Source organism: Bradyrhizobium sp. OK095, from assembly GCF_900109945.1.
Taxonomy (GTDB): Bacteria; Pseudomonadota; Alphaproteobacteria; order Rhizobiales; family Xanthobacteraceae; genus Bradyrhizobium.
In genome coordinates this window covers 1-57,671 of record NZ_FOBX01000017.1, presented here as the reverse complement: position 1 = coordinate 57,671, position 57,671 = coordinate 1, and the positions used below count along the sequence as shown (strand labels likewise).

At 65.2% G+C, this 57,671-nt stretch carries 46 protein-coding genes (1 of these 46 running past the window's edge); 27 read left to right on the top strand and 19 right to left on the bottom strand.

The window, feature by feature from the left end; genetic code table 11:
- Positions 1-880, bottom strand: the 5' portion of a protein-coding gene (locus BMW89_RS32590; RefSeq protein ID WP_092034384.1) for a DUF5666 domain-containing protein. The gene continues 329 nt to the left of window position 1, outside the view; only the first 880 of its 1,209 coding nucleotides appear in the window; the start codon lies at positions 878-880; its stop codon lies off the left edge, out of view.
- A complete protein-coding gene (locus BMW89_RS32585; protein WP_092034382.1) occupies positions 877-1,767 on the bottom strand; it encodes a DUF6502 family protein in 891 nt (296 codons plus the stop codon). The genes BMW89_RS32590 and BMW89_RS32585 overlap by 4 nt, the downstream gene beginning before the upstream one ends.
- A gap of 126 nt (positions 1,768-1,893) precedes the next feature.
- On the opposite strand from BMW89_RS32585, the gene BMW89_RS38220 reads away from it, so the two are divergent.
- The 5 genes from BMW89_RS38220 to BMW89_RS32565 are packed head-to-tail and all read left to right on the top strand — an operon-like array spanning position 1,894 to position 7,415.
- Positions 1,894-2,055: a hypothetical protein gene (locus tag BMW89_RS38220; protein WP_177196493.1), complete on the top strand. Its 162-nt coding sequence runs from the start codon at positions 1,894-1,896 to the stop codon at positions 2,053-2,055.
- A 5-nt stretch (positions 2,056-2,060) separates the two neighbouring features.
- Positions 2,061-4,013, top strand: coding sequence for a glycosyltransferase (locus BMW89_RS32580; RefSeq protein WP_092034380.1), 1,953 nt, complete (start codon positions 2,061-2,063; stop codon positions 4,011-4,013).
- Between the two features lie 3 nt (positions 4,014-4,016).
- Positions 4,017-4,757, top strand: coding sequence for an ABC transporter ATP-binding protein (locus BMW89_RS32575; RefSeq protein WP_092034377.1), 741 nt, complete (start codon positions 4,017-4,019; stop codon positions 4,755-4,757).
- Positions 4,754-6,133 carry a glycosyltransferase family 4 protein gene (locus tag BMW89_RS32570; RefSeq protein ID WP_177196492.1) on the top strand — a complete coding sequence of 460 codons (1,380 nt, stop codon included), beginning with the start codon at positions 4,754-4,756 and terminating at the stop codon, positions 6,131-6,133. The genes BMW89_RS32575 and BMW89_RS32570 overlap by 4 nt, the downstream gene beginning before the upstream one ends.
- A 10-nt stretch (positions 6,134-6,143) precedes the next feature.
- Entirely contained in the window at positions 6,144-7,415 is a 1,272-nt protein-coding gene (locus BMW89_RS32565; RefSeq protein ID WP_092034374.1) for an O-antigen ligase family protein, read from the top strand.
- Position 7,416: 1 nt separating this feature from the next.
- On the opposite strand, the gene BMW89_RS32560 is transcribed toward BMW89_RS32565, so the two are convergent.
- The 7 genes from BMW89_RS32560 to BMW89_RS32530 all read right to left on the bottom strand — a co-directional run bounded on the left by BMW89_RS32560 (position 7,417) and on the right by BMW89_RS32530 (position 16,820).
- Positions 7,417-8,652, bottom strand: a complete 1,236-nt coding sequence (locus BMW89_RS32560; RefSeq protein WP_092034371.1) for an ABC transporter substrate-binding protein — start codon at positions 8,650-8,652, stop codon at positions 7,417-7,419.
- A gap of 107 nt (positions 8,653-8,759) precedes the next feature.
- Positions 8,760-9,671, bottom strand: coding sequence for a DMT family transporter (locus BMW89_RS32555; protein ID WP_092034369.1), 912 nt, complete (start codon positions 9,669-9,671; stop codon positions 8,760-8,762).
- Positions 9,672-9,750: 79 nt separating this feature from the next.
- Complete coding sequence (locus BMW89_RS32550) at positions 9,751-10,626, bottom strand: DMT family transporter (protein ID WP_092034367.1); 876 nt, start codon at positions 10,624-10,626, stop codon at positions 9,751-9,753.
- A gap of 15 nt (positions 10,627-10,641) precedes the next feature.
- Positions 10,642-11,523 carry an NAD(P)-dependent oxidoreductase gene (locus BMW89_RS32545; RefSeq protein ID WP_092034364.1) on the bottom strand — a complete coding sequence of 294 codons (882 nt, stop codon included), beginning with the start codon at positions 11,521-11,523 and terminating at the stop codon, positions 10,642-10,644.
- Between the two features lie 2 nt (positions 11,524-11,525).
- Positions 11,526-12,657 (bottom strand): peptide chain release factor 2 gene (gene prfB / locus BMW89_RS32540; RefSeq protein WP_143062871.1). Its coding sequence is split into 2 segments (ribosomal slippage): positions 11,526-12,587 and positions 12,589-12,657, totalling 1,131 coding nucleotides; the frame shifts between segments, so codons are not numbered across the junction.
- A 115-nt stretch (positions 12,658-12,772) separates the two neighbouring features.
- Positions 12,773-15,277 carry a penicillin-binding protein 1A gene (locus BMW89_RS32535; protein WP_092034360.1) on the bottom strand — a complete coding sequence of 835 codons (2,505 nt, stop codon included), beginning with the start codon at positions 15,275-15,277 and terminating at the stop codon, positions 12,773-12,775.
- Positions 15,278-15,524: 247 nt separating this feature from the next.
- On the bottom strand, positions 15,525-16,820 hold the full coding sequence (locus BMW89_RS32530) for an N-acetylmuramoyl-L-alanine amidase (protein ID WP_092034358.1): 1,296 nt from the start codon (positions 16,818-16,820) through the stop codon (positions 15,525-15,527).
- 704 nt (positions 16,821-17,524) lie between these two features.
- Between BMW89_RS32530 and BMW89_RS32525 the strand changes: the two genes are divergently transcribed.
- Positions 17,525-20,575: an Rne/Rng family ribonuclease gene (locus BMW89_RS32525; RefSeq protein ID WP_092034355.1), complete on the top strand. Its 3,051-nt coding sequence runs from the start codon at positions 17,525-17,527 to the stop codon at positions 20,573-20,575.
- Between the two features lie 67 nt (positions 20,576-20,642).
- On the opposite strand, the gene BMW89_RS32520 is transcribed toward BMW89_RS32525, so the two are convergent.
- On the bottom strand, positions 20,643-21,326 hold the full coding sequence (locus BMW89_RS32520) for a helix-turn-helix domain-containing protein (protein WP_092034353.1): 684 nt from the start codon (positions 21,324-21,326) through the stop codon (positions 20,643-20,645).
- 208 nt (positions 21,327-21,534) lie between these two features.
- On the opposite strand from BMW89_RS32520, the gene BMW89_RS32515 reads away from it, so the two are divergent.
- Positions 21,535-23,031: an amidase gene (locus BMW89_RS32515; RefSeq protein ID WP_092034350.1), complete on the top strand. Its 1,497-nt coding sequence runs from the start codon at positions 21,535-21,537 to the stop codon at positions 23,029-23,031.
- A gap of 42 nt (positions 23,032-23,073) precedes the next feature.
- Positions 23,074-24,306, top strand: coding sequence for an NAD(P)/FAD-dependent oxidoreductase (locus tag BMW89_RS32510; protein ID WP_092034347.1), 1,233 nt, complete (start codon positions 23,074-23,076; stop codon positions 24,304-24,306).
- A gap of 10 nt (positions 24,307-24,316) precedes the next feature.
- Here BMW89_RS32510 and BMW89_RS32505 read toward each other — a convergent pair whose 3' ends face one another.
- Both BMW89_RS32505 and BMW89_RS32500 read right to left on the bottom strand, forming a co-directional pair.
- Positions 24,317-26,386: a tetratricopeptide repeat protein gene (locus tag BMW89_RS32505; protein ID WP_244547747.1), complete on the bottom strand. Its 2,070-nt coding sequence runs from the start codon at positions 26,384-26,386 to the stop codon at positions 24,317-24,319.
- 76 nt (positions 26,387-26,462) lie between these two features.
- The gene (locus BMW89_RS32500) at positions 26,463-27,299 is read right to left on the bottom strand and encodes a helix-turn-helix transcriptional regulator (RefSeq protein WP_092034341.1); all 837 of its coding nucleotides are present in this window, start codon (positions 27,297-27,299) and stop codon (positions 26,463-26,465) included.
- A gap of 93 nt (positions 27,300-27,392) precedes the next feature.
- On the opposite strand from BMW89_RS32500, the gene BMW89_RS32495 reads away from it, so the two are divergent.
- The gene (locus tag BMW89_RS32495; RefSeq protein ID WP_092034338.1) at positions 27,393-28,271 is read left to right on the top strand and encodes an SDR family oxidoreductase; all 879 of its coding nucleotides are present in this window, start codon (positions 27,393-27,395) and stop codon (positions 28,269-28,271) included.
- 22 nt (positions 28,272-28,293) lie between these two features.
- Here the strand turns inward: BMW89_RS32495 and BMW89_RS32490 are convergent, their stop codons facing one another.
- The 3 genes from BMW89_RS32490 to BMW89_RS32480 form a co-directional block, all read right to left on the bottom strand.
- Entirely contained in the window at positions 28,294-29,628 is a 1,335-nt protein-coding gene (locus BMW89_RS32490; protein WP_092034335.1) for a dicarboxylate/amino acid:cation symporter, read from the bottom strand.
- A gap of 83 nt (positions 29,629-29,711) precedes the next feature.
- Positions 29,712-30,269 (bottom strand): biotin transporter BioY, encoded by a 558-nt coding sequence (locus tag BMW89_RS32485; protein ID WP_092034332.1) that lies wholly within the window; start codon positions 30,267-30,269, stop codon positions 29,712-29,714.
- Between the two features lie 87 nt (positions 30,270-30,356).
- The gene (locus BMW89_RS32480) at positions 30,357-31,544 is read right to left on the bottom strand and encodes a pyridoxal phosphate-dependent aminotransferase (protein ID WP_092034331.1); all 1,188 of its coding nucleotides are present in this window, start codon (positions 31,542-31,544) and stop codon (positions 30,357-30,359) included.
- A 191-nt stretch (positions 31,545-31,735) separates the two neighbouring features.
- On the opposite strand from BMW89_RS32480, the gene BMW89_RS32475 reads away from it, so the two are divergent.
- The 10 genes from BMW89_RS32475 (at position 31,736) to aat (ending at position 41,652) form a co-directional block, all read left to right on the top strand.
- Complete coding sequence (locus tag BMW89_RS32475) at positions 31,736-33,139, top strand: M48 family metalloprotease (RefSeq protein ID WP_092034328.1); 1,404 nt, start codon at positions 31,736-31,738, stop codon at positions 33,137-33,139.
- A 128-nt stretch (positions 33,140-33,267) separates the two neighbouring features.
- A complete protein-coding gene (locus BMW89_RS32470; protein ID WP_092034326.1) occupies positions 33,268-34,035 on the top strand; it encodes a DsbA family protein in 768 nt (255 codons plus the stop codon).
- A gap of 226 nt (positions 34,036-34,261) precedes the next feature.
- Positions 34,262-35,074, top strand: coding sequence for a DUF1236 domain-containing protein (locus BMW89_RS32465; protein WP_092034323.1), 813 nt, complete (start codon positions 34,262-34,264; stop codon positions 35,072-35,074).
- A gap of 262 nt (positions 35,075-35,336) precedes the next feature.
- A complete protein-coding gene (aroQ, locus tag BMW89_RS32460; protein ID WP_092034320.1) occupies positions 35,337-35,804 on the top strand; it encodes a type II 3-dehydroquinate dehydratase in 468 nt (155 codons plus the stop codon).
- Between the two features lie 37 nt (positions 35,805-35,841).
- Positions 35,842-36,327: an acetyl-CoA carboxylase biotin carboxyl carrier protein gene (gene accB / locus BMW89_RS32455; RefSeq protein WP_092034318.1), complete on the top strand. Its 486-nt coding sequence runs from the start codon at positions 35,842-35,844 to the stop codon at positions 36,325-36,327.
- Positions 36,328-36,387: 60 nt separating this feature from the next.
- A complete protein-coding gene (gene accC / locus BMW89_RS32450) occupies positions 36,388-37,746 on the top strand; it encodes an acetyl-CoA carboxylase biotin carboxylase subunit (protein WP_092034315.1) in 1,359 nt (452 codons plus the stop codon).
- 107 nt (positions 37,747-37,853) lie between these two features.
- Positions 37,854-39,371, top strand: a complete 1,518-nt coding sequence (locus BMW89_RS32445) for a sensor histidine kinase (RefSeq protein ID WP_092034313.1) — start codon at positions 37,854-37,856, stop codon at positions 39,369-39,371.
- Positions 39,368-39,808 (top strand): response regulator, encoded by a 441-nt coding sequence (locus BMW89_RS32440; protein ID WP_092034310.1) that lies wholly within the window; start codon positions 39,368-39,370, stop codon positions 39,806-39,808. Before BMW89_RS32445 ends, BMW89_RS32440 begins: the two co-directional genes overlap by 4 nt.
- A complete protein-coding gene (locus BMW89_RS32435; RefSeq protein WP_092034308.1) occupies positions 39,805-40,908 on the top strand; it encodes a sensor histidine kinase in 1,104 nt (367 codons plus the stop codon). The genes BMW89_RS32440 and BMW89_RS32435 overlap by 4 nt, the downstream gene beginning before the upstream one ends.
- 63 nt (positions 40,909-40,971) lie before the next feature.
- Complete coding sequence (aat, locus tag BMW89_RS32430; protein WP_092034306.1) at positions 40,972-41,652, top strand: leucyl/phenylalanyl-tRNA--protein transferase; 681 nt, start codon at positions 40,972-40,974, stop codon at positions 41,650-41,652.
- A gap of 13 nt (positions 41,653-41,665) precedes the next feature.
- Here the strand turns inward: aat and BMW89_RS32425 are convergent, their stop codons facing one another.
- Positions 41,666-42,691 (bottom strand): DUF2155 domain-containing protein, encoded by a 1,026-nt coding sequence (locus BMW89_RS32425; RefSeq protein ID WP_177196491.1) that lies wholly within the window; start codon positions 42,689-42,691, stop codon positions 41,666-41,668.
- Positions 42,692-42,897: 206 nt separating this feature from the next.
- On the opposite strand from BMW89_RS32425, the gene lipP1 reads away from it, so the two are divergent.
- Both lipP1 and BMW89_RS32415 read left to right on the top strand, forming a co-directional pair.
- A complete protein-coding gene (gene lipP1 / locus BMW89_RS32420; protein WP_092034302.1) occupies positions 42,898-43,845 on the top strand; it encodes a LipP1 family hormone-sensitive lipase in 948 nt (315 codons plus the stop codon).
- A 14-nt stretch (positions 43,846-43,859) separates the two neighbouring features.
- A complete protein-coding gene (locus BMW89_RS32415) occupies positions 43,860-44,879 on the top strand; it encodes a Na+-dependent transporter (RefSeq protein ID WP_177196490.1) in 1,020 nt (339 codons plus the stop codon).
- Between the two features lie 201 nt (positions 44,880-45,080).
- Here BMW89_RS32415 and BMW89_RS32410 read toward each other — a convergent pair whose 3' ends face one another.
- On the bottom strand, positions 45,081-46,019 hold the full coding sequence (locus tag BMW89_RS32410) for a GlxA family transcriptional regulator (protein WP_092034297.1): 939 nt from the start codon (positions 46,017-46,019) through the stop codon (positions 45,081-45,083).
- Between the two features lie 105 nt (positions 46,020-46,124).
- Between BMW89_RS32410 and BMW89_RS32405 the strand changes: the two genes are divergently transcribed.
- On the top strand, positions 46,125-46,811 hold the full coding sequence (locus BMW89_RS32405; protein ID WP_092034295.1) for a DJ-1/PfpI family protein: 687 nt from the start codon (positions 46,125-46,127) through the stop codon (positions 46,809-46,811).
- 485 nt (positions 46,812-47,296) lie between these two features.
- Here BMW89_RS32405 and BMW89_RS32400 read toward each other — a convergent pair whose 3' ends face one another.
- Complete coding sequence (locus BMW89_RS32400) at positions 47,297-47,704, bottom strand: NADH:ubiquinone oxidoreductase subunit NDUFA12 (protein ID WP_092034292.1); 408 nt, start codon at positions 47,702-47,704, stop codon at positions 47,297-47,299.
- Between the two features lie 233 nt (positions 47,705-47,937).
- Here BMW89_RS32400 and BMW89_RS32395 point away from each other — a divergent pair, with 233 nt between their 5' ends.
- The 3 genes from BMW89_RS32395 (at position 47,938) to BMW89_RS32385 (ending at position 51,449) form a co-directional block, all read left to right on the top strand.
- Positions 47,938-48,540 carry a BA14K family protein gene (locus BMW89_RS32395; RefSeq protein WP_092034290.1) on the top strand — a complete coding sequence of 201 codons (603 nt, stop codon included), beginning with the start codon at positions 47,938-47,940 and terminating at the stop codon, positions 48,538-48,540.
- A 243-nt stretch (positions 48,541-48,783) separates the two neighbouring features.
- The gene (locus BMW89_RS32390; protein WP_092034288.1) at positions 48,784-49,197 is read left to right on the top strand and encodes a response regulator; all 414 of its coding nucleotides are present in this window, start codon (positions 48,784-48,786) and stop codon (positions 49,195-49,197) included.
- Positions 49,194-51,449: a CHASE3 domain-containing protein gene (locus tag BMW89_RS32385; protein WP_092034286.1), complete on the top strand. Its 2,256-nt coding sequence runs from the start codon at positions 49,194-49,196 to the stop codon at positions 51,447-51,449. Before BMW89_RS32390 ends, BMW89_RS32385 begins: the two co-directional genes overlap by 4 nt.
- Here the strand turns inward: BMW89_RS32385 and BMW89_RS32380 are convergent, their stop codons facing one another.
- Positions 51,450-52,346 carry a DMT family transporter gene (locus BMW89_RS32380; protein WP_092034284.1) on the bottom strand — a complete coding sequence of 299 codons (897 nt, stop codon included), beginning with the start codon at positions 52,344-52,346 and terminating at the stop codon, positions 51,450-51,452.
- A gap of 758 nt (positions 52,347-53,104) precedes the next feature.
- Between BMW89_RS32380 and BMW89_RS32375 the strand changes: the two genes are divergently transcribed.
- On the top strand, positions 53,105-56,875 hold the full coding sequence (locus BMW89_RS32375; protein ID WP_092034282.1) for a vitamin B12-dependent ribonucleotide reductase: 3,771 nt from the start codon (positions 53,105-53,107) through the stop codon (positions 56,873-56,875).
- Positions 56,875-57,201 (top strand): hypothetical protein, encoded by a 327-nt coding sequence (locus tag BMW89_RS32370; RefSeq protein WP_143062870.1) that lies wholly within the window; start codon positions 56,875-56,877, stop codon positions 57,199-57,201. Before BMW89_RS32375 ends, BMW89_RS32370 begins: the two co-directional genes overlap by 1 nt.
- Positions 57,202-57,671: the final 470 nt, after the last annotated feature.

Here is a 57,671-nt window from a genome sequence, read left to right as displayed (position 1 = left end):
CCGAATCCACCTGAAGGCCACGTGCGCGATCGAACACGCCGTTGACCACCATGCGGGCTTCGCCGGCCGCCGGGCCAAATCGCGAGCTGTCGTGGGCCACGAGGCCGGATCCAAGCTGGAGATTCGCGCCGACGCGCTGCACGTAAGCCTCGATCGACAGGCGGCTCGCCCCGACGAGATCCGAGAAATCGTCGATCCGCGTCCGCGCGGCCTGCATCGCCCCCTGGCTCGTACTGCCCTCGATCTGGACACGCTGGCCAACCAGCAGCGGATCGACGCCGCTCAACTTCAGCCCGCCGATGCGCAGGCCATCCGGCCCGCGCTCGACCAGACCGGTGACACGCTCGGTCGCCTCGCGCCGCGGTTCGACCAGGCTTGCGACGATCACGCCGTCGGCCCGGCGCAAGCCATAGACGGCCACCTGCGTGCCCGCACGAAGCTTGGTCTCCTTGCCGCTCGCAACGATCTTCTGGCCGAGCACCGTCAGCTCGTTGCCCTTGACCTGCTCGATCGGACCGGAGACCTCGCTCGCGATCGCGATGTTGCGCGTGACGAGGATGCCGTCGGCCTGTCGCGTCGCGACCACGCGGGCCAGCTGGCCGATGCGCAGTGCCTTGAGGCTCGCCGCCTCGCCGTCGATCCGAACCGGAACGTCGCTCGCATAAGTGACGCGCTCGCCGTTGACGTAGATGCTGCCGAAACGCTGGATCACGCCGACGATGCCGGTGCCGCCGATGCCGTGATCATCGCCGCGCGTGATTCCGGTGCCGCCGATGCCCTGATCGGTGCCGCGCTTGACCTGCGCACGGGCGATCGCCGTGCCGGCGAGCCAGAATCCCGTCAACAGCAGACGGCGGGAGATGAGCGGTGGCCGGCTCATGAGGAACCGCCCTCTTTGCTGCCTTCCTTGCCACCCTCCCTGGCCTCACCCTCTTCGTCGGCGTCCTCGCTATAGATGTAGATGCCGAAATTCCAGCGGGCGTCACCACCCTTGTCCTTGGCGAGCGCGCGGTTGGCTTCGCGGTTGGCGGTCTTCAGCGCGTCCATGGCGAGCTCGCGCGAGCGGGCCTCGAGGCGTCGCGCCAGCTTCGGCGAGATGTTGTTGTAGTGCACCGCGCGTTCGAGGAAGCGCGGCGCGGCGCCTGAGACGTTTTGTTCGGCCGCGGCGATGTGGTCGTGCAGATTGCGGCCGAGATAGTGCCATTTGCTGTCGTCCCCGCCGCTCGGGACGAAGGCAGCCTCGACCAGCGTGATCTCGTCATTCTCGTTGATGGTGACGAGCTTGCGATCGAGCCATTCGTCGAGCACTGCGCGCGGACGGACGTCCTTGGTAACGGAAGCGACCAGTTGCTCGAATGACGCCGCATCGCCCTCGGCCGTGCGCGGCAGCGCCAGCGGCTCACCCTTCGCATCGGTGAACTCAGGCGCGGCAAGCCAGCGCGCGATCACGGCGCTGGTCAGCGACACCGCGGCCGGCGTTTCGTTGACGGGCGCACCCGCACCGCGCAGCCGCGCGACTTCCTTGCGATGGATGCCGGTGAGCAGGCTGACGCGGCTGTCGGTCTGCTCCTTTCCCTCCAGCGCGAAATCATGCTCGGCGACATTGACGAAAAGCTCGCGAAGCAATTGCGCCAGGGCCGGAAAGGTCATGCCGCTGCGAATGCAAAGCCGCACGAGCGGGCGCAGCAGCCGCGCCAGCGGCGCGTGCAGCTTCGCGGCGGCATTCGGCTGTGGTGCCGCTGCTTTGGACCCGGGCTTGGCATTCATGTCTGAATTGTACCGGCGCATCGCGTGGGACACAATCCCACTTTTCCCAATTCTGGATTGACGTGGTAAATTTTCCCACATATACGAGGCGCCACTGAGGGGCGCGACGTAAAGGGATTCTCATCCATGGCTGATCGCTTGGTCCGCAATTCCGTTTCACTGCGTGCACTGCCTGGTCCTGACCGGGGGCGTGGCGCAATCGAGCCGATTCTGCCCGCGCTGCTGCGCGGGGTGATCTTCATCTCGGTGCTCGCCGCACCGTTCGTCGCAGCGCTGCTCGCAGGCTGATCACCATGACGCAGACCCAAGAGACTTTGAACGGAACCTTGCACAAAACCCCGCGCCGTCCGTTGGTGCTGCACATCTTCAAGATCTATTATCCCGACCTGTTCGGCGGCACGCTCACGGTGATCCGCGACATCTGCGCGAGCCTGAAGGACGCTTTCTCCTCTGCCGTGCTGGTCTGCTCGCAATCGGCGGAACGACGCGAGATCATCGTCAACGACGTGCCGGTCGAGCGCGTGCGTTCGTTCGGCAATGTGATGTCGCTGCCCGCCGCGCCCGCCTATCCCTGGCGTCTCTGGCGCAAGATCGCCGAGCACGATCTGCTCGCCCTCCACGCCCCCTTTCCGCTCGCCGATCTGGTCTTCGCCTTCGGGTTCGGCGCCAATCGGCCGCTGGTGGTGCACTGGCACGCCGACATCGTCAGCCATGCCGGCCTGCGCTGGTTCATCGAACCGTTGATGCGGCGAACCCTGCGCCGCGCCAAGGCAATCATCGTCTCCGACCACGTGCTGGTCGACAACACGCCGCTGCTGCGCGAATTCGAGGACAAATGTCACGTCGTGCCGTTCGGCATCGACACCTCGGGCTACGATTGGCCGAAGATCGAGCCGCACCATGTCAATGATCGCGGCCGCCTCGTGCTCGCCTGCGGCCGGCTCGTGCCCTACAAGGGTTTTGACGTCCTGATCCGCGCCGCGGCTGCGCACAATTTCGAGACCTGGATCATCGGCGAGGGCGCCGAGCGGCCGCGGCTCGAGCAATTGATCGAGGAGCTCGGCCTCGGAGAGCGCGTCCGCCTGCTCGGCTCGGTGAGCGACAGCGAGCGCGTCAAGCTGATGTGCCTCGCCGACGTCTTCGTGATGCCGTCGGTGACCAATGCCGAGACCTTTGGGCTCGTCCAGCTCGAGGCCATGGCCGCCGGCCGCCCGGTCGTGAACACGGCGCTCGACACCGCGGTGCCGCACGTCGCCCGCCATGGCATGGAGGCGATCACCGTGCCGCCCGGCGACGCCGAGAAGCTGGGTGAAGCCATCGACACCCTGATACGCGATCCCGAGCGCCGCCGCCGCATGGGACTTTCGGCACGGACGCGCGCACTCACCCGCTATTCGGCGTCGGCCTTCAAGCAGGGCATGGAGACGGTCTATCGCGACGCCGTCGCTGCATCCAGCGCGGAGCGATCGCCGACCAGCGAGCCGCCGCAGGCGACCGGCTGGCTGGACACCGTCCGGATCGCGGCGGCGCTGGCCTGGTCCGACATGCGGCACCGCTACGTCCGCTCGCTGCTCGGCCCGTTCTGGATGTCGCTCCAGATGGCGATCGTGGTCGCGGTGCTGGGCTCGGTGATCGGCCAGATGTCGAACGCCAACATGATGGCGCGCCTGCCGATGCTGGCGCTGTCGATGACGGCATGGACCTTCCTCAACAGCGTAGTGCTCGATGCGACCACAGCGCTGCAGAACTCGGCGAGCCTGATCCGCGACCGGGCGCTGCCGCCAGTCATCTTCCTGCTGCAATGCACGTTCCGCCAGGCGCTGTTCGCGCTCCATAATGCCTGCGTGCCGTTGCTGCTCTGGCTCGTGCTCTCGCCACACGACCTCTCTCATGCGCTGGCGGCGTTGCCCGGCCTGCTTCTCTTCATCGCCTGCACCTTCGCCTTGAGCCTCGTCCTTGGCGCCCTGGCGACGCGCTATCGCGACCTCAAGCCGATCATCGAATCCACGCTGATGCTGGCCTTTCTCGCCTCGCCCGTGATCTGGTCGTCGGACATGATCAACCACCGCTCGACGGTGATGCGGATCAATCCCCTGACGCATCTGTTCGCGGTGTGGCGCGAGCCGCTGGCGGGCGCTCCTATCGATCCCACGAGCATCGTCTACGTCCTCATCACGCTGGCGCTGCTGATCTTTGCGAGCGTGCTGACGCTGGTCCATCTGCGCAAAGCCGCATTCTGGATCTGACACATGGTCTCGATCAGCCTGCGCAACATCTGTCTCGATTACCCGCTCTACGGCGCCTACGACTTCTCACTGAAGCGGCGGCTGCTCGGGCATCTTATCCGCGAGCCGGGCGAGATGCGGATCATCCGCGCCGTCGACAATTTCACGATCGAGGCCGAAGCCGGCGCCCGCATCGGACTTGCCGGTCCCAATGGCTCCGGCAAGTCGACGCTGCTGCGGCTGATCGCCGGCGTCTATCCCCCGAGCAGCGGCAGCATCGCGGTGCAGGGCAATGTCATGCCCCTGCTCGGCCTGAACGCCGGCGTCAACCTGGATTTCGTCGCCGAGGACAACATCGCGCTGCTGCTGCGCATCGGCGGCCGCAAGCCGACCCGCAGCGTGATCGACGATATCTGGGCCTTCACCGAGCTCGAGACGCGGATGCAGCGGCTACCACTGCGGATGTTCTCTTCCGGCATGCTGATGCGGGTGCTGTTTGCAACCGCCACCGCCTTTCCGGCCGACATCCTCTTGCTCGACGAATGGCTCAGCGTGGTCGACGAGCACTTCGCGGAGAAGGCCGAGGGGCGGCTGCTGAACCTGGTGTCGCAGGCCGCGATCGTGATGATCGCCTCGCACGACCAGAAGCTGCTGCGACGTACCTGCTCCAGCATCATCAATCTCGATCACGGCCGCATCGCCTCGACCGTCGCGGTCGAGCCGCCGGCAACGCATTCCCTCGAGCTCCGCGAGAAACGTGCATGAAGCAGAACATCCTCGTCGTCTCCGAAGCGCTGGGCGAGCCCAACCACAAGCGCGGTATCTTCCACTTCACGCGCGAATTGATGCGCTCGCTCGCGGCCGAGGGGCACGATCTGACGCTGCTGGTGGAGACCACGCGGCGCTTTCGCAAGCTGCGACGGCGCGAACGGCGCACGAAACTATTTCCGGCGCAGTCGCGCAACATCGAGCTGCTCGCGCTGTACCGCTTCCTCGACGAGGTCAACATGGGCGAGCCGGTCGTCCGTGGCGGCCTGCGCCGCACGCTCGACTGGGTCCGTCACAAGGCCGCCATGTCGGTGTCGTGGGACTATATCGCCTGTTTCCTGCGCGCGATCGGCCTGCGCGGGCTGAATGCCCGGTTGATCGAGAACAGAACTGCCGCACTCGAATACGTCCCGCCGGACCTGCGCCATCTCGAGCTGTTCCGCGACTTCCAGCTTGAGCCCGGCTTCTACAGCTATCAGGATTCCTCGGCCTTCTTCCTGCTGCCGCCGCCACGGGTCGATGCGCGCGACTACGACATCATCGTCGTGGACACGCCGACGCGGGTGGCGATCAGGCGCAGGCCGGACGCCAAGGTGATCTGCGTCGTCCACGATTTGCTGCCGCTCACCGACCTCAAGCTCAGCGACGTTGCCACGCGGCTGTTCCTGTCGCGGCTGCTCACCAGCCTGCGCCAGGCCGACGAACTCGCCTTCGTTTCAAACTACAGCATGATGCGGTTCAGGGAACTGTTGCCGCAATTTGCTCACCTGCCGGCGCGGGTCGTGTATCCCCGCACCCGGTTCGACGCCCCGGATGTCCTGCACCTTCCAGCCCCGTCGGGGCGTCCGGGGCGGCCGAGCTTTGTCGTCATCGTCTCGAACGAGCCGCGCAAGAACGTCGCCACCGTCATCCGCGCCTTCCGTGGCGTACCGCAGGCCGATCTCGTCGTGATCGGCTATGCCGGCGAAACCAGCCGGATGCGCAATCTGCCGCAAAACGTCCGCTTCGCCGGCTATGTCGACGAGCACGAGAAGGCGGCCCTGATCGCGGAGGCGCACGGCCTGATCATGCCGAGCTTTGCCGAAGGCTTTGGCGTGCCGATCATCGAGGCCCTGGCCGCGAACACGCCGGTGCTGTGTTCGGATATCGCGGTGTTCCGCGAGGTCGCGGGCGAGCTCGCCGACTATTTCGATCCCTTCTCGACCGACTCCGTTGCAGCCTCCATCACGCGCGTGCTAACGCGGCAAGAAGAATACCGCGGCAAGATCCGCGCGAGGCGCCACGAGCTCGCCGAGCGGTTCGGCTACGAGACCCAGGCCCGCGACTTCCTCGGGCGTGAGATGCCCAGGGAACGGCTGGTCGCAGCCCAGTAAGTGCATCCAGATGACGGCTGAATCTGCCGTATTGTCCGATCTCAGCGACCTGCGTGGCCGATGGCAGGCTTTGGGCCGTTCGGCCGCGCTGGTCCGGGCGGCAGATGTGCTGGTCATCCTGATCGCGGCGTCGTTGCCCTGGTCAACCACGGCGCCTTCGGTCTTCGTCGGGCTCTGGCTGCTCGCGGTCACGCCGACCATCGACTGGCGCGACTATGCCCGCGAGCTGACACGGCCCGCGTTTGCGCTCCCCTTCGTGTTCCTGATGCTCGCGCTCGTCGGCACGCTGTGGTCGGGCGGCGATTGGGCTGATCGGTTGCATGCGATCAAGCCGGTGGCAAAGCTCGTGCTGATTCCACCGCTGCTCTATCATTTCAGCCGGTCGGAGCGCGGCTTGTGGGTTTGCCTCGCCTTCCTCGCCTCCTGTGCGCTGCTTGCGGTCTACTCCTGGATCGTGCTGGTCGATCCCGCCTGGAAGATCACCGCGACGGCATCGGCCGGCGTTCCCGTCAAGAACTACATCGACCAGAGCCAGGAGTTCACGCTGTGTGCCTTTGCGCTGGCGCTGCCCGCGCTGACTTTCTGGCGCGGTGGAAGCGTGGCCGCAACCGCCGCATGCCTGGCGCTGATCCTGCTGTTCGCCACCAACATGGTATTCGTCGCCTCAAGCCGCACGGCGCTTCTCTGCGTCCCGGTGCTGCTGGCCTTGTTCGCCTGGAAACATCTGAGCCGGCGGGCGACGCTGGTCCTGCTCGCAGGCACGGTCGCCGCAAGCGCGCTCGCCTGGACCAATTCGCCCTATCTGCGCCAGCGCATCACCGACGTCGCGGTCGAATACCGCCATGGCCATGAGGACATCAGCCGCGCCTCGACCGCGCAGCGGCTGACCTATTGGCGCAAGGCGCTCCACGCCATCGCTGAAGCCCCCCTGATCGGCCATGGCACCGGCTCGATCAAACGGCAATTCGAGCGCGCCGCCACTGGCGGGAGCAGCCTCGATGCGGAGGTTGTGAGCAATCCGCACAACCAGACCCTCAATGCCGCCATGCAGTGGGGCCTGCTGGGCGTCGTGCTGCTCTACGCGATGTGGATCGCGCAGCTTCGCCTTTTCCTCGGCGAAGGCCTTGCCACCTGGATCGGCTTCGTGGTCATCGTGCAGAACATCGCGAGCTCGCTGCTGAACTCGCACCTGTTCGATTTCCACGAGGGCTGGATGTATGTGCTCGGCGTCGGCGTCGCCGGCGGCATAGCGCTGAGGGCGCAAGCCGCCAGCCGGTCCTGACCTACTGGCCGCGCTCGTGGCCAACCTCGCCGGTGATGACCTCTCCGAACAGCTCCCAGGCCTGCCCGTTGAAGCGCATCAGCTGCATCTGCTCGATCGGGAAATAGTCATCGGCTGACGTGTTGACCATGATGCCCGGCAGCATCAGGTCGGTGTGGAAATCCTTCAGGTTCGCGGCCTGCTTCATGACGTTCTCGCGCGTGAGAGTGTCGCCGCACTGCTTCAGGACCTGGGCCATCGCCTCGGCCTGGACATAGCCATAGACATTGTTGGCGTTGGCCTTGTCGCCATCAGGATAATACTTGTCCATGAACGCGCGCCATTTGATCACCGCGGGGTCCTTGTCCCAGGTCGGATCGGTCGGGTCCTTCAGATAGACGGTCGAGATGATGTCCTTGGAATAGTCGAGCCCGGCGGGCTTGAGCACAGAGGCGACCGAGGTCGCGGTGTTGGCGAGGAAGAATTTTGGCTTCCAGCCGAGCTCGCCGACCTTGCGGATCGCCTGTGCCGAACCCTTCGGCGCCGCCCACGAGAAGAAGATGTCGGCGCCGGAATCGTGGAGTGCCACGATCTGCGAGTCGATCGAGGGATCGCTGACCTCGTAGGATTTGTCGGCGATGATCATGTTGACCTTGTCGCCGAGCCCATCCTTCAGGCCCTTGAACTGGTCTTTGCCGGCATCGTCGTTCTGCCAGAACACCGCGATCTTGCTGTTCGGGAACTTGTCGCGGATATATTTTGCGTAGATTCGCCCCTCGCTCTGGTAGTTCGGCTGGAAGCCCATGGTCCAGGGGAAGTTCTTGGGGTCGCCGAACTTGGTGCCGCCGGAGGCAACGAAGAGCTGCGGTACCTTCTTCGCATTCATGTATTTCATGATCGCGGAGTTCGAGGGCGTGCCGAGCGGCTGGAAGATCAACAGGACCTCGTCGCTCTCGACCAGCTTGCGCGCCTGCTCGATCGCCTTCGGCGGCGAATAGGCGTCGTCATAGCTGATGAAGTCGATCTTGCGCCCGTTGATGCCGCCCTGATCGTTGATCATCTTGAAAAAGGCGGCCTCGGTCTTCCCGATCACGCCATAGGACGACGCCGGCCCGCTGTAGGGCATGATGTTGCCGAGCTTGATGTCGGTGTCGGTGGCGCCGGGGTCGTATTTCTTCTGCGCCATCGCCGGTACTGCGACGAGCACTCCGGCAGCAAGCATAGCGATGGCAGCAAGGTTTTGGCGACGACCCGGCATCGTTCTCTCCCCTATTTTGTAGTCTTGTTTTGTGGAGAGTGTCGCAAGGCGGCTGACCGCTGGCAAGCGGCTCGTTTTTCCGTGAGATGAAACGCTCGATCGGGAACTTAGGCGCCGCGCCGCAGCAGGCTGATCGCGCGTCCGTCAATCACCAGCAACGCGCTGGCGATGACGATGGCGCCGGCGATCTCGCGCGGGGAGATCGGCTCACCCAGCACCAGCCAGCCCAGAAGAATTGCGGTGACGGGAATGAGCAGCGTCACCAGCATCACATTGGTCGCGCCCGAGCGCCGAATGATCTGAAAGAAGACGATGTAAGCGAGCGCCGTCGACAGGCCGGCAAGGCCGAGCACCGCGAGCCAGGTCGTGATATCAGGCATCGGAAGATGCCACGGCTGCTCCACCGCGCTGGCGACAGCCGCCATCATCACCGTCGACGCCATGAGCTGAAACGTTGCCGTGCCGAGCGGGGCCGAGTCCTTCAACAGCCGCCGCGCCGCCAGCGCGGCGAGACCGTAGCTGAAGGCACCACCCAGGCAGAGCAGGATTCCGATCCCCTGCCCGACCCTCGTCTCGATGCCCCATCCGCGCAAAATGATCACGCCGGCGAGGCCCAGCGCCACGCCGGCGACACGGCGCATCTGCAAGGCCTCTTCGCGCGCCGCCGCCATCACGAGCACGGTGAACAGCGGCGTTGTCGCGTTCAGGATCGACGCCAGTCCGCTCGGAATGAAGGTCTGGCCGGCCACGATCAGCGAGAACGGGATGACGTTGTTGAGCAGCCCGATCGCAACGAACGGCTTCCAGCCCGTCATGCCGTTGGGAAAGCGGATCCCCTGCATCCGGAGCAGCGGCAGGAGAATGGCCGCGCCAAGCGCGACGCGCAAAAACACCAGCGTCAGCGGCGGCAATTCCCGCAACGCCGCGCCGTTGAAGAAGAACGAGCCGCCCCAGAGGACCGAGAGCACGGCAAGCAGCGACCAGTCTCGCGCATCGATACGGTTGTCGTTCGGGGGCATGGGTATCACCTCGGCGGCCGAGCCTGCCGCCTAGGACACGTCAGCGAACAAGGCCACCCGATTTCCGACAAGACACAGCTCAAGAGGATCGGCGTGACCGGGCGTCACCCGCGATATCGGCAACCACCGCCCCGATCACCAGGGCGCCGCCAATGAGGGCGTGCACGGCCGGCAATTCCCGGAAGGCAACCCAGATCCAGAACGGCATTAGCGGCGTTTCCAGCGTCGCGATCAGAGAGGCCTGCCCTGACGGCAGCAGGCGCGAGCCGAGCATGTAGAGGGTCAGGCCGAGCGCGACCTGGAGGCAGCCGAACATCGCGAGAATGGCGAGGCCGTTGCCGCCGACATGGGCGATGTCGTGAGCGAACGGAAGACTGACGAGACTTCCGAGGAAGTTCGACAGCGCGGCCGCCGCCACCATCGACGTCTCGCGGTGGCGCCGAACCACCACCGTCATGGCGGAGATGGCTGATACCATCAGGCAGCTCAGGGCCACGCCGCCGAGATCGGCGCCGGCTTGCACACCGCCGACCGTGATGACGACGCCGGCAAAGGCCATCAGGCTTGCGATCAGCGTGCGCCAATTTGCGGTCTCACCGAGCCATAGCCACGCCAGCGCAGCCGCGACGAAGGGCTGCGTGGCGATCAGCACCGCCACATTCATCACGTTGGTCATCTGAAGCGCGGGGATGAACGAGACCATACCGATGGTGGACAACGAGGCGACGAGCAACCCGCCCCTCCCCGGCACGATCAATTGCCGCAGCGCGCCGCGGCCCTGCATCACCACCAGAAACACGCTGATCAGGCCGCCTGCGAACAGGCCGCGCCAGAACAGAATCGTCCAGGGATCGAACGGCAGCAGTCGGGTGAAGAACGGCGCCGTGCTCCAAGCGACCGCGGCTGATATGACGAGGGCAATGCCGAGACCGCGTTCCGATCGAGGCTGCCCCATGTCGAACTGCCCCGGTTAAGACGGCTTCTTCGGCCGCGACACCAGCTCGATCATCTTGCCTTCGTCGTCATCCGGCATCACAGCCTTCGCCTGCGCGTAGGACTCGACGGCCGCGCGCGAAACCAGCGGCTTGTCGGCCAAGAGGCTCTCGGCGAGCTTCACGGCGTACGCCGCGTCCTTGTGCCGGAGCGCTGCCGTAAAGGTCGCGCCGCTGAAATCGCGGGCGACCATGCGCTTGGCGTGGCGCTGCACCTGCGGGCTTGCGGCAACACCCGCCTGGATCGATTCCAGCACGAGGTTCATGTCGAGGCCGGCCTGCTCGGCGATCGCGAGGCCCTCGGCGAGGCCGGCGATCTGGATCGCGCCCATCAGATTATTGATGAGCTTGTAGACCGTGCCGGAGCCGACCGCGCCGAAATGGCGGATGGTCGAGCCGATCGGCGTGAGATAGGGACGCGCACGTTCGAGGTCGGCCGCATCGGCGCCGGCGAGCAGCGTCAGCTTTCCGCTGGCCGCTGCATCCGGCAATCCCGTCACGGGGCAATCGATATAGATCAGTCCGCGCGCGTTGAGCTCACGGCCCATCTCGCGGGCGTGGTCATAGGAGACGGTGGAGCATTCGATTGCGATGGTGCCTGATTTCGCCGTCTTGGCGGCGCCCATGGGCCCGAGCCAGACCGCACGCGAAGCTTCGTCGTCGGCGACCATGGTCACGACGGCGTCGGCATCGATCGCGGCATCCTCCGGCGACGTCGCCCAATGCGCGCCGCGCGCGATCAGGTCTTCCGCTTTTGATTTGCTGCGATTCCACAGCGTCACCGTAAAACCGGCATCGAGATAGCGGCCGGCCATGCCATGGCCCATCCGTCCAAGCCCGATGAAGGCAATTCGGGTCATGATCAGTCCACGTCCTCGATGTCAGCGCCTGTGGTGCCGAAGGCGCGCTGCGCCAGCGTCGCGGCCATGAAGTCGTCGAGCTCGCCGTTGAGCACGCCCGAGGTGTCGGAGGTCTGCACGCCCGTGCGCAGATCCTTCACCATCTGATAGGGCTGCAGCACGTAGGAGCGGATCTGATGGCCCCAGCCGATATCGGTCTTGGCGGCCTGGTCGGCGGCGGCCTTCTCCTCGCGCTTCTTCAGCTCGATCTGATAGAGACGCGCGCGCAGCATGTCCCAGGCCTGCGCCTTGTTCTTGTGCTGGGAGCGGCCGGCCTGGCAGACCACCGCGACGCCGCTCGGGATATGCGTCAGCCGCACCGCCGATTCAGTCTTGTTGACGTGCTGGCCGCCGGCGCCGCCCGAACGCATCGTGTCGACGCGGACATCGGATTCCTTGATGTCGATCTTGATGCTGTCGTCGATGACCGGGAACACTTGCACGCTCGAGAACGACGTATGCCGCCGCGCGTTGGAATCGAACGGCGAGATGCGCACCAGCCGGTGCACGCCCGCCTCCGTCTTCAACCAGCCATAGGCATTGTGGCCGGAGACCTGGATGGTCGCGGACTTGATGCCGGCCTCTTCGCCCTCGGACTCCTCGAGGAATTCGACCTTGAAGCCGTGGGTTTCGGCCCAGCGCGTGTACATGCGCAAGAGCATCTGCGCCCAGTCCTGGCTCTCGGTGCCGCCGGCGCCGGCATGGACTTCGAGATAGGAATCGAAGCCGTCGGCTTCGCCCGACAGCAGCGCCTCGAGCTCGCGCCGCGCCACTTCCTTCTTCAGAGCCTTCAACGCATTTTCGGCTTCAGCGACGACACCCGCATCGCCCTCGGCCTCGCCGAGCTCGATCATGCCGATGTCGTCTTCAAGCTGCTGTTCGACCTTGCCGATACCCGAGAGCGAATCCTCCAGCGAGGTTCGCTCCTGCATCAGCTTCTGGGCCTTCTGGGAATCGTTCCAGAGATTGGGATCTTCTGCGAGCTTGTTCAGCTCAGCGAGGCGCGCCGTCGATTTATCGACGTCAAAGATGCCTCCTCAGCAGCCCGACTGACTGCTTGATCTCTTCTACCAACCGTTCGATTTCGGCGCGCATGTCGTTCTCTAATCTCGCGGAATTGCTCCGCGTTCGATTTGAAGGCCGGATGTAGCGGCGGCGGAGGCAAAGCGCAACCGCCCGCTCCTCCACCCCCGACGATTCTCCCCATCGTTTACCAGAGGCCGCCGGTCCCCGGACGCATGATGAAGCCGGAATCCGGCTGTTGCTGCTGCGAGGCCGGCATACGGCTGTCGGCGTCGGCAACCCCGATGACGGAGTAGTTGTCCGGCGGCGCCGTGCCCGGCTTGAAGGCCTCCAAAATGGTTCCGCCGGTCTCGCCGGGTCCGGCGCGCATGCCGGTCTTGGCGACGACGCGGACCAGCTTGATGCCGGCCGGTACCTTGAACGGAACAGCCTGCTTGTCGGCAAGCGCGAGCTTCATGAAATCGCGCGCGATCGGAGCCGCCAGATGGCCGCCGGTCGCGGCGTTGCCCTTGCCCAGCGCGCGCGGCTTGTCGTAGCCCATATAGATGGCGACGGCGACATCAGGCGAGAAGCCGACGAACCAGGCATCCTTGGCCTCGTTGGTGGTGCCGGTCTTGCCGGCGATCGGCTTGCCAACCTCCCTCAGCGCGGTCGCGGTACCAGCCTGCACGACACCTTCCATCAGCTCGGTGATCTGATAGGCGGTCATGGAATCCAGCACCTGCTCGCGGCGGTCGATCAGCTGCGGCTCGGTCTGGTTCTTCCAGCCGCCGGGTGCCTCGCAGCCACGGCATTCGCGCTGGTCGTGCTTGAAGATGGTGTGGCCGTAGCGGTCCTGGATGCGGTCGATCAGGGTCGGCTTCACGCGGCGGCCGCCATTGGCGATCATCGAATAGGCCGTGACCATGCGCATCGCCGTCGTCTCGCCGGCGCCGAGCGCGTAGGACAGATAGTTCGGCAACTCGTCATAGACGCCGAAGCGGCGCGCATATTCGCCGATCAGGGGCATGCCGATGTCTTGCGCAAGGCGCACCGTCACGGTGTTGAGCGACTGCCGCAGCGCATTGCGCAGCGTCACCGGGCCTTGGAACTTGCCCGAGGAGAAGTTTTCAGGCCGCCACACGCCGGCGCCCTGGCCCTGGTCGATTTCGATGGGCGCGTCGAGCACGACGGTCGACGGCGTATAGCCGTTGTCGAGCGCGGCCGAATAGACGATCGGCTTGAACGACGAACCCGGCTGCCGGTAGGCTTGGGTCGCACGGTTGAACTGGCTCTGGTCGAACGAGAAGCCGCCGACCATCGCGAGCACGCGGCCGGTCCAGGGATCCATCACCACCATTGCGCCGGACACTTCGGGGATCTGGCGCAACCGGTACTGGCCTTCAACCGGCTGTCCCTCCTTGCTGTAGAGCGGATCGGCATAGATCACGTCGCCGGACTGCAGAACCTGCGACACCGCCGTCGCTGTCCTGCCCTTCGCGGCCCCCGAGGCCGCCCTTGCCCATTTGATGCCGTCAAGCGTGATCAGACCTGTCTCGCGCTGCTTGCTGACGGCGCCGCCGAGTTCGCGGCTCGGCTGGAAGCCGATGCGCGCGGATTGATCGCTGGTCTCCAGCACCACGGCCATGCGCCATGGCGAGATGTCGGACAGCGACTTGATCTCGGCGAGCTTCACGCCCCAGTCGCCGGAGATATCGAGCTTGCTCATGGCGCCGCGATAGCCCTGCTGCTCGTCATAATTCACGAGGCCCGACACCATGGTCTTTCGCGCCATGACCTGGATCTTCGGATCGAGCGTGGTGCGGACAGAGAGACCGCCCTCGTACAGCTTCTTCTCGCCATAGCGCTCAAAGATGTCGCGGCGGACTTCCTCGGCGAAATATTCGCCGGCGAAGGTGTGGGCGCCGCCGGAGCGGTTGGTGACGGCCAGCGTCTCCTTGCGCGCCTTCTCGGCGTCGGCCTGCTTGATCCAGCCGTTCTCCACCAGACGGTCAATCACGTAGTTGCGGCGCTCGATCGCGCGGTCACGGTTACGCACCGGATGCAGTGTCGCGGGCATCTTCGGCAGCGCCGCCAGATAGGAGGCTTCCGCCACCGTCAGCTCGTTCACCGATTTGTCGAAATAGACCAGCGAGGCGGCCGCGATGCCATAGGCGCCAAGGCCGAGATAGATCTCGTTCAGATACAGCTCGAGGATCTTGTCCTTCGAATAGGTCTTCTCGATCCGCATCGCCAGCAAGGCTTCCTTGATCTTGCGGGCGAAGGAGACCTCGTTGGTCAGAAGGAAGTTCTTGGCGACCTGCTGGGTGATCGTGGAGGCACCCTGCGGACGGCGGTTGGAGCCGAAGTTCTGCAGATAGAGCACGCCCGCGCGCGCCATGCCGGTGTAGTCGATGCCGCCATGCTCGTAGAAATTCTTGTCCTCTGCTGCGAGGAAGGCGTTGATCACGAGCTTCGGCACGGCCTGGATCGGCAAGTAAAGCCGCCGCTCCTTGGCGTATTCGCCGAGCAGCGAACCGTCGACCGCGTGGACGCGGGTCATCACCGGCGGCTCGTAATCCTGAAGCTGAGAGTAATCCGGCAAGTCCTTGGAGAAATGCCAGATCAGACCTGCCGCGGCCCCGACACCGACCAGGAACATCACTGTTCCCGCGGCGAACAGGAAGCCCATGAACCGCACAAGCAAGCGCATTATGTGTCTATCCGTTCAAACTCTGGATCAGCCCAGTATCAGCCCCATAGGACCTAAAAACTGGCACCCAAAACTGGCGCCAACCTCACGTCGCGAATTCACCGGCCTACGCAATCACATCAAGGCCGGGCCTAAAGACGCTTGCCGAGCGGGATTCTCTCCGATTCCGGACCCCCCTGCGGCATTTTTATAAAGCGTCCGCTGTGGCCAAACTAGGGCCTTTGCGCCGGCACGGAAAAACCCTTCTTCAATTCGACGCCCCGGCCGTCGCCAGCCGTTTAGCCAGGAACCCGTCGATCGCCTGGGCCATCGAGCCCACGGCCTTGGATCGCCAGCCCTCCGAGACCAGATGCTCCAGATCGCCCTTGTTGGAGACATAGCCGATCTCGACCAGCACCGAGGGCACATCGGGCGCCTTCAGCACCCGGAAACCGGCCGATTTCAGGGGATGCTTGTGCATCCGCACGGTCGACTTCAATTCGCCCATCAGCAAATGAGCAAAACGATTTGAAAACGTACGGGTTTCCCGCTGCGTCAGGTCGATCAGGATGTCGGCGACGTCGGTCGGCTCCTCCGCCAGATTGAAGCCAGCGATCGCGTCCGCACGGTTTTCGGCGTCCGCCAGGCGTTGGGCCTCGGCATCGGACGCCTTGTCGGACAGCGTATAGATGGTGGCGCCCTGCGCGTCCCCCTCGGCGCGCGGCAGCGCATCGGCATGAATAGAGACGAACAGCGCGGCCTTCAGGTTGCGCGCGATCTTGGTCCGGTCATTGAGCGGGATGAACGTGTCGTCGTTGCGCGTCATCACCACCCGGTATTTGCCGGCCTTTTCCAGCCGGTCGCGTAGCGCGAGGCCAAAGGCCAGCACCAGGTTCTTCTCGCTCTCGCCGCTGGATTGCGTACCGTTGTCGATGCCGCCGTGACCGGGATCGATCACGACCACCGGGCGTCCATCGACCTTCTGCTGCAGCCCCTCAGGGGCCGCCGTAGCGGGAACAGTTGCTGGCGGCGCGTCTGCGATCGCGGGCCGCAGCTCGGGGCGGTTTTCCGGGGCGAGCGATTGCACGAAGGCGGTGCGGTCGACCTCCTCCAGCTCAAGCACCAGCCGGGCAGGCTGGCCGTTGGCCGCCTCCAGCACATAGGAATTGGCGATCTTGGCCGGGCCCGTCAGGTCGAACACGATTCGCGAGCCGCCGGGCATGACGAGCCCGTAGCGGAAGGCCTTGACCAGCCCCCGCCCTCCAGAGCCGATGCCAGCGGGCAGCTGAAAATTGATTTGTGGGACGTCCACCACGACCCGATAGGGGTCGGCGAGCGTCACGGCGCGGAAGCTGATGGTCTGGTCGATGTCGAGAATGAAGCGGGTCTGCTTGCCATCGCCGGCCAGGCGGGCGGCCGAGGCGATCGGAAAATTCGCTACTGCAACAGAGGGTTGCGCCTGGCTTTCCGCGGCGCTCAGGCGCGAGGAATCAGCGCACGGCAGTGCTGCGGCGCACAGTAGTACGCATCCCAGCAAAACCCTTTGATTTGCGCGGCTCGCCACCGATTCCGTGCCTCCGAGCAGCTTCTTTAACGCAATAGAACCACAGGGTTAATCGATCCCTAATGACGGACGCGCGAAACTCGCTGACTGTGACCGCCGTGCGACGCTCCTTGCACGGCTGGCCCAATCCACGTATGTACGGAGTGCTGACGGCCGATATTTCCGGTTGTGTCGCATTCAGCCTTCCGGTGCAGCGCCGGAACTCCCAAGGTTTGGGAATTCCAGCGTTTTCCGTTCCCCTCTAAGACCAGCGCGGTGCGCGGCAGCGAGACGGAACGGGTCAAGCCCCGGCGGCGGACGGTTTCCGGGTACCACTCATGTGTCCGGGACGGTTCTGACAGCGGCGTAACCCATTACCCGGTCCCTTGATCCCAAGGGGGCGGTTCGTGATCCCCAAGGCGAGCGCGCTCGCGCCATGCCTGGCCAGCAGCAACTGATTGAGGGGCGGCCCCGCCGCCCAATGTTTCATACGGGCCGACGCTTGATGCGCCAGACTGTGCCGACGAATTCTGAAGGACCATTCGCGACGCTGCGGAGTGAAAATCCCGCGCGCCGCTTCGGTCCTTCGGCATCCGATTCGGCAAGGCGCGAGAGACGGCGTTTCGGCCTTCCCCTCACCCCCGAATCAGGTGGACCGTCGCGTCACCCGGCAGCGCACATTGCGCCCACGGTGAATCGCGCCCGCCGCCGCCAAGAGTTAAGACATGCCCAACAAGATGTTGATCGATGCCACCCACCCGGAAGAGACCCGGGTCGTCGTGGTCCGCGGCAATCGCGTCGAAGAGTTTGATTTCGAGACCGCACAACGCAAGCAACTGCGCGGGAATATCTACCTCGCCAAGGTCACAAGGGTCGAACCGTCGCTCCAGGCCGCCTTCGTCGAATATGGTGGCAACCGCCACGGCTTCCTCGCCTTCAGCGAAATCCATCCCGACTACTACCAGATCCCGGTCGCCGACCGGCAGGCGCTGATCGAGGCCGAGGAACAGGCCCATCGCGAAGCCGAGGAAGAGAGCGAGAACCGCTCCCACGGCCGCCGCCGCTCGCGCCACCGCAATTCCCGCCGCCGCAGTCAGGGCGAACGCGTCCGCAGCGATGTCGTCGAGGGTGCCGGTCCCGCCGCCCAGCCAGTCGAGGGCGAGGCCCTGCATACCGAAGGTGCGTCGCACGAGGGTGAGCATCTGCACGCCGATGCCGAGCATCACGGCGCGTACGAAGCCCATGATCATGACGGACATGATCACGAAGAGCATGGGCACGATGATCACCATCATGCGCACGATCACGATGACCATGGTCACGAAGGCGAGCACGATCATCACCACCATGATCATGCTGACGCGACGTCTGCGCCTGTCGGTGCCGAGCCAATGGCCGCTGCCGAGCCATACGAGGCAGACGCATCCGAAACACATGCCGAGGCCCTCGCCGAAGCAGTGACATCGGCCGCTGAACCGGCCGATGCCGTGTACGCCGCCGGCGAGAGCGCCGAGGCTCCACATCACGAATCCGAAGCGACGGCCGAGGACGACGACGAGGACGAGGACGACGAGGAAGCCGAAGAGGACATCGTCGAATCCGTCGGCGGCGACGATGTGCTCGAGGAAGTGCCGGAGCGCACCTTCCGCCCGCGCCGCCAGTACAAGATCCAGGAAGTCATCAAGCGCCGCCAGGTGATGCTGGTGCAGGTCGTCAAGGAAGAGCGCGGCAACAAGGGCGCGGCGCTGACGACTTATCTGTCGCTCGCCGGCCGTTATGCCGTGTTGATGCCGAACACCGCGCGTGGCGGCGGCATCAGCCGCAAGATCACCAGCGCGCAGGACCGTTCCCGCCTGAAGGAAGTGGTGCAGGACCTCGACGTGCCCGAGGGCATGGGCATCATCCTGCGCACCGCCGGTGCTGCCCGCACCAAGCCCGAGATCAAGCGCGACTTCGAATATCTGATCCGGATGTGGGAGACGGTGCGCGATCTGACGCTGCAGTCGCAGGCCCCGACCCTCGTCTACGAGGAAGGCTCGCTGATCAAGCGCTCGCTGCGCGACCTCTACAACAAGGAGATCGACGAAATCCAGGTTGCCGGTGAAGCCGGCCACCGCGAAGCGCGCGACTTCATGAAGATGCTGATGCCCGCCAATGTCAGCGCGGTGAAGCAGTATCGCGACGGCCAGCCGCTGTTCTCGCGGATGGGCGTCGAGAGCCAGCTCGACGCGATGTTCTCGCCGACCGTGCAGTTGCGCTCCGGCGGCTATATCGTGATCAACCAGACCGAAGCGCTGGTCTCGATCGACGTCAACTCCGGCCGCTCGACCCGCGAGCACCATATCGAGGACACGGCGCTCAAGACCAATCTGGAAGCATCCGAAGAGGTCGCCCGCCAGCTTCGCCTGCGCGACCTCGCCGGCCTGATCGTCATCGACTTCATCGACATGGACGAGAAGCGCAACAACCGTGCGGTCGAGCGCAAGCTCTCCGATTGCCTGCGGCAGGATCGCGCGCGCATCCAGGTTGGCCGCATCTCGCATTTCGGCCTGCTGGAAATGTCGCGCCAGCGCATCCGCGCCAGCGTGCTGGAATCCTCGACCGATCCCTGCCCGCATTGCGGCGGCACCGGCCACCTCCGCTCGGTGGCATCGGTTGCTCTCCAGCTGCTGCGCGGCCTCGAAGAGATCCTGATGAAGGGCGCGACCCACAATCTCGTGGTCCGCACCCGCACCGACGTCGCGCTCTATGTGCTGAACCACAAGCGCGGCCATCTGCGCGATCTCGAGAACGGCTTCAAGGTGACGCTGTCGGTCATCGCCGACCCCAGCGTCAGCGGACCGCAGGCCTATCTCATCGATCGCGGCGAGCAGGTGCATACGCTCGAAGCCGCCAAGGCGCTGCTGGTGACACAGGCCGCCGCGAGCCCGCCGCCGCTGGCTGAAGAAGCCTATGACGACGAGGAATTCGATCCGGAGATCGAATCCGAGGTCGAGACCGAGGAGACCGAAGGTCTCGCCGAGGAGCAGGCCACCGGTGACGCAGCCTCCGAGCAGGACGGCGCGCGCCGCGGCAAGCGTCGCCGTCGCCGCCGCGGCCGCGGTGGCCAGCGCGACGGTGAGCCTCGCGAGGATGGCGCTCCGGCGTCTTCCGAAGCGGCAGTGGCAGCCGGCGAAGCCGAAGAGGATGCCGAGTCCGAGCAGGATGGAGAAGAAGCCAACGACCAGGCAGGTCAGGGTCGCGGCGATCAGGAAGGCGCGGCCGATCGCAGGCGCCGGCGTGGTCGCAGGGGCGGACGTCGTCGGCGGGGTAGCGGCGAGGAAGGTCTTGCCGGTTCCATCAGCGACGAGCTCGCGGCCAATGCACCGTCGGAAGCAACCGAAGCCGTTGCCGATTTCGACGGCGCCGGCGACGAGGCTGCGCCATCGATCGCGCAGGCCGAACCCACCGCCGAGCCGCGGTTCACTCAGCCTGAGCCGCGCGCCGAAGTGCGGACCGAGGCACCGGCCCGGCCGGAGCCGGCTCCCGCTGCCGTTGCTGCGGAAGAAGAGCCCGCCGACGACAAGACTGCGCGACGCCGCTCCACGGTCCGCGAAAAGGTGAGCTTCCTGTCGAGCAGCTCGAGCGAGCCGGCAGCGCCGGTTGCGCAGGCGACCGAACAACCGGTCGCTCCGCCCGCACCGGCACCTGAGCCCGCGCCGGAAGAAGCAAGCGAGACTCCGGGCGCCCCGCGTCGCGCCGGCTGGTGGTCGCGCCGCTTCGGCGGCGGCGAGTAAGCCGGACACTCCATAAAAAAACGCCCGGCCAAGCCGGGCGTTTTTCGTTTCAAGGCTCGCGAAAACGCTACGACGGCAATTCGTCATCGCCGAGCGGCGCCACCTCGCGCGAGGCGATCTGGCGAAGCTGGTCGTAGAGATCGGGCGCCTCGCTGGTGCAGAGGCAAACGCCCGTTGCGGAAGGTCTCTCGCCGGCATTGAGGTAGGCGTGGCCCATGGTGCTGTCGAGATAGATGCCGTCGCCCTCGTCCAGGATCTCCGGCGCGTAGAACTCGGTGTGCACGGCAACGCGTCCGCTCGTCACCCAAAAATACTCCTCGCCGCCATGGCGCAGCAACGGGCCAAATTCCTCCAGCGACCGCGCACGGACCTCGGCCACGATCGGCACCATGCGTTTGCCGATCAGGTCGGTGCATTGATAGGTGTAGGTGTAGAATTTCGTGGTGATGATTTGGCCCTGCCCGGCCCGGCTGATGCTCCGCCGCGCGGTGACCGGCCGGCCCAGTGCAGGCGCCGAGACCGCCGGATTGAACAGCTCGGCGATCTCCATCTTCAGGCCCGAGGTGAGCTGCAGCAGCTTGTCGTAGGTCAGCGACATCAGGCCGTTCTCGACCTTGGATAGGGTGGAGAGCGCCATGCCGGTCCGCTCCGCCACCTGCTTGAGCGTCAGGCCGCGGGCCTGGCGGGCGGCCTTGAGGCATTGGCCGAGTTGCGAATTGGCCCCCTCGGGCGTCGTTGCGATCTCGCTCATGCAGAAATGCTACCACGGCGGCTGAAAAATTGTTGACCTATCCGTCTAATCTTTTCGACTGAAACCGGCTCGATGGAACCGACTTGACCACCCGCTCAGCAGCCACACCAGCATTTGTGCATGAAGCGCCCCGGTTTGACGATTATTGGTGCGCCATCCTCACTTTCCGATATGCTAAATCGTTTTCATAATCTGAAAGGGATTGGCATTGTCCGAATTGTGCGATTCCAGCGCCGTTGAGCTGCGCCGCCTGCTGTCCGCCAAGGCGATCTCGCCTGTCGAGCTGCTCGACGCCTGCCTGTCGCGCATTGCCAGCATCAATCCCGCCGTGAACGCCGTCGTGACGCTGGACGAGCCGGGGGCGCGCACCGCCGCGAAGGCGGCCGAGGCGGCCATCCTGCGTGGCGAGGATCGCGGCGCGCTCGCCGGGCTTCCCGTCCTGATCAAGGACACCCAGGACACCGCGGGGATGCGCTCCACCTATGGCAGCCCGCTGTTGCGCGACAATGTCCCGGTCGCGGACCAGGGCTCGGTTGCGCGCTTACGCGCCGCCGGCGCCATCATCTTCGGCAAGACCAACACGCCGGAATGGGCGGCCGGTGCCAACACCCGCAATCCCGTGTTCGGCGCGACCGGCAATCCCTTCGATCCCATGCGCTCGGCGGCCGGCTCCTCCGGCGGCTCGGCGGTCGCGCTCGCCTGCGGCATGGCCCCGCTCGCCTCGGGCTCCGACACCGGCGGCTCCTTGCGCAATCCGGCCGGCTTCTCCGGCATCGTCGGCATGCGTCCCTCCTACGGCCTCGTGCCCAGCGAAAAGCGCATCTTCGGCTGGTCCAACCTGTCGACCGACGGGCCGATGGCGCGCAATGTCACTGATGCCGCGCTGATGCTGTCGGTGATGGCGAGCGACGATGCCCGCGATCCGCTCGCCTACACCCTGCCCGGCGAGCCCGTGCGTGCGCGCGCCGACCGCTGGTCCGCGCCGCATCCTGCGGACCTCGGCAAGCTGCGTCTCGCTTTCACGGAAGATTTCGGCTTCGCACCGACCGAGCAGGCGATCCGCCGCGTGTTCCGCGCGCGCGTGAGCAAGCTCGCACCGCTGTTTGCCGAAAGCCGCGAGGCGACGCCCGACTGCTCAGGCGCCGACGATGCCTTCGCCGTGCTGCGCGCGGGGATGTTCCTGGCGACGCATGGCAAGAACTACAAAGAACGTCCCGAGATGCTCGGTCCCAACGTTCGCGCCAATGTCGAGGAAGGCCTCGGCTATTCGCTCGAAGACCAAGCCCGCGCCTCTACGACACAGACGCGGATCTATCGCGCCTACCAGACTTTCTTCGCAAATTGCGACGTGCTGATCAGCCCGACGATCACGCTCAGCCCGCGTCCCTGGTCAGAATCCTATCCCGCCGAGATCGACGGCGTGCCGACCAGATCCTATTTCCACTGGCTCGCGCTCGCTTACGCCGTAACGCTTCCCGGCCATCCCGCGATCAGCATTCCGCTCGGCCGCGACGAAGCCGGGCTGCCTTTCGGCCTCCAGATCGTCGGCCCGCGCGGCGGCGACGCCATCGTGCTCGCGGTCGCAGCGAGCATCGAGGCTGCGTTCGCGAACGATGCACAATTGTGCCGGCCGGTGCCCGACCTGGCACGGCTCGCCGCTACGCCGCCGCTGTCGGCAGCGCCCGGCTTTCTCACCTGGGAATAGGCGGCTGGGTGATGACGACGTTCTGACAGGAGAATTCTGCCGATGCAAAGCGCAATCATTCTTGGCGGTGGCATGGTCGGTGTAGGCGCGGCGCTGCATTTGCAGCAGCGCGGCTGGTCGGTCACGCTGGTCGACCGCAGGGAGCCCGGGCGCGAGACCAGCTACGGCAATGCGGGGATGATCCAGGCCGAAGCGGTCCGCCCCTATCCGATGCCGCGCGACCTCGCTTCGCTCGTGAAGATCGCGACCGGCCGCACCAACGACGTGCGCTACAGCCTGTCGTCGCTTCATCGTCATATCGAACCCCTGCTCCGTTACTGGTGGCATTCGGCGCCGAAGCGGCATCGCGAGGCGATCGTCGGCTGGGCGCGCCTGATCGCCTACGCCACGCCGGAGCACGACATCCTCATTCGCGAAGCCCATGCCGACAATCTGATCCGCCGCGCCGGCTACCGAGCGGTGTATCGCGACGCTGCCGCCCTGGAGCATTCGATCAAGGACGCGGAACAGGACCTGCGCGAATTCGGCGTGAAGTTTCGCGTGCTGTCAGGTAGCGAGCTGACCAAGGCCGAGCCGATCCTGCGCGACGATCTTCCCGGCGCGATTCATTGGCTCGACACCTGGACCGTGTCCGATCCCGGTGCGCTGGTGACCGCCTATGCCGAACTGTTCCAGCGCCTCGGCGGCACCATCGTGCTCGGCGATGCGCAGTCGTTGCAGCAGACGGCAACCGGCTGGTCGGTCAACACCGACCAGGGACGGATCGATGCCGCCAACGCCGTCGTGACCCTCGGACCGTGGTCGCCGGATCTCCTGTACAAGTTCGGCTATCGCATCCCGCTGGTGCGCAAGCGCGGCTACCACATGCATTACAGCGGCGGCGCCTCGCTCGACCTGCCTTTGGTCGACAAGGGCAGCGGCTATGCCATGGGCCCGATGGCCAAGGGCATCCGCATCACCACCGGCGCCGAACTGACGGGGCCGGACTCGCTCGCAACGCCGATACAGCTCGCCAGCGCGGAAGCCTCCGCACGCGAGCTGATCGATCTCGGCAAGCGCGCCGAGCCCGACCCGTGGTTCGGCACGAGGCCATGCTCGCCCGACATGCTCCCGGTGCTCGGCCGCGGGCCGCGCCATCCCGGCCTCTGGATGAACTTTGGCCACGGCCACCAGGGCTTTACGCTCGGGCCCGCGACGGGACGCCTGCTCGCGGAGATGATGAACGGCGAGACGCCGTCGATCGATCCGACGCCTTATCGGCCGGAGCGGTTTTAGCCCCAGTCCTTTAGATTTGGGCGTTCGCGGCCAGCACCGCGAGCGCGGCCGATATCCGCATCAGCGGGTCATCCCATTCGCGGGGGCTACGCTGGCGGAACAGCCGCATGGTCGGATACCACGGGCTGTCCTCGCGCTCGCGCAGCCAGCGCCAGTCGAGCGCGTAAGGCGTCAGCATCCACACGGTGCGGCCAAGCGCGCCGGCAAGATGCGCAACTGATGTATCGACGGCAATGACGAGATCGAGCGCTACGACCGCTGCGGCCGTGTCGCCGAAATCACCGAGCGCTGGTGCCAGATCGATGATGTCCTTGCCAAGCGACGCCAGCACCTCGCCATCTTCGGGGCGCGGATCCTTTTGCAAGGAGTAGAGCTGGACGCCCGGCATCACGAGGCGCGGCAGCACTGAAGCGGCCGACAGCGAGCGCTGCCGGTCGCCCTTATGCCTGATATTGCCGGCCCAGACCACGCCGACCTTCAGCGCCTTCACATCCGCGAGCGCCGCGCGCCAGCGCGACAATTTTGCGGGATCGGGATGCAGATACGGGACATCGGCCGGAATGGTGTCGAGCGTGGTGCCGAACACGCGCGGCAGGCTCATCAGCGGCAGTTGCAGATCGAACGGCGGCAGCGGCTCGCCGCGAGAGATCACAGTGACGTCGGGGAGCTGCCGCAGCAGCGCAGCGAGCGCAGGCTGAACCTGCAAGATGATCCTGCCGCCCTTCGCAGCCACCATCGGCAAATAGCGCACGAAATGCAGGGCGTCGCCGAGCCCATATTCGGCGAACAGCAGCAGCGTGCGGCCATCAAGCGGCTCGCCCTGCCATTCCGGCTCGGTGAACTCGGGATCGCCGTCCGACAGCGACTTGCATTTGCGCCGCCAGCGATAGGCCTCGAACCCGTTGACGAGATCGCCGTTCATCAGCAGGAAGTGCGCGTGGTTGTACTGCGCGAGCGGCTGCTCCGGATCGAGCGCGATCGCGCGATGCGAGACCGCGAGCGCCTCGTCGATCTCGCCGGCATTGCGCAGCGCGACCGCGAGATTGGCGTGGCCCTTGGCATAGTCAGGATCGGCCACCACCGCGCAACGGTGCGCCGCGACGGCGTGCTCCACGCGCTCCTGCTTCTCGAAGATGATGCCGAGATTGGTCCAGGCGGGGGCGTGATCGGGCTTCAGCAGCAGCGCGTGCTCGCAGGCGTCAATCGCCTCATCGAGATTGCCAAGCTCGGAAAGACAGGCGCCGAGATTGCTGGCGATGACGTGATCAGAGGCATCCAGCGCAAAGGCCCGCCGGTAGATCGCGGCAGCCTCGGGCAGATGACCGGCCTCATGCAGGACGAGACCGAGCAGGCGCAGCGCCGGACCATTGTCCCGCGCGAGCGCGATGGCGCGGCGGTACTGGACGATGGCGCCTTCCAGCAGCCCCTGCCGATAGAGCGCGGCGCCAAGATTGCAGAGCAGCCCGGGATCATCGGGATCGCTGTCGAGCGCGCGCCGATAGGCTGCCTCCGCCTCGCCGAGCCTTTTTTGATCAGCGAGGAGATTGCCGAGATTGAGCCAGACGCCGCGATAGGTCGGCTCCCGCGCAATCGCCGCGCGATAGGCCTCTTCGGCCTCGGCGAGCCGTCCCTGCTCCGCCAGCGCGACGGCGAGGTTGAAGCAGGCCCGCGTCAGATGCGCATCGAGCGCCAGCGCGCGACGGTAGGCAGCTTCGGCCTCGTCGAAACGCGCGAGCTCACCGAGCGCGACGCCGAGCTTGTTGTGCAGGCCGGCATCGTCAGGCCGCCGGACCAGCGCGCGACGGAACGCGGCCACGGCCCCCTCCTGCTCGCCCTTCACCGCCAGCGCGTCGCCGAGCGTGACCAGCGCCGGCGCGTGCTCGGGATCGATGTTGAAGACGCGGCCGAGCAGCACGGCCCCCTCGCTCGCGCGGTCGGTGACGAAGGCAGCCACGGCGGCCAGATGCAGCGCCGGGACGTGATCCGGATCGGCTTTCAAAACCTCCGCGCAGAGCGCATCCGCCTGTTCCGGCCGCCCCGCCGCAAAATGCTCCGCCGCCTGCACCACAATCGGATTCACAGCCGCATTGCCCACAATACCACCCACCCCTTCGAGGTCCGAGATGCGGGTTAAACGCGCGAGGTGGCAAATTCCGTCAGTCGGCGCGCTCGGCCAGCAACGTCCTGATGCGGTCGGCATCATCAGGCGTCGCCGGGTTGTAGACGATCATGCTCAGATCGGGCCGCCCCTCGACGTTGAAGCTCGAATATTCGAACGACATGGTGCCGTGCACGGGGTGCTTCAGCCGCTTGGTGCCGTCGCCATGATGGCGCACGTCGTTGTCGCGCCAGAGTGCTGCGAATTCCGGGCTGGTCAGGCACAGCTCGTCGACGAAATCGGCGACATGCGACACCGCGCCTGCGCGCGCGGCATCCGCCCGGAACGCTGCGACCACGAAGCGTGCGACGCTGTCCCAGTCATACTGCGCGGCGCGCACGCGCGGATCGCAGAAGATGAAGCGGAGGATGTTGCGCTTGTCCGGCGGGATCGCGCCGTAATCCGTCAGCACCACGCTCGCCGCGCGATTCCAGGCAACGACGTCCCAGGTCGCGGTCCGCACCAGCGCCGGGCTGAACGCGAGCGCGTCGAGCACGCGCTGGAGGCGCGGCGAGACGCCTTCGCTTGCCTGGTAACGTACTTCGGGCGGGCGGCCGAGGCCGATCAGGAACAGATGCTCGCGCTCGACATCGGTCAGCATCAGCGCGCGGGCGATGCGGTCGAGCACATCGGCCGACGGCGCCCCGCCGCGGCCCTGCTCCAGCCACGTGTACCAGGTCGCGCTGATATTGGCGCGCTGGGCCACCTCCTCGCGGCGTAGTCCGGGCGTGCGCCTGCGGCTGCCAGCGAAGCCGAACGCGGCGGCGTCGAGCCTGGTGCGACGGTCCTTCAGATAGGTCCCGAGCAGGTTCTCGCTGGTGACGGTCTCGCTCATCCTGTTAGTTATTATACCCTGATAATGTCACGACTTTACCCGGATAATCCTAGCGCAGATGCTCGTCTCCACCAACCCCTCTGGAGATTGCTCATGCGTGTATTCGTAACTGGCGCCACCGGCTTCGTCGGCTCCGCCGTCGTGCGGGACCTCATCGCCGCCGGCCATCGCGTGCTCGGCCTTGCCCGCTCCGATGCCGGCGCAGCCGCCCTCACCGCGATGGGCGCCGAGGTCCATCGCGGTTCGCTGGAGGACCATGCGTCCCTGCGCAACGGCGCGGCCACCGCGGACGGCGTTCTGCACCTCGGCTTCAACCACGACTTCTCGAAATTCCTGGACAATTGCGAGCTGGACCGCCGCGCGATCCTGGCAATCGGCGAGGAGCTGAAGGGCTCCGAGCGTCCGCTCATCGTCACGTCAGGCGTGGCGCTGCTTGCCCCCGGACGTCTCGCGACCGAGGACGACGAGGCAGCGCAGCATTTCCCACGCGTCTCGGAATCGGTCGCGCTGTCGCTCGCCGGCGTCCGCGCCGCCGCGGTTCGGCTTCCGCCGTCCACGCACGGAGAAGGCGATCACGGCTTCGTTCCGATCCTCATCAATCTTGCACGCGAGAAAGGCGTGGCAGCCTATATCGGCGACGGCATGAACCGCTGGCCGGCCGCGCACCGTGTCGATGCCGCGCGCGTTTATCGTCTCGCGCTGGAGCAAGGCGCAACCATGAAGCACTATCACGCGATCGCGGAAGAAGGCATTCCGTTCAAGGCGATTGCCGAGGTGATCGGCAAAAGGCTCGGTTTGCCCGTGGTCTCGAAATCCACTGATGAGGCCGAGGCGCATTTCGGCTGGTTCGCGCGGTTTGCCGCCGTCGACGTTCCGACCTCGAGCGCAAAGACGCGGGCCCTGCTCAGCTGGGAGGCCAAAGAAAAAGGGCTGATCGAGGATCTCGACCAGCCCTATTACTTCAAGGTCTGAGGCGCAAAGCGCCGCCAGCAGATCAGTCCGTCGTGACAGCGGTTTCCATGTCCGTCGGATCGATCTGCCTGGCAAGGGCGGCATTGAGCTTGTCGCGATCGAGCTCGCCCTCCCACCAGGCGACGATCACGCAGGCCACGCCGTTACCGCACAGATTGGTCAGCGCGCGGCACTCGCTCATGAACTTGTCGATGCCGAGCACGATCGCCATGCCCGGCACCAGGCGCGGGTCGACCACGGCCAGCGTCGCGGCGAGCGTAATGAAGCCCGCCCCGGTGATGCCGGAGGCACCCTTCGAGGTCAGCATCGCCACCACCAGGATCGTGAGCTGCTGGCCGAAGGTCAGATCGAAGCCGAGCGCCTGCGCGATGAACAGCGTCGCCAGCGTCATGTAGATGTTGGTGCCGTCGAGGTTGAACGAGTAACCCGTGGGCACCACGAGGCCGACAACCGATTTGGAGCAGCCGAGACGTTCGAGCTTCTCCATCAGGGACGGCAGCGCGCTTTCCGACGACGAGGTGCCAAGCACGATCAGAAGCTCGTCCTTGATGTAGGCCAGGAACTTGAAGATCGAGAATCCGGCGAAGCGCGCGATGGTGCCGAGCACCACGAAGACGAACAACGCGGCGGTCAGATAGAACGTCGCAATCAGGCCCATCAAATTGAGGATAGCGCCGGTACCAAATTTGCCGATGGTGAAAGCCATCGCACCGAACGCGCCGATCGGCGCCGCACGCATCACGATGGAGATGACGCCGAACACCGCGTGCGCGGCGTCGTCGATGAAGCTGCGGATCACATGGCCGCGCTCGCCGAGCCCCATGATGGCGAAGCCGAACAGCACCGAGAACAGCAGCACCTGGAGGATCTCGCCCTGCGCGAAGGCGCCGACCACGGTGTCGGGAATGATGTGCAGGATGAAGTCGACCGACTTCTGGCCCTCGGCCTGCTTGGCGTAGTTGGCGACGGCGCTCGCGTTGGCGCCCGCATTGCCGAAGCCGGCGCCCGGCTTGAGGATGTTGCCGACGAGAAGTCCGATCACCAGCGCGAAGGTCGAGACGATCTCGAAATAGATCAGCGCCTTGACACCGATGCGTCCGACCTTCTTGGCGTCCTGGATGTGGGCGATGCCGGAGACCACGGTGCAGAAGATGATCGGGGCGATCACCATCTTGATCAGCTTGATGAAGCCGTCGCCCATCGCCTTGATCCATTCGTTGGTGGCAACGGTCGGCCAGAGCCAGCCAACGATGGCGCCGAGCACGATCGCGATCAGCACCTGAATGTAAAGCACCCTGTACCACGGCTTGGCTGCGGCGGGCGCGATCGGCGCCCCCGCCATCGTTGTCGTCGTCATTGTTTCACTCCCCCTCAAACTCAGAGCCAGCCAAGATCAACTTGGCCGGCCCTGTCAATTGGAACTGCTCGTTCTGGAGCGCTTTACCCGCGACGATCGACGATCCGGCGAGCCGCCGGCATCAACGTCGCGCCCAGCGCGTTCTTGACCAGCGACGCCGCAACGAACGGTGCCACGCCGACGGCCCAAGCCTTGGTCGCGCCAAGGCCGATGCCATAGGCCAGCCAACCGAAGCCGGCGATGAAAATGACGACATGGGCGATCGCCATGGCCGCAAACAGCAGCAGGACGTTGCGGTCCCAGCCGCGCTCCGCAAGCCAGCCGGTGATGAAGGCAGCGAGCACGAAGCCGTACAGATAGCCCGCGGTCGGGCCGACCAGCGGTGCAATGCCACCCACCGGGCCGGCGAACACCGGCAGGCCCATCGCGCCTTCGGCGAGGTAGGCAATCATGGTTGCGCTGCCAAGGCGCCAGCCATAGGCGGCACCGATCATCAGCACCACCAGCGTCTGCAAGGTCATGGGCACGTAAGGCAGTGGCAGGTTCACCTTGGCTGACAGCGTCATCAGTGCTGTGCCAAGCGCGATCAGCACAACGGCGCGCAAGGCACCGACGCTTTCGCCCGGCCGGGTCGGCCACATCAAGGCGGCGAGAGGAGAATGCGAGGCGGCAGACGGGACGGAACGGTTGGACAAGTTGCACTCCAGAATTCTGTCGAAAACTCGCGGCTATTTAAGCCAGCCAGCGATCCGGTCAACTGCCTCCCGCATCTCATCGGCCGAGCGTGCATAGGACAATCGTATGAACGAGCGGCCATGGATGGGATCGAAATCGAGGCCAGGCGTGGCTGCAACGTGCGCCTGCTCCAGCATCTGCTTGGCGAACTCGAAACTGTCAGAGGTGAAATCCGAGACGTCGGCATAGAGGTAGAATGCGCCATCGGCCGGCAGGAACTTGCTGAGGCCTGCTTTCGGCAATCCCTCGATCAGAATACGCCGGTTTTCCTGATAGCCGTGCCTGATCTCCTCCATCTCGGCCGCGCCGTCGAAGGCGGCCTCTGCCGCGATCTGTGACAGCGACGGCACCGAGATCGAGAGGTTCTGCTGCAGCCGCTCGATCGGCCGCACCAGGATCTCGGGCACCACCATCCAGCCGACGCGCCAGCCGGTCATGCAAAAATACTTCGAGAACGAGTTGATCACGAGTGCGTGGTCGGAGAGCGAGGCCGCCGTCACCGCCGGAAACGCATAGTCGAGCCCGTGATAGATCTCGTCCGAGATAAAGCGGATGTCGGCATCCTCGGAAGCCGCGATCAGGCCGGTGAGCGCCTCCCGGGACATCATCGTTCCCGTCGGATTGGCGGGACTGCCGACCAGCACGCCCTTCAGCGGCGCCTTGCGATGGGCGGCAAGCAGCGCCTCGCCGGTCAGCGCGTGACGCGTCTCGTTCGTGGTCTCGATCAGCACCGGCTCGCAGCCGAGCGCGGTGAGGATATGGCGGTATGGCGGATAGCCCGGCACCGTCACGGCGACGCGGTCGCCGGGCTCGAACATCGACAGGAAGGCCAGGATGAAGCCGCCGGATGAGCCCGTCGTCACCACGATCCGCTCAGGGCTGACGTCGCAGCCATAGGCATCACGATAGTGGCGCGCAATGCGGGCGCGCAGGGAGGGGATGCCGAGCGCGGAGGTATAATCGATCCGCCCCGCCTCGAGCGCCGCGTGGGCGGCCGCAATCGCGGTCTTCGGGGCGCCTGCCGCGGGCTGGCCGACCTCCATATGGATGACATGGCCGCCGGCCGCCTCGATTCGGGCCGCCGCGGCCATCACGTCCATCACCATGAACGGGGGAACGTCGCTGCGGCGGGAGGGCTCGAGCCACTGCCCCAACCGGTTCCTCAATGTCGCATCGTGCATCGATTTCTGCTATTTCGCTGGCGAACCGGGCCGTCCGGTCCGGGAAACGGGGCGCTTGCGCCCCAGACTGGCCGCATTGTACGGCTCATAAGGGGTACGGCTTATAAGGGCATATCGCGTATCCGGTCCGCCGCCAATCGCCAAAACCAAACACGAAACTGCTTCCAAGTCCGTTTGACCCAGACCGTTTGATGTTGCTCCAGATCGCATTGCGCAAGAAGGCCTCCGCCCTCACCGCCGTCGTCACGGCCGCGGCGATCGCGCTGTTGCCGTTGCCGGCCGTGCATGCCCAGGGCAAAGGGCCGCCGGTCCTGCGCGACACCGAGACCGAGCAGCTGCTGCGCGACTACACGCGCCCGATCCTGCGCGTCGCCGGTCTGGAGAAGCAGAACATCCAGATGGTGATCATCAACGAGGCCTCGTTCAACGCCTTCGTCGCGGACGGCCGCCGTATCTTCGTCAATTACGGCGCGATCCTCCAGTCGGAGACGCCGAACCAGATCATCGGCGTGCTCGCGCACGAGACCGGGCATCTGGCCGGCGGCCATCTGTCCAAGCTGCGCGAACAGCTCGCCAATGCCCAGACCCAGATGATCATCGCGATGCTGCTCGGCGCCGGCGCGATTGCCGTCGGCAGCACCCGCGGCAGCAGCAGCGCCGGCAATAACGGGCTCGCCAATGCCGGAGCTGCCGCGATCGCCGGTCCGCAGGAGATGATCCGCCGGACGCTGCTGTCCTATCAGCGCCAGCAGGAGGAGAACGCCGACCGCGCCGGCGTGAAATTCCTGACTGCGACCCAGCAATCGCCGAAGGGCATGTACGAGACCTTCAAGCGCTTCACCAGCGAGAGCCTGTTTGCGGCACGCGGCGCCGATCCCTATCTCCAGTCGCACCCGATGCCCGCCGAGCGCGTCGCCTCGCTTCAGGAATTCGCCAGCGCCAGCCCCTATTGGGACAAGAAGGACGATCCGGCGCTCCAGCTCCGCCACGACATGGTGCGCGCCAAGATCTCGGCCTTCATGGAGCGGCCGGAGACGGTGTATCGCCGCTATCCGCAGACCAATGACAGCCTGCCGGCGCGCTATGCCCGCGCCATCAGCACCTATCTGCACGGCGATCTGCGCAGCGCGCTCGCCCAGATCGACGCGCTGATTCAGGTCCAGCCCAACAATGCGTATTTTTACGAGGTGCGCGGCCAGGCCCTGCTGGAGGGCGGCAAGCCGGCCGAGGCGATCCCTGCCCTGCGCAAGGCGGTTCAGCTCTCGAACAATTCGCCCCTCATCGAGATGTTACTTGGGCAGGCTCTGGTTGGGTCCGATAATAAGGCCTACACGGACGATGCCGTTCGGATTCTCCGGGCCGCGGTCGCACGGGAACCCGAGGCCGCGCTCGGCTACATGCAGCTCGCGATGGCCTATGGCCGGAAGGGAGACTATGCCGAGGCGGATCTGGCGTCGGCGCAGGCCGCTTATCTGCGCGGCGACAACAAGACCGCCCGCGAGCTTGCCACGCGCGCGAAGACCCGTTTCGCCGTCGGCACGCCCGGATGGGTCAAGGCCGACGATATCGTGGCGTCAAAAGCGCCGCGCGACTAACGCGACCAAGACTAACGCCACCAAGACGAACTCAACCAGGACGACGCCTGACACCACGACGTCACGCCACCGGGCTTAAGTCCGCCGGGACGTTTTCCGAAACCTGCTTTGGATAAGAGGATTTGCCTATGCCTTCGCTGCGCCTGCTTGCTCCCGCGCTGTTTGCGCTCGCCATGTTCGGCGCAATCGCGCCCGCGTCGGCCGACAGCTTCTCCGATGCCCAGCGCACCGACATCGAGGCGATCGTCAAGAACTACCTCATCAGCCATCCCGAGGTGCTCGAGGAAGCTATGGCCGAGCTCAGCAAGCGCCAGGCCACGGCCGAAACGCAGAAGCACGAGGCCAGCATCGCGCAGAATTCCGACGCGATCTTCAACTCGCCGCGCCAAGTCGTGCTCGGCAACAAGGACGGCGACGTCACCTTCGTCGAGTTCTTCGACTACAATTGCGGCTACTGCAAGCGCGCGATGGGCGACATGCTCGACCTCATGAAGGCCGATCCGAAGCTGAAAATCGTGCTGAAGGAGTTTCCGGTGCTGAGCCAGGGCTCGGTAGAAGCAGCGCAGGTTGCGGTCGCCGTGCGCATGCAGGATCCCTCCGGCAAGAAGTACCTCGACTTCCACCAGAAGCTGCTCGGTGGCCGCGGCGCCGCCGACAAGGCGCGCGCGCTCCAGGCGGCCAAGGAAGCCGGCCTCGACACCGCGAAGATCGAGAAGGACATCGCCAGCCCCGAGGTTCGCGCCACCATCGAAGAGAACTTCAAGCTCGCCGAAGCGATGGGCATGAACGGCACGCCGAGCTACGTGATCGGCAAGCAGATCGTGATCGGCGCCGTCGGCCTCGACGGCCTCAAGGAAAAGATCGGCGTCGCCCGCTGCGGCAAGGCGACCTGCTAAAAGAGGCGACTTGCTGATCGCGCATCTAACAACTCACGCATGCGACGAGGCCGGCTGAAAAGCCGGCCTTTTTGCTGCGTCGAACCTTGGCGCGAATCCGGCGCGCCCGTTCATCTCGCGTTTAAGAAACAAATGCCGCGGAACCCCGGATGTTCCGGAACTCCTGATACCTCCTTTCGTTGTTGGCGCGGGCAATGACGCAAATAAACACGTGAGGAGAATCTAGATGTCGAACCGCTTTATGATCTCGGTTGCCGCGCTTGCACTGTTCGCCGGCACCGGTCTGGCGAACGCACAAGGCACGATGAAGAACGACGGCGGCGGCTCTGGCGCTCAGCCGACACAGCACTCGCAGCCCGCCGGCGGTGCCGCCGAGCGCGGTGGCGCAATGGGCAAGGAAGCTGCTCCCGACAAGGGCACCGTGGGCCAGGCTGGCGGCGCGATGAAGCCCGGCGGAGCCGCCGAGGAGAAGTCGTCCGGCGCGATGGAGAAATCCGGTGCCGCGGAGAAGTCCGGCGGGATGGAAAAGCCCGGCGCGATGAACAAGAACGCGGCTGACGACAAGGCCGGCATGGCGAAGGGCGAGCACGCCCAGGGTCAGATGGACAAGTCCGCGCAGGACAAGTCGAAGAGCACGATGGACAAGTCCCAGATGGACAAGTCCAAGAGCACGGAGACCGACACCAAGAGCGGCAACATGAACGCCCAGACCAAGGGCGCGGACAACAACAAGGCTGCCGACACCAAGTCCCAGACCACGACCGGTACCGCCTCTGCGACGGCGTCTGCGCCGCCGGCCGAGAAGCGGACCCAGATCTCCACGGCGATCAGGTCGACCAAGATCGAGGAGACCACGAACGTCAACTTCAACATCTCGGTCGGTACGGCGATCCCGGCGTCCGTCCGCTTCCACCCGCTGCCGCCCCAGATCGTGGAAATCTATCCGGAGTGGCGCGGCTATGACGTGATCTTCGTCCACGGCCAGTACATCATCGTCCGTCCCCAGACGCGCGAGATCGTCTACATCATCGAAGGCTAAGCTGCTTCGCTGACCGAACGTCCCGAATGGCCCCTGCCGAGAGATCGGCGGGGGCTTTCGGCCGATGGGGAGAGCGCTACCCTCGGCCGCTCCGGCAGCCATGCTTTGAACTGGTTAACAAGCAATTTCCGTAGCTTCCGCACAGGTTTTTGCACCCCGGATGAGGTACCTGAAGGCCCCCGGGAGGCCCTTCAAGGCTTCCCCTAGGACGCTTTGTTACCTATAACCCCCGCCACGCCGAAACACCTCTTCCGGGATTGGAATGGCTGAACCTGCAACCGACACGATCCTCGTTCTCAACGGGCCGAACCTCAACATGTTGGGGACACGCGAGCCCGAGAAGTATGGCCATGCGACGCTGGCCGACGTCGAGGCGCTGTGCCGGGAGACGGCCGCGAGCTTCGGTCTCAAGGCCGACTGCCGCCAGTCCAACCGCGAGGGCGAGCTGATCGACTTCATCCACGAGGCGCATGCGCGCAAGATGAAGGGCATCATCATCAATGCCGGCGGCTATTCGCACACCTCGATCGCGCTGCACGACGCGCTGCTTGCGGTGCAGATCCCGACGGTCGAAGTGCACGTGACCAACATCCACGCGCGCGAAAATTTTCGTCACCACTCCTATACCGCACGCGCGGCCTTCGCCTCGCTCTGCGGTTTCGGCATCGAGGGCTACCGCCTCGCCATCCAGGGCCTTGCCGCCAAGCTCGGCATCAAGCCCAAAGCCTGACGCCCCCTCCTCACACAGAACATTCGGATCAAACAACATGGCGCGCCAGCCAGACGACAAAGCAGCCGCAAAGTTTTCCAGCGAGGATTCCGCGCTCGTCCGCGAGCTCGCGCTTCTGCTCGATGAGACCAGCCTCACCGAGATCGAGATCGAGCGCGCCGGCCTGCGCCTGCGCGTGGCCCGCAACATCAGCGTTGCCGCGACCATGCCGATGGCGCATGCGGCCCACGCGCCGGTCGGTATTGCCGCCGCCGCACCGGCGGCCGCCGCTCCGGACCTGTCGAAGCATCCGGGCGCCGTGACCTCGCCGATGGTCGGCACCGCCTATTGGTCGCCGGAGCCCGGCGCCAAGCCGTTCATCGAGGTCGGCAGCAAGGTCTCGGTCGGCCAGACGCTGCTGATCATCGAAGCCATGAAGACCATGAACCAGATCCCGTCGACGCGTGCCGGCACCGTGACGCAGATCCTGGTCGAGGACGGCCAGCCGGTCGAGTTCGGCGAGCCGCTCGTCATCATTGAATAACGGTTGACGGCGGCCAGCCCGCCCTCGCCGATTTTCGCGCGTCAGTCCCTTAAGGACACCATGTTCGACAAGATCCTCATAGCCAATCGCGGCGAGATCGCCCTTCGCATCCTGCGCGCCTGCAAGGAGCTCGGGATCGCGACCGTCGCCGTGCACTCCACCGCCGACGCCGACGCCATGCATGTGCGTCTGTCCGACGAGAGCGTCTGCATCGGGCCGCCGCCGTCCAAGGACAGCTATCTCAACGTGCCCGCGCTGCTCGCGGCCTGCGAGATCACCGGCGCGGACGCGGTGCATCCCGGCTACGGCTTCCTCTCCGAGAACGCGCGCTTCGCGGAAATCCTCGGCGAGCACAATCTGCATTTCATCGGCCCCAAGGCCGAGCATATCCGCCTGATGGGCGACAAGATCGAGGCCAAGAAGACCGCCAAGCGGCTCGGCATCCCCGTGGTGCCCGGCTCCGACGGCGGGGTCGGTCCCGAGGACGATGCGTTGGCGATCGCCAGGGAAATCGGCTTTCCCGTGTTGGTGAAAGCTGCTGCCGGCGGTGGCGGCCGCGGAATGAAAGTGGCGCAGAGCGAGGCAGACCTTCAGATGGCGCTATCGACGGCGGCCAACGAAGCCAAGTCCGCCTTCGGCGATGCGTCCGTCTACCTTGAAAAATATCTCCAGAAGCCGCGCCACATCGAGATCCAGATCCTCGGCGACGGCCGCGGCGGCGCGATCCATCTCGGCGAACGCGACTGCTCGCTGCAGCGCCGTCACCAGAAGGTCTGGGAAGAAGGCCCCTCGCCCGTGCTCTCGGCCGCTGCACGTGCCAAGATCGGCGAGACCTGCGCGAAGGCGATGCGCGAGATGAAATATCTCGGCGTCGGCACCATCGAATTCCTGTTCGAGGACGGCGAGTTCTACTTCATCGAGATGAACACCCGCATCCAGGTCGAGCATCCCGTCACCGAGAGCATCACCGACATCGATCTCGTGCTGGAGCAGATCCGCATCGCCGCCGGCGGCGATCTGCCGGCGAAGCAGAACGAGGTGCAGATCATCGGCCATGCGATCGAGTGCCGCATCAACGCGGAGAATCCGGAGACTTTCCGTCCCTCGCCCGGCCGCATCACGCAATACCACTCGCCCGGTGGGCTCGGCGTCCGCATCGATTCCGCGGTCTATCAGGGTTACACCATCCCGCCCTATTACGACTCCCTGGTCGGCAAGCTGATCGTGCACGGCAAGACCCGCGCCGAATGCCTGATGCGGCTGCGCCGGGCACTGGACGAGATGGTGGTCGAGGGCATCGAGACCACGCTGCCGCTGTTCCGCGACCTGGTGCGCCACGACGACATCATCAACGGCGACTACCATATCCACTGGCTGGAACAGTACCTCGCCGGTAAGACGGAACCGGCCGCGAAATAGTCGCCTCACTCATGGAACCCTTTGGCCCCAATCGCGTTCTGGACGGTTGGGGACAAGTTCCAAGGGGCCGTTTTGAACTCCGTGCAATGTAACAAGGCAAGACCATCGTGACGGCTGACGCACAGCGCCGGCGCGCGATGTTGCAAACCCTGCTGCTCTCAGCGGGCTTTCTGGTGCTGGTCGCGATCAGCGCGGCCTCGGTGCTGCTCGTCAACAAGGCGCGCGAGGACAACGCCTGGGTCGTCCATACCGTCGAGGCCGAGAGCCAGATTTCCAACCTTCTGCTCGAAGTCCGGCGCGCGGAAAGCGCGACGCGCGCTTATCTGTTATCCGGCGCCCCGCAATTCCTTGCAGAGTATCAGGCTGCCGCCACGACCATCGTGCCGGCCCTCGACAAGCTGACCGCATTCACCAGCGACAATCCGGTCCAGGTCGCAAGCGCCGCCAAGCTTCGACAAGCGGTCGAGCAGCGGCTGTCAGAATTTGCCCGCGGTATCGAACGCGTCAAGAACAACGACGTCTCGACGGCCGTCACGGTGCTCCGCAACGGCGCGTCGACGGGAGCCGTCGAGACCATCGGGCAGGCCGCGCGCGACATGCGCGCGGAAGAGGATCGGCTGTTCAGAGAGCGGACCGACACTGCCGACCGAACCCAGAAGCTGGCTTCGTCCGTAACCATTGCCGGCTCCGGAATGGTTCTGGCGCTCGCCTTCGGATCGGTCCTGCTGGTACGGCAGTCCTCACGCGCGCGCGACCTGGCCGAAAACCGGCTTCGCGACGCCAATCTCAACCTCGAGGCCACCGTCGACGAGCGCACCGCTGACCTGCGCGAAGCCAACGACGAGATCCAGCGCTTTGCCTATATTGTCAGCCACGATCTACGCTCGCCTCTGGTGAACATCATGGGCTTTACCAGCGAACTGGAAGAGCTCGGCGGCGACATCTTCCGCCGCATCGGCGGCCTCACTCATGAAGCAGCCGGCGGGCCGCCGCCGGCGGCAGGCGAGATCGCGCTCGAAGGTCCCGACCAGCAGCTGTCGGTGGATTTTGCCGAAGCGCTCGGCTTCATCAAATCCTCGATCGCCAAGATGGACCGCCTGATCTCGGCGATCCTCAACCTCACCCGCGAGGGCCGTCGCGAGTTCCAGCCGGAGAAGATCGACACGCGCGCGTTCGTCGAGACCATCGTGTCGACGCTGGCGCATCAGGCCGCCGAGGCGCAGGCCGAGATTCACATCGAACCGCTGCCAAATCTTGTCAGCGACCGCCTTGCGCTGGAGCAGATCTTTTCCAATCTGATCGACAACGGGATCAAGTATCTCAAGAACGGTGTTCCCGGTACGATCAGAATTCGCGGGCGCACCAAGCTCGGCTACGCTATCTTCGAGATCAGCGACAACGGCCGCGGCATCGATCCTAGGGATCATCAGCGGATCTTCGACTTGTTCCGCCGTGCGGGAACCCAGGACAAGCCCGGTCAGGGCATCGGTCTTGCGCATGTGCGTGCACTTGTGCGCCGCCTCGGCGGCACGATGTCGGTATCGTCGGAACTGAACACGGGTAGCACCTTCACGATCACGCTGCCCATCAATTGGAACGCCAGCAATCGGAACGCCGACAAATGACATTGCCCGTCAGCATTATCATGATCGAGGACGACGAGGGACATGCGCGGCTGATCGAGCGCAACATCCGCAGGTCCGGCGTCAACAACGAGATCATCTCCTTCAAGAACGGCACGGACGCGATGAAGCATCTGTTCGGCGCCGACGGAAGCGGCCTCGTGCAGAAGGGCCATGCGCTTCTGATCCTGCTCGATCTCAACCTGCCCGACATGACCGGGATCGACATCCTGAAGCAGATCAAGGAGAATAAATATCTGAAGGCCTCGCCCGTGGTGGTGCTGACCACCACCGACGATTCCCAGGAAATCAAGCGTTGCTACGAGCTCGGCTGCAACGTCTACATCACCAAGCCCGTCAATTACGAAAATTTCGCCAACGCCATCCGGCAGCTCGGGCTGTTCTTCTCCGTCATTCAGGTCCCGCCCGCCGCCTCATGACCCAGTACACGCCAACACTGCTCTACATCGACGACGACGCAGCGCTCGCGCGGCTGGTCGATCGCGGCCTGACGCGGCGCGGCTACAAGGTCATCCATGCCGCAAGCGGCGAGGAAGGCCTGGAGCGCATCCGCCGCGCCGAGGCGGAGGGGCGTATCGACGTGGTCGCGCTCGACCAGTACATGCCGGGCCTCGACGGGCTGGAGACGCTCGAGCAGATCATGGCGATATCAGGCGCGCCGCCCGTGGTGTTCGTCACGGCCTCGCAGGATTCCAGCATCGCGGTGACAGCGCTGAAGGCCGGCGCGGCCGATTACCTGGTCAAGGACGTCAAGGGCGATTTCATCCCCCTGCTCCACGTCGCCGCCGACGGCGCGCTGCGCCAGGCCGAATTGCAGAAGGCGCGCGACGAAGCCGAAGCCGAGATCCACGCCTCGCGCGATCGCTATGCGGCCCTTGCCGCCGAACGCGAGATGCTGCTGCGCGAGGTCAATCACCGCGTCGGTAACTCGCTGCAGATCATCGCCTCGCTGCTGCACCTCCAGGCAAACTCCGCCGGGCAGGAAGAGGTCAAGGCCGCGCTGACCAATGCGATGGGCCGCGTCGCCGCGGTCGCGCAGGTGCACCGCCGCCTCTACACCTCGCAGGACCTGAAGAGCGTGGTCCTGAACCAGTATCTGGACTCGCTGCTCGAGGATCTCCGCCGCTCGGCCGAAGGTAACCGGATGTCGCGCCTGACGGTGAAAGCGGAAGCCATCGAGATCGATCCGGACCGCGCGGTCGCCGTCGGCATCATCGTCAACGAGCTGGTGATGAACGCGGTGAAATACGCCTATCCGGACGGCGCCGGCCCGATCCATGTCGAGCTGACCTCGCAAGGAGACGACCTCCTGCTGTCGATCACCGATGACGGCGTCGGCGACAAGGTCAAGGCCGATCCGCGCTCGACCGGCATGGGCCAGCGTATCGTCTCGGCGATGGCCACCAAGCTGGATGCCACCGTCGAGCGCGACCCCGCCCATTCCGGCACGCGTATCCTCCTCAAATTCCGCCGCGTGCCCGCAGCGCCCGACCGGGCAAGCAGCGCTGCGGCGAGCTGATCCGCGATTGCACGGGGCTTTCCCCCCATCGCGCGCGCATCGCAATCCTGCTATTGTCGCGCCATGACTTCGCGCGACTCCGCCTCGTCTGAAATCACGCCCGCCGTGCTGCTGCGCGCCTATGCCTGCGGTATCTTTCCGATGGCCGAGAGCGCTGACGATCCGACCCTGTTCTGGGTCGAGCCGGAATTGCGCGGCGTCATCCCGCTCGAGGGATTCCGCGTCGCCTCGCGGCTCGCGCGCACCGTGCGTTCGGACGTCTTTCGCGTGACAGTCAACACCGCCTTCAAGGCGACGATCGCCGGCTGCGCCGCGCCGCAGGAAGGGCGCGAGGACACCTGGATCAACAAACGCATCCGCGACCTCTATGGCGGCCTCTACGAGCTCGGCCATTGCCACAGCGTCGAGGCCTGGCAAGGTGACGACCTCGTCGGCGGTCTCTACGGCGTCAGCCTGGGACGCGCCTTCTTCGGCGAGAGCATGTTTCACACCGCGCGCGATGCCTCGAAGGTCGCGCTGGTGCATCTGGTCGCGCGGCTGATCCATGGCGGCTTCGAGCTGCTCGACACGCAATATGTTACCGAGCATCTGAAGAGCTTTGGTGCGGCCGAGATTTCGCGGCGGCGCTACACCGCGCTGCTCGACAAGGCACTCGCCGGCGATCCCGGCGACTTTCTGAGGCTCTCGCCCGGCAACGCGATCCCCGGCGCACGCGCGCTCGAGATCATCGCCTCACGGCAATAGAATCCGATCAGGATTAGCGGCCGAAGCCGGGGAAACCGAACAGACCCCGTTGCTCCTGTGGCGGCGGGGGTGGCGGCGCCGGTTGCTGCTGCTGGATCGGCGGCAAGGGCTGCGGCGGACGCTGCTGCACGGCCTGTTTTGGCGCGGCCTTCTTCTGCGCGGGCGGCGGCGGTGGCGTGGCCGGCTTGCTCGCGGGATCGGGTGCTGCGGTCGCAATGGTCTGCTGCGGCTCTTTGCAGTCGGTGAGCCAGATGTCGTAGATCGGATGCTCGACGCCGTGCAGGCCGGGGCTTGCCGCGTACATCCAGCCCGAGAAGATGCGCTTCACCTCGCCCTGCAAGGTGATCTCGTCGACCTCGACAAAGGCGTCGGTGTTGGTGGCTTCCGTCGCCGGCCGCGTGTAGCAGGCATCGGTCTTGACCCTGAGCGCGCCGAACTGGACGGTCTCGCCGATCTCCTCGTCGAAATTGATGATGCGCCCGGTGATCTTGTCCAGGCCCGAGAAGGTCGCCTTCTTGTTCACGATCTTCTGGGCCGGCGGCTCGGTCACGACCTCGTCGCCCGGCTGCAGGCTCGCCGGCGTCTGCGGCACGGGGCCGCCCTTCTGCTGAGGCTGGCGTTGACCGGGCGCGCCCGGCGCACTGGGCGGAGCGACCGCCACGGCGGGCGGCTGGTTGGGCGGAGCGGCGGGAGAGCCCGGCGGCGGCGCCAAGGGCTGGCTCTCGACCGGCCCGGGCATCACGTTGCCCTGGCGGCTCGGCGGCATCGGGCGCGACGGCAGCACGCGGCCCTGCGGCGGCAGCTCGGGCACCTCTTCGTCGTCGTCGGGGGTCGGCTGCGGTTGCGGCTGGCCGCCACGAGGAATGCTCCCCGGCGGCCGCAGCGGCGGCGGATCGGAGAAGATCGTGCCGATCTGCGCCTGCGCAGGCGTCGCCACCGTCAGAGCGGTAGCGGCCAGCAGCGCCGCAAGGCCTGTCAGGGTAAGGGTTCGAACCATCTTCTCGCGCGGCTTCAACAGCGAATCGGGCTTGTTGGACATTCTACAGGGGATACCGCCGCTCGCAGGCCATCCGGTTAACACGCCGAATACGGCGGGGAAAGGGCGGCATTCCAGCCCTGCCCGCCGCCGGCGTGACAGGCCGGCGTCCGAATGGGATAGTTGGCGGCCTCCCCCGGGGGGCCGAAGCGGGCACCGCCCCCCAAAAATACCTTCCAACGATAACCAGAACCTCAAGGGTCCTCCCCATGCCCGTCGTGCTCGATCCCGATGCCGCCGCCGTCTACAAGGCGTTTCAGGAAGCCGGCCGCCCCGCCTATGAGAGCCTGACTGCGCCGGAGGCCCGCGCCTATTACGCGCAGGCCCGCTTTGCCACCAACCCGGAGCCGCCCGAGCTTGCCCGCGTCGCGCCGCTCTCGATCCCGGCGCCGCACGGAGCGATCCCGGCCCGCATCTACGTGCCGAACGACCCGCGCCGGCACGACGGCCTGTCTCCGGCCCTGGTGTTCTTCCATGGCGGCGGCTGGGTGATCGGCGATCTCGACTCCCATGACGTTGTTTGCCGGCAGCTCGCGGTCGAGGGCGCGCTGATCGTGATCTCGGTCGACTATCGCCTCGCGCCCGAGCACAAATTTCCAGCCGCCGCCGATGACGCAATCGCCGCGACCAAATGGATTGCCGCCAATGCACGCGAGCTCGGCATCGACGCCTCCCGCCTCTCGATCGGCGGCGACAGCGCCGGCGGCAATCTCACCGCGGTCGTTGCGCTCGCCGCGCGCGACGGCAACGGCCCCGCGATCGCGGGCCAGCTGCTGATCTACCCCGCGACCGATTTCGCCATGACACACGGCTCGCACAGCGAGCCCGAGACCAGCGTGCTGCTGACGCATTCGGTGATCCGCTGGTTCCGCGATCACTACCTCAACGCCGCCGCCGACATCCACGACTGGCGCGCATCGCCTGCGCGCGCGCAAAACCTTGCCGGCCTCCCGCCGGCCTATGTGCTGACCGCCGGCGCCGATCCCTTGCGCGATGAAGGCGACCAATATGCCGAGCGCCTCAAACAGGCCGGCGTGGGCGTGACCTATAAGCACTATCCCGGCCAGTTCCACGGCTTCTTCACCATGGGCAAGCTGTTGCAGCAGGCCAATGTCGCCGTCGGCGAGATCGGCGCGTGGTTAAAGGAATTGGGCTGACGCCGGCGTCCCTCATGTCTTCCATCCTGAAAACGATCTTCGCCCTCCCCCTGCGCGGCCTCACATGGCTCGGCGATCAGGGCACGCGCGCCGTGGCCGCGATCGCCTTCATCGCACTTGCCCTGCCGCCGCTCGGCGCGCTGCTGCGCCCCTATGTCACCGAGGCGATCCTCTGCCTGCTCTGCATCTCCTTCATGCGGGTCGATCTCGTCGCGCTCTACGGCCATCTCCGCCGTCCCGCGCTGATCGCCAGCGCAACGGTCTGGACCACGATCGGCGTGCCTGTGATCATCGGGCTGCTGGCCCATGTGACCGGCTTCGACAGAAGCTCACCGGGTCTCTTTCTCGCGCTGATGCTCCAGGGCATGGCCTCGCCGATGATGGCAGCGCCTGCGCTCGCGGCGCTGATGGGCCTCGATGCCACGCTTCCGCTGGTGACGCTGGTCACCGCGACTGCGCTCGTGCCCTTCACGGCCTCGCTGTTCGCAAGCCTGTTTCTCGGCGGCATGCTCAGTATCTCGCCGCTCGCGCTTGGCGCAAAACTGCTCGGCATCCTCGCGGTATCGCTGATTGGCGCAACGGCGATCCGCTGGATTTTCGGTGCCGCCGCGATCCAGCGCCACAAGCGGCCGATCGACGGCTTCAACATCCTCATCCTGCTGGTCTTCGCCTCGGCCGTGATGGGGGACGTGGCGCATGATTTCGTCGCCGATCCGCTGTTCACGATCGGCGTCGCACTGCTCGCCTTCGCGGTCTATTTCACCCTGCTCGCTGTGACGACGCTGCTCTTCCGCCGCGCCGGCACCGAACGCGCCTTCGCGATCGGCCTGATGGTGTCACAGCGCAATCTGGGCCTGATGCTGGCCGCGACCGCGGGCGCGTTGCCGGCCACGACCTGGCTCTATTTCGCGCTCACGCAGTTCCCGATTCATCTTGCGCCGTATTTGCTGACGCCGATCGCACGGCGGCTGACGGCACGCGCGGATACGTCCGCGGCGGCGGACGCGGGCGGAGAGCTGGAGGCTCGACCGTAACCCTTTTCAGCGCGTGAAATAAAATAGTCCAAAGAACACGACGACCATAAATACCAGTTCGATGCCGGACAGGACTTTATCGACAGTACTGTAGGTTCTTGGAAGGCGCCGTCTCGCGACCTGCCCGAGCCCAAATGCGGTCATGTCAAGGATGACGAACAGGAACAAACCGATCGATCTGGTCCACATGAGCCTATGCTTCTATCCCGCCCGCGCCGCGCGCCGCAGCGCCTGCGGCGGCTGGCCGAAAGCGCGGATGAAGGCACGCCGCATCCGTTCGGGGTCGCGAAATCCGGTCGTTTCCGCGACGAGCTCGATCGCCTCGCGCGAGGACTGCACGCGCTCGCGCGCGACCTCGAGCCGCAACCGCTCGATCGCCTTGGACGGCGTCGTGCCGGTCTCGGCGGCGAAGGCACGAGCAAAGTGGCGCGCGCTCATGCCGGCGCGATCGGCGAGATCCTCCACCGTCAGCGGCGCGTCGAGATTCTCGCGCGCCCAGGACAGCAGCGCGCCGAAGCGACCGTTCGGTGTCTTCAGCTCCAGCAGCGACGAGAACTGCGACTGGCCGCCGCTGCGGCGATGATACAGCACGAGCTGGCGCGCGGTCGCCTGCGCGATCTCCTCGCCATGGTCCTCGGTCACCATCGCCAGCGCCAGATCGATACCCGCGGTGATGCCTGCCGACGTCCAGACATTGCCGTCCCGGGTAAAAATCTGGTCCGGCTCGAACTTCACCTTGGGATAGCGCGCGATGAAATCCCGCGTACGCCCCCAATGCGTGGTGGCGCGGCGCCCATCGAGCAATCCTGCCTCGGCCAGCACATAGGCGCCCGAGCAGACGCTCGCGACCCGCACGCCGCGCTTCGCCAGCCGTTGCACGAAAGCGCGCGTGACCTCGCAGCGCGCGGCGTCGGCCACGCCGGCGCCGCCTGCGATGACCAGCGTCGTCAGCGCATTCACCGACTTGAAATCACGCGCCACCATCTCGACGCCTGACGAGCTGCGCACCAGTCCCGCCTTCGCCGCCAGCACCCGGAGCGCAAGCGGCTTGCCGCCGGCACGTGCTGCGATCTCGAACACCGAGATCGGGCCGGCCGCATCGAGCAACTGGAAATCGGGGAAGATCAGGATGCCGATCATGGGCCACGTCCTCATGAGATGTCCGAAAGTGAGGGAATTACGCCATTTTGGACAGAAGGGCATCATGCCAGTCTGCGGACGTCAAGCTCTTCATTGGAGGTTCTTATGTCGGCGCCGCTCCAGATCGGACTTTTGGTGTTTCCGCGCGTCACCCAGCTCGACTTCACCGGCCCGTTGCAGGTGTTCTCCATGCTTCCCGATGTAAAACCTCATTTGATCTGGAAGCGGATCGAACCGGTGCCGAGCGATTCCGTGATGGCGTTGACGCCGACCACGACCTTCGCCGATTGCCCGCAACTCGACGTGATCTGCGTGCCCGGCGGCGGCGGCACCAACGACCTCCTCAACGACGAGGAGGTGCTGGATTTCCTGCGCAGGCAGGCCGAAGGCGCACAATACGTCACCTCGGTCTGCACGGGATCGCTGGCGCTCGGCGCCGCCGGCCTGTTGAAGGGCTACCGCGCCGCGACCCATTGGAGCGCGATGGAGATGCTCAGCCAGTTCGGCGCGACGCCGACCAAGACCCGCGTCTGCGTCGACCGCAACCGCATCACCGGCGGCGGCGTCACCGCAGGCATCGATTTCGCGCTGACGCTGGTGTCGATCCTGCGCGACCGCACCACGGCGGAAGCGATCCAGCTCCAGATGGAATACAACCCCGCCCCGCCATTCAATTCCGGCTCACCCGACACCGCGCCCGCCGAGGTGCTGGCCTTGCTGAGAGAGCGCGGTGCGCAAAACCAGGCGCGCCGGCTCGAGGCAGTCAAGCGCGCGGCCGAACGGGTGATGTAGCCCCCGCTCTCGTGTCCCGGACGCGGTGCGGCACGCAGTGACGCTCCGCAGAGCCGGGACCCAGGATGCCACAGCATGGGCCCCGGCTTACAGCGCACCGCTGAAGAAGCGCTACACTGCGTCCGGGGCGCGAGACCTCACGCAACTCATCCCAACAGAAAAAGGCCGCCCGGTTTCCCGAGCGGCCTTTCCTGTCTTACGGCGGCTGCACATTTCATCGGGCGATTTCGGAGCTTCCAGACCGGGGGCCTATCTCCCGATCGAGTCCTGGTCGGCGGCCGCTGCATTTCGGGACAGTCGCGAACTGTTGCCCGAACCGAACGCGATGGTCTCCCATCTCCGTAAGATGGGACCATTGAGCCGCATCGCTTGCGTGTCGGCAACGCCCGCGCAGCCGTCATCCCCGCTGTTCCCGTTGTCCACAGCGGCGTGAGGCGGATGCGGGTGCATCCAATCGAACGATGATTCTGAGAGAAGCGGGACGCCTAGCCAGGCGTCCAGGGCTGGTAGTCGCCAGTCGCCTTCGGACGCTTGCCGCTGGCGAGCGTCGAGCCCGCGGGACGGTAGGCGTTGGGCGTGCCGGTCGGGTTCGGCTGGTGCGGCTTCTGCCATTCGCGCGGCTGGTAGTTCTCTTCCGTCGGCGGCACATCGACCACATGATGCATCCAGCCGTGCCAACCCGTCGGTATGCGGCTTGCCTCGGCGTAGCCGTTATAGACGACCCAGCGCCGCTGGAAGCCGAGCGTCGGATCGATCGCCCCGCCGCGGGTGCGATAATAGAGGTTGCCCTGCTCGTCCTGGCCGACCAGCTCGCCATAGCGCTTGGTCCAGAGCTGGGTGCCAAAGGTCTGGCCACTCCACCAGGTGAAGAACTTGAGGAAGAATTGTTTCATGCGGCAAGGGCCCTGCTTCGTCAGGTCCTGATGCCATCCGGACGGCGAAATGTCCAGTTCGCCGGGTGCGGCCGTGCCAGCCGCAAATGCGTGACCCGCCGCAAATCGGGCGCGATCCGTTCATGCCGGGTACAGCCTCCGCGTGGAAATCTGATCACACACGCACACACCGGCGTGACCCCAGGAACTACAGCCCTTTCATGGGGTTTGTTTCCGGGAAAAGGAGTTTGAACATGAACAGTATGAGAGTTTTGGGCGCAGCCGCCGCGCTGGCGCTGATTCTTCCATTGGCGACGCCGAGCTTCGCGCAGGGCCGTGGTGGACACGGCGGCGGTGGGGGCGGCGCCCATTTTGGTGGCGGCGGCGGCGGGGCCCACTTCGGCGGTGGCGGCGGCCCGCGCATGGGCGGCGGGGGTTTTGGTGGCGGTCCGCGGATCGGTGGCGGTGGCGGCAATTTCGCCGCTGGCGCGGCAGTCCGCCAGGGCGGCACTTTCAACGGCGGCGGTGGCCGCAGTTTCGCGGCTGCGGGCAACAATTGGCATGGCGGTGGCGGTAACTGGCACGGCGGCGGCTGGCATCGTCGCGGCGGCTTCTGGCCGGGCGTCGCGGCGGGCGCCGCGATCGGCGGCCTTGGCTCCTACGCCTACTATGGTGGCGGGTACTACAACGATCCCTACTACGGCAACGACGGCTATTATGACGAGCCGTCAGTGGCCGTGGTGCCCGACGACGGCGGCGGCGATGCCGCGGGATATTGCGCGCAAACGTACCGGTCCTACGACCCGGCCTCGGGCACCTATCTCGGCTATGACGGCCTGCGGCATCCCTGCCCGTAAGCAGATCTGCAATACCTCAGGGACAAGGCGTCGCAGCGATGCGGCGCCTTTTTCCTGTGCGCTGTGCCCCTCACCTGTTTCGCGTGCGTCGATATCGGCACTTCAAGCGTTGTGTACAAATCGACGCAAAACGAACCTTATTCACCTCACCGTGCATATCTACCCTGATCCAATCCAAAATTGACCCGACACACGATTCGCGGATATCACCAATGCGGGGACTTCGATCTACTGGGAAATGTCATGCCGCGTATCCTCGTGGTAGACGACGATCCGATGGTTGGTGCGACCATCGAGGTCCTCCTCCAACGTCAGGGCTTCGACGTCACGATGGCCGACGGCGGCGAAACGGGGCTGGCTGCGCTCGAAGCGCAGACGTTTGATGTGATGCTGGTCGACATCTTCATGCCGCATATGCGCGGCTTCGAATCCATCCGCATCTTTCACGAGCGTGCGCCCGCGATCCCGCTGATCGCGATGTCCGGCTATGCCTTCGCCTCGTCCGCCTCGCCCTCCCCCGATTTCCTGCGCATGGCGCTGGAGCTCGGCGCGACGCGCTGCCTGCGCAAGCCGTTCACGCCGGACGCGCTGCTGACCACCATCCGGGAATGCCTTGGCGAGGCCGTACTGCCGAAGGACAAGAAAGAAGCCCCTTGATCCCAACGCAGCGCGTCATTCTCGGTGCTGGACTTGCCATCCTCCTGATCATCACCGCAGCTTCGATCGGCCTCGACGTCAAGTCGCGGTCCGACGCTGCCTGGGTCAACAACACGGTCCAGGTGTTGAAGAAGATCTCCGATCTGCGCGTGCTGATGCGCCGCGCCGAGAGCGCCGCACGCGGCTACGAAATCTACCGCAGCGCCAGCTTCAGCGACGAGTTCCAGGCGGTCCACGCCCAGATCGCGCCGGCACTCGCCGACCTCAAGCGCGGCCTGCGCGACACCCCCGATCAGGTCATGCTGCTGGAGAGCACCGAGCCGCTGGCGCTGCGCCGGGTCGAGATCGCCGCCGAGGCGATACGCCTGCGCAGTGCGAACGACCAGGCCGCCGTTACCGCGCTTCAGGGCAAGGGTGAGGGCCGCGGCCTGATGGACACGGTGATGGGCAATCTCGACCATTTGAGCGCAGAGGAAGAACGATTGCTCAGCGCGCGCTCGCAGGATTCGCGCCGCACCGGCATCGTGCTGCTTGGCATCGACGTCGCCGGCGCGCTGGTGATCCTGCTGCTGGTCGTGATGGTGATGCGCGAGAGCCAGCGCACCCAGGTGGCGCTGAAGAGCACGCTGCTGGAGACGACGGCTGCCAAGGAGCAGCTCGAGGCCGCGGTCGCCGAGCGCACCGGGCATCTCGTCACCGCCCATGACGAGCTGCGCCTGTCGGTCAATGTGCTCCAGAGCACCTTTCGCAGCATGGCCGAGGCGGTGCTGGTCATCGACGCCGACGGCACCGTGCTTCTGTCCAATCCGGCCGCCGAGCGCATGCTGCTGCATCGCACCGGCATGAACCTCGGCAATCTGCGCGGGCTGTCCGACGTCTACCATGGCGACGGCGTCACACCGCTTGGGGCCGACGAGCTGCCGTCGGCGCGCGTCCTGCGCGGCGAGCAGTTCGAGAATCTCGAGATGATCGTCCGCCCGCATAGCGGCGGTCCGGCGCGCCATCTCATGATCAGCGGCCGGCCGATGCGGGACGGACAAGGCGACGTCTCGGGCGCGGTGCTGGTCTATCACGATGCGACCACCTCGCGCGAGACCGAGCGGCAATTGCACCAGTCGCAGAAGCTGGACGCGATCGGCAAGCTGACCGGCGGCGTCGCGCACGACTTCAACAACATGCTGACCGTCATCTCCGGCAACACCGAGACGCTGGTGGCGAGCCTAAAGCAGCAGCCCGAGCTGCAGCGCGTGGCGCGGCTGATCGACGATGCCGCCGAGCGCTGCGCCGAGCTGATCCAGCATCTGCTCGCCTTCGCGCGCAAGCAGCCGCTCCGGCCGCGCAATGTCGAGATCAACGCGGCGATATCGGATGTCGCAAAACTGCTGCGCCCGACCCTCGGCGAGCAGATCCAGATCGAGACCGTGCTGGAACAGGGACCGATGACGACGCATATCGATCCGTCCACGCTGACCAATGCCGTGCTCAACATGGCGATCAACGCCCGCGACGCCATGCCGAACGGCGGCAAGCTGCTGCTCGAGACCCACCGCGTCGTGCTGGATGAAGCCTATGCGCAGGCCAATGCGGAGGTTCGGCCCGGCCCTTACGTGATGCTTGCGGTCAGCGATACCGGCACCGGCATGAAGCAGGATGTCCAGGAGAAGGCGTTCGAGCCGTTCTTCACCACCAAGGAGGTCGGCAAAGGCTCAGGCCTCGGCCTCTCCATGGTCTACGGCTTCGTCAAGCAGTCCGGCGGCCACATCAAGATCTACAGCGAGGAAGGCCACGGCACCACGATCAAGCTCTATTTGCCGCCCGGCGAAGGCACGACGGAAGTGGCAGCCAGCGTCGCGCCGCAGGCCGAAGGCGGCGCCGAGACCATTTTCGTGGTCGAGGACGACCCGCTGGTGCGCAACTTCGTCACCGCGCAACTCCAAAGCCTCGGCTACAAGACGGTTGCCGCCGCCGACAGCCGCGCCGCGCTGCAATTGATCGAGGCCGGCCAGGCCTTCGATCTCCTCTTCACCGACGTCGTGATCCCCGGCGGCATGAGCGGACGCGAGCTCGCCGAGAAGGTCGCGACGATGCGCCCAGGCGTGAGGGTGCTCTACACCTCCGGCTACACCGACAATGCGATCGTGCATCACGGCAAGCTCGACGACGGCGTGCTGCTGCTGACAAAACCCTATCGCCGCAACCGGCTCGCCGAGATGATCAGGAAGGCGCTGGGCGGGGTGGTGGCGGCGGACTAGCTATCGCGTCGCCAGCACCACCGCCGCCAGCGTGAAGACCAGCGCCGCGATCTGCCCGGGCCCGAGCGGCTCATGCAGCGCCAGCGCCGAGGCGACGACGCCGATCACCGGCACCGCCATCGTCCCGATCGCCGCCACCGACGCCGGCAGCCGCGCCAGTGCGGCAAACCAGCTGACATAGGCGATGCAGAACTGCACCACGGTCGAATAGACCAGCAGCCACCAGCCGACCGGCGTCACCTTGTCCAGATGCGTGGTCTCGATCAGGAGGCCGATGATCGAGATCGGCAGGCAGCCGATCCCGATCTGCCAGGCTGCGGCCGTGATCGGCGGCAGGTGGATCGGGTACCTCTTCGAGACCACCGTGCCGATGGCGAAGCCGAGCGCGCCGAACAGCGCCATGATGATTCCAGGCAGTTTATCCACGCTGGCCGCAATGCCGTTGCCGCCCATGATCGAGGCGAGCCCCGCAAAGGCCATCACCAGCCCCAGGGTGCGCAGCACCGTCGGCCGTTCGCCCAGCACCGGCCAGGCGATCAGCGAGGCCCAGACCGGCATGGTGTAGGCGATCAGTGCCGCTTCGCTTGCCGGAAGCCAGAGCAGCGCCAGGCCCATCAGCACCATCCAGCCGGTGACGTTGAGCATCGCGGCGGTGATCAGGCGCGGCCAGATCGCGGGGTCGACCTTGAGGCTCTGCCGTCGCATCACCGCCAGCGCCGCCAGCAGAACAGCCCCGAGCACGCCGGTGACCCCGCGAAGGGTCAGCGGCGGCAGCTCGGAGAGCAGGAATTTCGTGACCGGCCAATTAAAGCCCCAGCCGATCGAGGTGATCGCGAGGAACATCAGGCCGGCCGGGGCGATGCGCGGTCGCGCATCCCGGCGAGTCGAATCAAGCATGTGGGCAGTCCGGCAAAATCTGGGGTCAGCTTGGCGCGGATTCGGCTCCCCCACCACCGCCCCGGCGGGCATGCCTGCCCTCACCTTCCGTACCCCTACGTGAGTCCCGTCGAGGCAACCCCGTTGCTCAAAAATATACCTGCCCTGTGAACAGCGGGATGAAGCCTCCGGAACACCACGGGATGCAAATTTTTTCGGTTGGGAATCCCTGAGGACTCACTGATACTTGCCTCCATAACAGGCGCGGGCTGCCCCCCTGTTATCCCCCACTGTCCACCATATTTAGTATTTGATTCAGGAACCCGTACTAATTCTTGACGGGCGCAACGGAGAGTCCTAGTTTTCGAACCGTTCGGCGCGAGTGTGTTTGCGTCCCGCCGGCACTCCCCCAAAGGGTTCGCAAATTGCCACTCCGCCAAGCCAGCCGAAGGCAGCGGGATAAGGGCTTGTCTGCCCGCGAAAGCGGACTCCCAGGGGCGCCAGAACGGGCCGGCAACAGGCTCGGATGGCACGGTCGAAGTAGCGTTGTGGGGCGTTAAACGCATGTCGGGCTCATCCCCTTGGGGGCGGATGGATCTGGACATGCCGGCAGATGAGAGGTGCTCGCACCTCACCACCGCCGGGAGAACAAGGGCCGGGTCCACCGGCTGAACTGCGAAGCCTTTGAGGCCACAAGGCCCGGCGGGATTCGCGAAATGAAATAACGATCCGGTCGCCTTGCGGAGGCGATCCGGCACAAAATAGGACGGGGCAAGACAATGCGGATCGAGCGGCGCCACACCACCACGGGACAGTCACCTTATGCTGGGATTGAATTCCGGCAGACCACGTCGGAGATCAAGAATCCCGACGGCTCGGTCGTATTTAAATTGGACGGCGTCGAGGTCCCGACCGCCTGGTCGCAGGTCGCCTCCGACGTGCTGGCCCAGAAGTATTTCCGTAAAGCCGGCGTCGCCGCGCGCCTGAAGAAGGTCGAGGAGGAATCCGTTCCCTCCTTCCTGTGGCGCTCCGTGCCCGACACCGAAGCCCTCGCCCTCCTGCCCGAGAAAGAGCGCTATGTCAGCGAGCTCTCGGCCAAGCAGGTGTTCGACCGTCTCGCCGGCTGCTGGACCTATTGGGGCTGGAAGGGCAAGTACTTCTCCTCCGACGAGGACGCGCAGACGTTCTACGACGAGCTCCGCTACATGCTGACCATGCAGATGGTCGCGCCGAACTCGCCGCAATGGTTCAACACCGGACTGCATTGGGCCTATGGCATCGACGGCCCCGGCCAGGGCCATTATTACGTCGACCCCTTCACCGGCAAGCTGACCCGCTCGAAGTCGTCCTACGAGCATCCGCAGCCGCACGCCTGCTTCATCCAGGGCGTCGGTGACGACCTCGTCAACGAAGGCGGCATCATGGACCTCTGGGTCCGCGAAGCCCGCCTGTTCAAATACGGCTCCGGCACCGGCTCCAACTTCTCGCGCCTGCGCGGCGAAGGCGAACGCCTGTCCGGCGGCGGCCGCTCGTCCGGCCTGATGAGCTTCCTCAAGATCGGCGACCGTGCGGCGGGCGCGATCAAGTCGGGCGGCACCACGCGCCGCGCCGCCAAGATGGTCGTGGTCGACGCCGACCACCCCGATATCGAGACCTATATCGACTGGAAGGTGAAGGAGGAGCAGAAGGTCGCGGCCCTCGTCACGGGCTCGAAGATCAACCAGAAGCACCTCAAGCTGGTGCTGAAGGCCTGCGTCAACTGCGAAGGCTCGGGCGACGATTGCTTCGACCCGGAAAAGAACCCTGCCCTGCGTCGGGAAATCAAGCTGGCGCGCCGCTCGCTGGTGCCCGACAATTACATCAAGCGCGTCATCCAGTTCGCCAAGCAAGGCTACAAGGACATCCAGTTCGACGTCTATGACACCGACTGGGATTCGGAAGCCTATCTCACCGTCTCCGGCCAGAACTCCAACAACTCGGTCTCGCTGAAGGACGATTTCCTGCGCGCGGTCGAGACCGATGGCGACTGGAATCTGATCGGACGCACCACCAAGAAGGTGACGAAGACCCTGAAGGCGCGCGACCTCTGGGAAAAAATCGGCTACGCCGCCTGGGCGTCGGCCGACCCGGGCCTGCACTTCAACACCACCATGAACGACTGGCACACCTGCAAGGCGTCCGGCGACATCCGCGCCTCCAATCCGTGCTCGGAATACATGTTCCTGGACGACACCGCGTGCAACCTCGCCTCGGCGAACCTGCTGACGTTCTACAACACCGACACCAAGCGTTTCGACGTCGAGGGCTACGAGCATCTCTGTCGGCTCTGGACCATCGTGCTCGAAATCTCGGTGATGATGGCGCAGTTCCCGTCGAAGGCGATCGCCGAGCTCTCCTACGAGTTCCGCACGCTCGGCCTCGGCTACGCCAATATCGGCGGCCTGCTGATGACCATGGGTCTGTCTTATGACAGCAAGGAAGGCCGTGCGATCGCTGGCGCGCTGACTGCGGTGATGACCGGCATCACCTACAAGACCTCCGCCGAGATGGCGGCCGAGCTCGGTACCTTCCCCGGCTACAAGAAGAACGCCGCGCACATGCTGCGCGTCATCCGCAACCACCGCCGCGCCGCGCATGGTGAGGCCTCCGGCTACGAGGCACTCAGCGTCCACCCGGTGCCGATGGACCTCGTGTCGTGCCCGCAGGCTGACCTCGTCAGCCACGCGCAGGCCGCCTGGGATGCGGCGCTCGAGCTCGGCGAGAAGCACGGCTATCGCAACGCCCAGACTACTGTGATCGCGCCGACCGGCACGATCGGCCTGGTCATGGATTGCGACACCACCGGCATCGAGCCTGATTTCGCGCTGGTGAAATTCAAGAAGCTCGCCGGCGGCGGCTACTTCAAGATCATCAACCGCGCGGTCCCCGCCGCGTTGCGCGCGCTCGGCTATCGCGAAGCCGATATCGCGGAGATCGAGGCCTATGCCGTCGGCCATGGCTCGCTCTCCAACGCCCCCGGCATCAACGCCTCGACCCTGAAGACCAAGGGCTTTACGGACGAAGCCATCGCCAAGGTCGAAAAGGCCCTGCCGACCGCCTTCGACATCAAGTTCGCCTTCAACAAATGGACCTTTGGCGAGGATTTCATCCGCGACCAGCTCGGCATCGACGCCGAAGCCATTGCGGCGCCCGGCTTCGACCTGCTCCAGGCCGTGGGCTTCACCAAGCGCGAGATCGAGGCGGCCAACGTCCACATCTGCGGCGCGATGACTGTCGAAGGGGCCCCGCATCTGAAGGCGGAACACTACTCCGTGTTCGACTGCGCCAACCCCTGCGGCAAAATCGGCAAGCGTTATCTGTCGGTCGAGAGCCACATCCGCATGATGTCGGCCGCCCAGCCCTTCATCTCGGGTGCGATCTCAAAAACCATCAACATGCCGAACGACGCCACGGTGGAGGACTGCAAGTCCGCCTACATGCTGTCGTGGAAGCTGGCGCTGAAGGCCAACGCGCTCTATCGCGACGGCTCCAAGCTTAGCCAGCCGCTCAACTCGCAGCTCATCAGCGATGATGAGGACGAGGACGATGCGGTCGAGAGCCTCTACGACAAGCCGATGGCGGCGCGGACCGCCCAGGTCTCGGAGAAGATCGTCGAGAAGCTGGTCGAACGCATCATCGTGATGCGCGAGCGCGAGAAGATGCCGGATCGCCGCAAGGGCTACACCCAGAAGGCGGTCGTCGGCGGCCACAAGGTTTACCTGCGGACCGGCGAATATGACGACGGCCGGATCGGCGAGATCTTCATCGACATGCACAAGGAAGGCGCGGCCCTTCGCTCCTTCATCAACAATTTTGCCATCGCCGTGTCGCTCGGCCTGCAATACGGCGTGCCGCTCGAAGAATATGTCGACGCCTTCACCTTCACCCGCTTCGAGCCGGCGGGCCCCGTGCAGGGCAACGACAGCATCAAATACGCGACCTCGATCCTCGACTATGTCTTCCGCGAACTGGCGGTGAGCTACATGTCGCGCTTCGACCTCGCCCATGTCGATCCGACCGAGTCGAATTTCGACGCGCTCGGCAAAGGCGTGGAAGAAGGCAAGGAGCCGGAGGAGCCGAGCCACCAGGCGAACAGGCTGGTCTCGCGCGGCCTCACCCGCTCCCGCACCGACAATCTATTCGTGATGCGCGGCGGCGCCGCCGCGGTCGTCTCCGGCAATGACAGCGCTCCATCAGGCGGCAGCAAGGTCACCTCGCTCGCCTCCCACGGCGCCACCGCCCGCGGCGCCGGCGATGCCCTCGAAGGCGCGGTCGCGCTGAAGCAGGAAGTGGCCCACGACCTCTCGCCCACCGAGAAGCTCGAAGCCCTCCAGTGGAGCAAATCCGGCAGCGCCGCCCAGGCCGTGCCCAGCAAGGCCGAGCGCCGCGCGGAAGCAAAGGCCAGGGGTTACGAAGGCGAGATGTGCGGCGAGTGCGGCAACTTCACGCTGGTGCGGAATGGGACTTGTATGAAGTGCGATACTTGCGGTGGCACGACGGGGTGTTCGTGATGAGAGAGGAAATTCGACGTGCGATAGCAGTCAATGCGGCTGCTCGGATCAACAACCGAAATCCGTCTGGCATATACAGCTATGACAGAGGAACGCATTCGAGCATGACTCCAAGTTACGATTACGAGGCAGGAGCGCACATCGGCAATTCTGGCTCGAACCTGTATCACTATGGTGTCGGCAGCCATATTTCGCTAAATGTGAATGGCAATAAGTTCTCTGGCTACGACTACGATGGCGGCCATCACTTCACAGGCAGCGTCACCGGAAAGACCGTCAATCTCTATGACTATGGAGAGGGATCCTACTTCAACTACTCGGTCTAATCTGCGAGCTACCGACAGTCCTACCGCGATCGATCTTTGACAGGGGGCCAATGCGCTTCGCATTGGCCCCTTTTGGTGCTTTATCTTTATGAACTACGAGACAAGCGCAACAATAGCGCGCACTTGTTGCAAACATGCAGTCCTCGTCAGTCGGCCGTAGCATCCTGCCGAGCAGCTCGAACACCACGACTAGCTCGAAATTCAGGGAACGATCGCCTACCGAACTCGAAAACGGATTCCGTCCATCAAGAGGATCAAAACCATTGTCTGCTCGGTAAGCTAGGTCTTCCAGAACTAGCCAATTTACCGCGGTCTCCGCTCGATCAAGTTCCAGCACACTGAAGTCTGGCAGCACGGGAATTACGGTGACAGTGGTGGACTGCACCCCTCGAGTGAGACACGATAATCTCGGTGACAGGCATTCCGAGGATGACCTGTGGCAGCAAGAGGGAAGAACCGTCAGTTTCCGA

What these genes read in the sequence shown, in the direction of transcription:
- BMW89_RS32585 (WP_092034382.1), bottom strand. Translation starts at nt 1,767, where the DNA reads ATGAATGCCAAGCCCGGGTCCAAAGCAGCGGCACCACAGCCGAATGCC.
- BMW89_RS38220 (WP_177196493.1), top strand. Translation starts at nt 1,894, where the DNA reads ATGGCTGATCGCTTGGTCCGCAATTCCGTTTCACTGCGTGCACTGCCT.
- BMW89_RS32580 (WP_092034380.1), top strand. Translation starts at nt 2,061, where the DNA reads ATGACGCAGACCCAAGAGACTTTGAACGGAACCTTGCACAAAACCCCG.
- BMW89_RS32575 (WP_092034377.1), top strand. Translation starts at nt 4,017, where the DNA reads ATGGTCTCGATCAGCCTGCGCAACATCTGTCTCGATTACCCGCTCTAC.
- BMW89_RS32570 (WP_177196492.1), top strand. Translation starts at nt 4,754, where the DNA reads ATGAAGCAGAACATCCTCGTCGTCTCCGAAGCGCTGGGCGAGCCCAAC.
- BMW89_RS32565 (WP_092034374.1), top strand. Translation starts at nt 6,144, where the DNA reads ATGACGGCTGAATCTGCCGTATTGTCCGATCTCAGCGACCTGCGTGGC.
- BMW89_RS32560 (WP_092034371.1), bottom strand. Translation starts at nt 8,652, where the DNA reads ATGCCGGGTCGTCGCCAAAACCTTGCTGCCATCGCTATGCTTGCTGCC.
- BMW89_RS32555 (WP_092034369.1), bottom strand. Translation starts at nt 9,671, where the DNA reads ATGCCCCCGAACGACAACCGTATCGATGCGCGAGACTGGTCGCTGCTT.
- BMW89_RS32550 (WP_092034367.1), bottom strand. Translation starts at nt 10,626, where the DNA reads ATGGGGCAGCCTCGATCGGAACGCGGTCTCGGCATTGCCCTCGTCATA.
- BMW89_RS32545 (WP_092034364.1), bottom strand. Translation starts at nt 11,523, where the DNA reads ATGACCCGAATTGCCTTCATCGGGCTTGGACGGATGGGCCATGGCATG.
- BMW89_RS32535 (WP_092034360.1), bottom strand. Translation starts at nt 15,277, where the DNA reads ATGCGCTTGCTTGTGCGGTTCATGGGCTTCCTGTTCGCCGCGGGAACA.
- BMW89_RS32525 (WP_092034355.1), top strand. Translation starts at nt 17,525, where the DNA reads ATGCCCAACAAGATGTTGATCGATGCCACCCACCCGGAAGAGACCCGG.
- BMW89_RS32520 (WP_092034353.1), bottom strand. Translation starts at nt 21,326, where the DNA reads ATGAGCGAGATCGCAACGACGCCCGAGGGGGCCAATTCGCAACTCGGC.
- BMW89_RS32510 (WP_092034347.1), top strand. Translation starts at nt 23,074, where the DNA reads ATGCAAAGCGCAATCATTCTTGGCGGTGGCATGGTCGGTGTAGGCGCG.
- BMW89_RS32500 (WP_092034341.1), bottom strand. Translation starts at nt 27,299, where the DNA reads ATGAGCGAGACCGTCACCAGCGAGAACCTGCTCGGGACCTATCTGAAG.
- BMW89_RS32495 (WP_092034338.1), top strand. Translation starts at nt 27,393, where the DNA reads ATGCGTGTATTCGTAACTGGCGCCACCGGCTTCGTCGGCTCCGCCGTC.
- BMW89_RS32490 (WP_092034335.1), bottom strand. Translation starts at nt 29,628, where the DNA reads ATGACGACGACAACGATGGCGGGGGCGCCGATCGCGCCCGCCGCAGCC.
- BMW89_RS32485 (WP_092034332.1), bottom strand. Translation starts at nt 30,269, where the DNA reads ATGTGGCCGACCCGGCCGGGCGAAAGCGTCGGTGCCTTGCGCGCCGTT.
- BMW89_RS32480 (WP_092034331.1), bottom strand. Translation starts at nt 31,544, where the DNA reads ATGCACGATGCGACATTGAGGAACCGGTTGGGGCAGTGGCTCGAGCCC.
- BMW89_RS32475 (WP_092034328.1), top strand. Translation starts at nt 31,736, where the DNA reads ATGTTGCTCCAGATCGCATTGCGCAAGAAGGCCTCCGCCCTCACCGCC.
- BMW89_RS32470 (WP_092034326.1), top strand. Translation starts at nt 33,268, where the DNA reads ATGCCTTCGCTGCGCCTGCTTGCTCCCGCGCTGTTTGCGCTCGCCATG.
- BMW89_RS32465 (WP_092034323.1), top strand. Translation starts at nt 34,262, where the DNA reads ATGTCGAACCGCTTTATGATCTCGGTTGCCGCGCTTGCACTGTTCGCC.
- aroQ (WP_092034320.1), top strand. Translation starts at nt 35,337, where the DNA reads ATGGCTGAACCTGCAACCGACACGATCCTCGTTCTCAACGGGCCGAAC.
- accB (WP_092034318.1), top strand. Translation starts at nt 35,842, where the DNA reads ATGGCGCGCCAGCCAGACGACAAAGCAGCCGCAAAGTTTTCCAGCGAG.
- accC (WP_092034315.1), top strand. Translation starts at nt 36,388, where the DNA reads ATGTTCGACAAGATCCTCATAGCCAATCGCGGCGAGATCGCCCTTCGC.
- BMW89_RS32440 (WP_092034310.1), top strand. Translation starts at nt 39,368, where the DNA reads ATGACATTGCCCGTCAGCATTATCATGATCGAGGACGACGAGGGACAT.
- BMW89_RS32435 (WP_092034308.1), top strand. Translation starts at nt 39,805, where the DNA reads ATGACCCAGTACACGCCAACACTGCTCTACATCGACGACGACGCAGCG.
- aat (WP_092034306.1), top strand. Translation starts at nt 40,972, where the DNA reads ATGACTTCGCGCGACTCCGCCTCGTCTGAAATCACGCCCGCCGTGCTG.
- BMW89_RS32425 (WP_177196491.1), bottom strand. Translation starts at nt 42,691, where the DNA reads ATGTCCAACAAGCCCGATTCGCTGTTGAAGCCGCGCGAGAAGATGGTT.
- lipP1 (WP_092034302.1), top strand. Translation starts at nt 42,898, where the DNA reads ATGCCCGTCGTGCTCGATCCCGATGCCGCCGCCGTCTACAAGGCGTTT.
- BMW89_RS32415 (WP_177196490.1), top strand. Translation starts at nt 43,860, where the DNA reads ATGTCTTCCATCCTGAAAACGATCTTCGCCCTCCCCCTGCGCGGCCTC.
- BMW89_RS32410 (WP_092034297.1), bottom strand. Translation starts at nt 46,019, where the DNA reads ATGATCGGCATCCTGATCTTCCCCGATTTCCAGTTGCTCGATGCGGCC.
- BMW89_RS32405 (WP_092034295.1), top strand. Translation starts at nt 46,125, where the DNA reads ATGTCGGCGCCGCTCCAGATCGGACTTTTGGTGTTTCCGCGCGTCACC.
- BMW89_RS32400 (WP_092034292.1), bottom strand. Translation starts at nt 47,704, where the DNA reads ATGAAACAATTCTTCCTCAAGTTCTTCACCTGGTGGAGTGGCCAGACC.
- BMW89_RS32395 (WP_092034290.1), top strand. Translation starts at nt 47,938, where the DNA reads ATGAACAGTATGAGAGTTTTGGGCGCAGCCGCCGCGCTGGCGCTGATT.
- BMW89_RS32390 (WP_092034288.1), top strand. Translation starts at nt 48,784, where the DNA reads ATGCCGCGTATCCTCGTGGTAGACGACGATCCGATGGTTGGTGCGACC.
- BMW89_RS32380 (WP_092034284.1), bottom strand. Translation starts at nt 52,346, where the DNA reads ATGCTTGATTCGACTCGCCGGGATGCGCGACCGCGCATCGCCCCGGCC.
- BMW89_RS32375 (WP_092034282.1), top strand. Translation starts at nt 53,105, where the DNA reads ATGCGGATCGAGCGGCGCCACACCACCACGGGACAGTCACCTTATGCT.
- BMW89_RS32370 (WP_143062870.1), top strand. Translation starts at nt 56,875, where the DNA reads ATGAGAGAGGAAATTCGACGTGCGATAGCAGTCAATGCGGCTGCTCGG.